Below are 56,329 nucleotides of genomic sequence, written 5' to 3'. Positions count from 1 at the left end.
TTGGGCACGTTGTTTGCCCGGTGTGTGGCCGGCTACTTGGACCGCACCTGGAACGAGCTCGGCCGACCCGACCCGTTTGTCGTGGTCGAGGGCGGTGCCGGCCGCGGGACGCTGTGCCGCCAGGTCCTGACGTACGCAGGCGACTGTCGTCGAGCACTGCGCTACGTGATGGTGGAGCGCGTCGCCCACCAGCGCGCCGACGCCCTCACCGCCGTCGCTGATATGCACAGCCGCCCCCCCGCCTCGCCGGTCACTGGGCTTCGCGCCAATACGGGCGATGAGGATGCGGGCGACGGGCCTGTCACTAGCTCGGAACAACCTGTGATTGCCGCGGCGGATCTCCCAAAGGGCCCGGTGGTCGGTGTGGTGCTCGCCAACGAGCTGCTCGACAACCTGCCGTTCCGCCTGCTCGAACGCTCAGCGACCGGCTGGCGAGAGGTGCACATCAAACGCGATGAGCCCGCGGCCGAGGCCTCACAAACCAGCGAATGCGACGGCACGTCCGAATCTGAGGAGCTCCTGTCCGCTGCCGGAACCGCCGCCGTTGCCGCCCCCGCCGCCCTCGCAGGTGCTGTCGCCGATGCCCCCGACCCTGCTGGTGTCGCCGGTCCCGCCGCCGCCGTTGCCGCCGTTGCCGCCCCCGCCGCCGCCACGGGAACAGTGTCGGAGTTGCTGTTCGATGCACCGGACGATGCGGCGGCGATGGCCGATGCGCTGGCGCCTCATGCCGAGCCGGGCGCACGAGTGCCGCTGCAGTTGAAGGCGGTGGTCTGGGTCGGCCGGGCGCTGCGGCTGGTTGACCGCGGCCGCCTGCTGGTATTCGACTACGGAGTGCCGACCACCGCTGAGCTGGCGGCGCGCTCCGTGACGGAGTGGTTGCGTACCTACCGTGCCCATCGCCGCGGGCACGACCCGTTGGGCGACCCCGGCTCGGCCGACATCACCTGCGACGTGGCATTCGACCAGCTCCCGCCCGGTGCCACGCTGACCCTCCAAGCCGATTGGCTCACCGGCGCTGGCATCGCCGACATGACGGTGGCAGCACAGCGTCTGTGGCAGCGAAGCCGAGCCAACCCAACTGCCGACTCGCTCGCAGCCCGGACCCTGCTCGACGAAGCCGCCGCACTCACCGATCCACACGGCATGGGCGCCTTCTGGGCCGCTGAGTGGCACGTCGGCTGAGACTCTGCGCCGCGGCGCAGTCCCGGTGATCCTGTTCCTACTGCCCTGCTGCCTCGCTGCACCTCCTTGTGTTCATGGTCTGTTCCGGTCTGCTCAGGCTTGGTGCCGATCGGACCAACTTGGCCTCGCTGCACCTCCTTGTGTTCATGGTCTGTTCCAGTGTCTGCCTGAGCAGTCCGTTCTCGATGGCGGGCCGCTGCAGGCCTGGCTCGTCGCCGTCCGGCTGGCGGTGCCTAGATGATTAGTTCCAAGGTTGGCGCTGGAAACCTGAGTGTGCAATAGACCAAGAAGAATCGAGAGACATCGATGACTTCCGTATCGCGGGTTGCTCGGCTCCTGAGTCCGTTGCCGACCTTGCGCTCCGGCTCAGCTCCGGCTCGGACATCCGCTGCTCGCGCCCGTGTTCCTGAGCGCTCAATATCTTTTTGCGTATATTTCAGTATCTTTCACTATAGATGTTTGCACTGACCCCTTGGAACTAACCATCTAGTGAGATCGGGTCGGGGAAGGTCAGTCACTTCGGCGCTCTCAGGCTGCGGGGTCGTCCCATAGTGGTGTGACGCCGGCTGCGGGCTGGGGTGCTGGGCGTTTGGGTTTGCGTTGGGGGGCGGGTTCGGTGGGGTGTGCTGGGTCGGGTGGTGCGAGCCGGTAGCGGCCACTGCGGACAGTCACCTGCCAGTTGTGGTCGTGGATGAGGTCGTGGCAGCGCCAGCACACCAGCACGAGGTTGTCGAGGCGGGTCTTGCCACCGCGTTGGCAGGGGAGGATGTGGTGGGCCTCACACTCGCCCGGTGGTTCCCCGCACCCGATGCACGCCCCATCGCGGGCGATCAGCGCGCGTCGTTGTGCGGCGGTGGGTGCTCGGCTGGCGACGGTCTCATACAGCGGCGTGAGCTGGTCGCCGAAGATCTCGATCCACACGTCGGAGTTGCAAGCCAGCCGCGCCATGGTGCTGGGCGGGATCGGGCCGACGCCGCAGATCTCGGCGATACCGCCGGACTCGCCGGTTAGGGCAGCGAGGTCGGCGCGCACGATGATTTCCGCGCCAGTCGCCTTGCGCCCGATCGATGGCGTCGGCTCAGCTTCGGCAGCCGGTTCGGCGCGTCGGGCGTCGTCGAGTTCGCCGATGGCCCCGGTCGATGGGGTATCCGAGCGCTCGAGTGGTGAGAACAGTGCGGCATCGATACTGGCGTCACTGGCGCCCGCAGTCGCTGGCGGATCGCCGCCCGGCGTTGTCACCGGGCCTGTCTGCGGCGGATCGCCGGCCGACGCGCTGCGTGCTGTCAGCGGGGCGCCGTCGGCGTGCGGCGCATGCGTCGGCTCGCATTCGCCAGCGTTCGGTGCATGCGTCGGCTTGCTTTCGTCGCCAGACTCGCCAGACTCGCCTGGTCGCGATGCGGCGTGGGCCGAGTGCGCCGGTGCTGTGCCGCTAGCGAGGAGTGTGTCGAGGGCGTCGGCCATGCGCTGGTCGCGAGTGCGGATGGCCTTGCCGGGCACGACGCTGTCATGGGTCGCGCCATCGCCCGACGCTGCTGCCCCGGATGCGGCATCGCCGGATTCGGCACCGTGGCTGTGCTGTTGTTCGTGTTGTTGGCGGCGGCGGTCTGCTTGGCGAATCTGTTCGGCTTGTCGGCGGAGGCGTTGCTGGATGCGGGCCCCCATCTCGGCATCGAACGAACCGCGCATCTGCACCGAGCCGTCATCGCCGTTCCAGAACCGCACATGGCGGTTGCGCCGGTTGCGCCGGTGCTGCACGGCGAGATCGTCGGCGCTCTGGTGCCGGATCGTCCAGCGCTGCGCGGCCTGCGCGAACTCGTCGTCGGGCAGCGTCTTGGCGAGCCCGATCAGATCGGTGTCGCCTTGCACCGCGTCGGGGCTGGTCTTGCGTGCGGCCTGCGCCAGCTTGGCGGCGTTGGCGAGGCTGATCTCGCCGTCTGATACCCCGGTGCGAGCCGCAGGCAGCTCGGCGAGCTCCGCTTCGGTGCGGACGTTGCGGGCGGCCTCGGAACGCGACCGTCCGCCGATCTGGTTCAGCAACCCTGCGCCGCCGTCGCCGTGGCGCTCACGCTGCGCGACCGCCGACGCGGCCTTGGTCTCGAGCAGCTCGACGCGCGAGCGCAGCTGCTTAGCGAGCCCCAGCGTGCGACGCAGCTCGCCGGTCGGCGTCGCCTCGACACCGTCGAGGGCCGCACCGAGGCAATCGAGCGCCTGCTGCACCTGCGAGAACATACGTTCACTCTACTGAATGGGTGTCACACGAAAACGTCTATGTGATGATTCGATTATTACAAATATATGACATATGTTTTCAGATATTTTTAACTACACCCAACCGAGTGTGAAATGGACCTGCTGGCAGTGCATGCCGCCGGCAAGAACACCGCCTCAGCTTGATCAGGCTGACTTGAACGACTCGGCCAGCAGGGCGATTCATGCGTGCGCTCGGTCATCACCGCCGAACGTCGGCGATCTTCCGAACGGCGTCGTCGCCCCCTCGACGGCACAGACGGAGGTGGGAGCCTGGCTCAGGAACGATCCGTGAGAGCTCGCCTGCGACGAGCGACGAGCCATGTGGCCGCAGCTACCGCTGCCAGCAGCAGTTCGGCCTGCGAGGCGAGGCGTACCGCAGTCTCGATGTCGCTGGCCGCCGGCCGCGGGCCTTCGCCCAGCCGGGGCCGGTGCTCCTGCCGAGTGCCGTAGCGCAGCGGCCCGCCCAGCTCCCGGCCAACTGCGGCGGCCACAGCAGCTTCGGCGACGCCGGCGTTGGGGGAGGGGTGCGCGGCGGCATCGCGCCGGGTCGCGGTCCAGATGGCATGCGCCTGCCGCGGACGCAGCACTGTCACCAAGGCGGCGAAAAGCCGCGCTGGCACATAGTTGGCAATGTCGTCCAGCCGGGCTGCCGCCCATCCGAAGTTGAGGTACCGCTCGTCGCGGCGTCCCACCATTGCATCCATGGTGTTGACCGCCCGGTAGGCCATTGCACTTGGCGCCCCGGCCACGATCGCCCAGAACACCGGCGCCACCACGGCGTCAACGCTGTTCTCGGCGACCGATTCGATGACGGCCGCTGCCACCCCTGACTCGTCGAGTTCGCTGGGGTCACGACCCACGAGTCGGGGAAGCTCGGCACGAGCCGCATCGATGTCTCCCGCCTCGAGCAGGCCGGCAATTCCCATCGCCACCAACCGCAGCTCGCGTCCGGCTGCGGTCAGTGCGACCGCCGAGGAGGTCGAGCGCTGGAGAGCCCCGGCGGCTGCGCCGATGGCCACACCGATCGTTGCGTAGATCAAGCCGTGCGATCGCCGATCTGCCCATAGCAGCCGCTCGACGCGCGTCATCAGCTTCCCGAAGGCTGCGACGGGATGCACCGGTCCCGGCGGCTCTCCCGCCACTCGGTCCACCAGCAACCCCAGAGCTGCACCGCCCGCACGACGAGCGAGCCCACTGCGAGCGGTGCCGCATGCCGCGCCAGCTCGGTGACTCTGCCTGACGAGCCCAATGCGTGAGACACCGTCCCGGCGACGTCGCCGCGCCGAGCCAGGCACGGCTGTCCCGTTGGGTTCGGGTGGTGTGGTCATGTGATCGGCTTGGCCACGGCTGTCCCACTGAACCCGAGCGATGTTGTCACGTGATCAGATCAAGCGCCGTCAAGCGCCGTCAAGCGCCGTCACGTACCGTCAGGCCGTCGCGCACCGCCGCATGCGCGGCCACAGCGAGCCGCTGCCCCCACTCCGAGCGAGGTCCGCCAAAGCGCTCCCGATGCCCGTCCGCAGGCCACGCCACCACCACCGCATCCGTCGCGGTGCCCGTGCCGGCGATCCCGCACTCAGCCAGCGCCTGGGTCTTGGCTTCGGTGATCGTCATCACGGCGTTGACTGCGGCGCCCGGCTCGAGTCCGACAGGCAGCTGCGCCACGATGTTGATCGTCCCGATGTTGTGTTCGTCGGTGCTATCACCCCCCGCAAGATGGGAAGCCGGACGGTCAAGGCCGAGAGTCTCGCCGGGGGCTGTGACAGGAAAGCCCGCCTCGGCAGCCCATGTCGGCTTCGACACACCCACCGTGGCATGCACCACCACGCCGTCGCACTCGGCCGTCGCACAGCGCTCCGCATCCACCGCCGTGAACAGCGCAGTTCCATTGCCGCGCAGGCTCAGCTCGGCCGCGACTTCAGCAGCATGTGCATCCAGATCGATCCGGGCGTAACCGCTGCCGACGCCAACGTTCACGATCCAATCGACCCGACCGATGCCGCCGCCCACTGCCGCCGACGAGATCAGCTCAATGGGCTGATCGAATCGCCAGACCAAGGCGCTGTGGGGAGCCGTCACCAGGGCTGGCTCCACAGCAGCGCTCATCGGCCGGACGCTACCGATGTCCGATGTCCGATGTCCGAGCCGGAGCGTTCCGACTGTGGGACGGCTCGCGGTCGGCGTGGCAGTGCGATGGGCCGCCCGCCGCGTGCTGGGCGAATCGGACGCGCCGCGCCACTGCGGCGGCCTGGCAGCAATTCGCAGCATTCACCGAGGCGGATCGGCTGCTGCGAGGCAACCTGGTGCCCGACACCTGGCTTGCCGCAACCGCGCTCACCAACGGAGCGAGCATCGCCACCGCCGCCGGCTTCTCCCGATTCGAAGGGCTGGAATGGTTCGACCCGGTCAGTTGACCTGAAGCGGCAGCTGAGCGGAAGCGGACTGCTTCACACTGCCGCAGCCAGCGGTCGCAGCGACGAGCCGCTGATGACGGTTCGCTTGATCGCCTCGCCGATCACCGAGATCGTCGCGTCCACGAGCGCCCTGACCGGCTCGGAGAAATCGGAGCCTTCGCGTTTTTGTGGGATTGGGGTTGCTGGGGTCAGGTTGGGTGATGAGGATGTCGCGGGTTTCGGAGTTGGTGTGGTTGGTGGAGCTGTGGGCTTTGCGTCGCAGGACTCGGGTGGAGGTTGTTGGTGTCTTCGATGGGTTCGTTGCTGGGCCGTCTGGTGTGGTGCCGGTCGAGGATCTGGGTGTGCCGTGCGAGGAAGGTGTCGACGGTGCTGTTGAGCTCGGGTGTGTGGCCGCTGCTGTGGATGTCGGCGAACCGGTGGAGGGTTTCGAGGGCGCCTTCGCGGTCTTTGGCGGGGTGGAGCTGGTGCTGCTCGCTGAGCGTGTCCCAGGCTGTCTTGAGCCGAGGATGAGCGGTGAACAGGCCATTGAGGCGTGCGCGCTCTGTGGCGTCGAGGGTGTCGGGGCGTTTGGTGAGCGCGAACCGTGCCCGGAACGCATCGGGGTCGAACGCGGGTCTTGAGCCCTGCGGGCGGCGCTGGACGTCGCGTCGCGCCGCGGTGGGCGCGGCCGCGAGCCATCTGACGACGTGGAATCGGCCCCGGGACGCGGCGGGCGTGGCCGAGCCGTTTAGCGGTCGCCGCCGCATAGGACACCGACCCGTCGGACACGACGACCTTGACGCCTTTTGCCGTCTGTGGCTCTGAGCGGCCGGGAAGCCCGACAGGGCCGCCTCGCTGCGGTGAGCCACCACGGCGAGGGTCTTGGCGGTGTCGCCGTTGACGAGCACCGTCACATGCCGGCGCCGCTCGCGGATCGAGGTCTCGTCCACCCAAAGCACCCCGCACCGGCGGCGGCGGCGATGATCCCCCACCAGACCCGCGTACGCGATCACCAGCGCCATCGCCGTGTGCCAGCCCACCCGATGACGGCGCGCCGCCGCCCGCCGCGGCGCCGCCCGGACGGACATGTCGCCGCCGCCGGCGACGACCCGGCGGGCCAGACGAGCCGTGAGACAGCCCTCGAACGCCCGATGACCCTCCACAAACCGCCGCCCGCAGCCGTCGCACACCATCCGCCGCCGGCCCCACACCAGCGTGGCCGGCCCGCCCGAGACCCCCAGTCCCGGACCCTCTTGGCGCGCCGGTCATGGACCCGCCCGCTTCTCTCGCCGCAGTCCGAGCACACCGGCCGCGTCGCCGTCGAGCACACCACCACCACCAGCCCCCCGGGCACGTCGACCAGCACCCCGAGCGCCTTGACCTGCCGCAGCCACAACCGCACCGACACAACACCACTCGCCATCGAGGCCCCCCGGGGCTCGGCGTCTGCAAACACCGACCCCAGCAGGGCCTCGACCCACCTCAACAAACCATCAGCACCACCTCAACCCACAAAAACGCGAAGCGCCACTTCTGGCACACTTTGGCCTCAGCTCTTTTGTGTGTGAGGTCATCTGCGTTGGGGCAGGTGGACTCACTGATGTCGATACAGCGACCCCCCCCCCCCCCCAATTCGGCCGTCGCCGTCCGCGAGCCGGTTCTCGAGGCCCCGCAGGGCTACAGCGGCGCTGGTTCTTGGTACGTACCTTCCACGGCAGCGTCGTGTTCAACAAGCCGACCAGTATCACGGTGAGCGAAGACGCTGTGACGCTGGCGCTGCCCATGACGGCAGCAGCGTTCGATGGCAACCCCGTCAACAGCCAGTCCCCCAGCGGGGTGGTCGTAGACGGCAACACGATCACGATCACGATCACGCTCGGCACTGCCATCGTCGCCGGCAGCGACGCCACCGTCCGCTACTTCCCCGCCGCAGCCGCCAACGCCCTCCGAGACACCGACGGCACCCCAGTGACCGGCTTCACGATCACTCTCACCACCACGCAGCGCGACTGAGCCTCGCCTGCGCCGTCGCGCCGTCGCTCGCAGCGAGTGGCCGGCCAGCAGCCAACTACCCTGCGAAATTGGCTGAGCAGAGGGACGTCGCCGACCCGACCTGCTTGGCATCAGCACGACGAGACAGGGGCAGCGATGGCTGACGCATCGACCGAAGCGACGATCGAGGACTACTACGTCGAGGACCGTGTGTTCGAGCCCGCGGCGGGGTTCCGCTCTGCTGCGCTCGCCGCCGACCGGTCGCTGTACGACGAGGCCGCTGCGGATCGGCTGGCGTTCTGGACCCGCCAAGCCCGCGAGCACGTGTCGTGGTTCACCGACTTCCACACGGTGCTCGAGTGGGACCTGCCGTTCGCCAAGTGGTTCTTGGGCGGCACGCTCAACGTGTCGTATAACTGCCTCGACCGCCATGTCGAGGCAGGCCGTGGCGACAAGGTGGCCTACTGGTGGGAGGGCGAACCGGGTGATACCCGCACGATCACCTACGCCGACCTGCTCGACGAGGTGTGCAGGTTCGCCAACGTGCTCAAGCGCCTCGGTGTCGAGCGGGGCGACCGGGTGTGCATCTACATGCCGATGATCCCCGAGCTGCCGGTCGCCATGCTGGCCTGCGCCCGCATCGGCGCAGCTCACTCGGTGGTGTTCGGAGGCTTCTCGGCCGACTCGCTGTCAGACCGCATCGACGACGCCTCCGCCAAGCTGCTCATCACCGCCGACGGCGGCTACCGACGCGGCGAGCCGTTCGGGTTGAAGGACACCGCCGACGCCGCGGTCGAGGCCACCACCACCATCGAGAACGTGGTGGTGGTGCGCCGCACCGGCCAGGACACGTCCTGGAACGACAGCGTCGATCACTGGTACCACGACCTGATGAACGGCGCCTCAGCCGACTGCCCGCCCGAGCACATGGACTCGGAGGATCTGCTGTACCTGCTGTACACCTCGGGCACCACGGCCAAGCCCAAGGGCATCATGCACACCACCGGCGGCTACCTCACCCAGGTGGCGTTCACGCACCGCTATGTGTTCGATCTCAAGCCCGATGTCGACGTGTACTGGTGCGCCGCCGACATCGGCTGGGTCACCGGCCACAGCTACATCGTGTACGGGCCGCTTGCCAACGGTGCCTCCTCGGTCATGTACGAAGGCACGCCCGACACGCCCCGTCCCGAGTTCCGCGACGGCGACCGGGCAGCGTGGCCCAAGGATCGGCTGTGGGACATCATCGAGCGCTACGGCGTGACGCAGCTGTACACGGCGCCCACGGCCATCCGCACGTTCATGAAATGGGGGGCGGTCGAAACCGAGCAGCACGACCTGTCCAGCCTGCGGGTGCTGGGCACGGTCGGAGAGCCGATCAACCCCGAGGCCTGGATGTGGTACCACACCCACATCGGCGGCGGCACCTGCCCCATCGTGGACACGTGGTGGCAGACCGAGACCGGCGGCCACATGATCACCCCGCTTCCCGGCGTCACTACGACCAAGCCGGGCTCGGCCACCCATGCGCTCCCGGGCATATCCGTCGAGCTGGTGGACGACGCCGGCAACCCGGTCGAGCGCGGCGGCGGCTACCTGACCGTCACCGAGCCGTGGCCGTCGATGCTGCGCGGCATCTGGGGCGACCCCGAGCGCTACCGCGAGACCTACTGGAGCACCTATGAGGGCCGCTACTTCGCCGGCGACGGCGCCAAGATCGACGATGACGGCTACCTGTGGCTGCTCGGCCGGGTCGACGACGTGATGAACGTGTCGGGCCACCGCATCTCCACCACCGAGGTGGAGTCGGCGCTGGTGGATCACCCGTCCGTTGCCGAAGCCGCTGTCGTGGGTGCCACCGACGCCACCACCGGTCAAGCCATCGTGGGCTATGTGATCCTGCGCGGCGGCCACGATGCCACCGACGAGCTGCGGGAGGAAGTGCGCCAGCACGTGTCCGCCAAGCTGGGAGCGATCGCCAGGCCCAAGGCGGTGGTGCTGGTGCCGGATCTGCCCAAGACCCGCTCGGGCAAGATCATGCGGCGGCTGCTGCGAGACGTGGCCGAGGGTCGCCAGCTCGGCGACACCACCACGCTTGCCGATGCCGGCGTCGTGGAGGAAATCCGCACCCGGGCCGCCGAGGCCCCCAGCGAGGATTGAGCTCAACTCGCGAATCGGCCGAGACTCGACAACTGCCTCGCGAGAATCGCAGTTCTCGAATCCCTCGGCCAAGATTTGAATATCTTCTCTCGCAAATCGTCCTCATTCTCACTCTCACTGCAAGATCGTCAAATCTTCAGCCCAAAACTCTCACCTGCTCCGCAACACAGCCAGCAAGATTTGAATATTTTCCTGCAAAAATCACGACCTTCCGCATTTATCGCTCAAGATTTCAATATCTTCTACTAGCCTTCGCGGTGTGTCTCGTTCACAGCTCAGTCTGGATGACCTGCCCGAGCGCATGTCCGCGTCGCAGTTCTGGAATCTTGTCGGCGAGGTCGAACGTGAGACGCTGGAGTTCAAGCGCGGCATAGCTGACAGCCTGCTCGCAGCGATTCCCGCCATGGCGATGACGAACGGCGGCCTCCTGGTATGCGGCATCAGCGATGACCGCGAGATTGTCGGATGCTCGTTGACGCAGAACAACCAAAATCGGCTCACGCGCTACGCCAACGAGTGCAACGTCGTCGTCGATCTGAAGCCTGTCGAAGTGGACGGGCGCGACATCGTGGTCGTAAGCGTGCCCGAGGTTCATGGACGAATCGTGACGACCCCCAATGGACGGCTTTTGCGCCGCGTTGGCGGAGACTCGATGCCGTTGCAGGGTGATGAGCTGGGACGATTCGTGGCTGAGCGACAGCGCGCCTCTGCTGAGGCCAACCCGATTGACGGCGCGTTCGATCCTGAAGCCTTCGACCTGGGCGTCGTCAACGGTGCTCTCGCCCGCCAGGGCCGCAGCGAGATCGAGGTTGCCGATCTGGGGCGAGCGCTTGTCGATCTCAACGTTGCTGAGGCTTCCGACGGCATCGCAGGCGCGACTGTGCTGGTTGCTGGGGCAGTGCTGTTTGCACGCGATCCGCGTCGCTTCGTTCCAGGCGCGGAGGCGCAGCTCATTCGCCGCGACGGCATCGGTCCAGATCTTGGCCCCATAGTCGACCGCGAGTCTTGTGCCGGTCCTCTCGCGGCGGTGCTGGAGTGCTGTCTTGAATTCGTCGATAGCCACACCAAGAGCTTCGAGGTCGTTTCGGGGCTCTTTCGCGAGGCGATTCCCGAGTATCCGGTACCGGTTCTCCGTGAAGCCCTGCTGAACGCGCTAGCGCACCGCGACTACGGCTTGGCCGGCGCCACCATCGATGTCACCGTGTGGGACGACCGCGTCGAGATTCGCAGTCCCGGCTCGCTTCCTGGGCACATCAACGAGCAGAACATGCGGGTCGAGCACTTCAGCCGTAATCGACGCTTGATGAGAGTCCTGCGAGATATCGGCTTGGTGGAAGAATTCGGCGAGGGCGTCGATCGCATGTATCGAGAGATGGAGGCGCGTCTCATGCCTCCCCCGGAGTTTGAGGCGACGCCGTCGTCAGTCACGGTTACGTTGCGGAACCAGTTCCGGGTGAGCGTCGAAGAGCTGGCGTGGCTGGGGGTGCTCGGTGATGTGTTCGCTTCTGCCTCAGAACGTCTCGCTCTCGTCGAGGTGTACCGGCGCGGGAGCGCGGCCCGGCGTCACGTAGCTGACGCGCTGGCTGAGGATGCGGAGGTAGACCGTCTGCTGGCGCGCATGGTCGATGGCGGATTGCTCGTTCGCGTCGGGAGGGCCGGCGGTGCGCAGTACGAGTTGTCCCCTGAGGTGGTGCGGCGTGCTGGCAGCGCTGGGGTGAATACCTCGCATCTCTACCGGCGGCGCCTGCTCGATGAACTCGCGAGTCGCGGTGGTCTTTCTTCGGCGGAGGCCGCAGAGCTCCTGGGCGTGGACGTGGCTGAGGCGCGCCGGACCCTGAATGTTCTCGCAGCCTCGGGTCTCGTTCGCGCTGTGGGCAAGACTCGAGCTCGGCGTTACCTGCCAGCGCCCTCCGAAGAGTGATGGCCAGGTTGAGCGGCGGCGACTGGCCATCGTACTGGTGGTGGCGGGATGGGCCGGTGCCGCCGGGCGACTGCGTCATCGTCGACATCGACGGGGTGCTCGCCGACGCCGCACACCGCCAGCATCACCTCGACGGCCCGTGGCGCGACTGGGACTCGTTCTTCGCCGATGTCGGCGACGACGACGTACTCGACGAAGTCTTCGAGCTGCTGGTGCTGCTCAACCCCGAGCTGGTCGTCGTGGCGCTCACGTCCCGGCCCACCTGGGTCTCGGGCGCAACCCTCAACTGGCTGATCAAGCACGAGGTCCGCTGGGACCTGCTCATCATGCGGCCCATGGGCGACTTCCAGCCGTCGCCGCTGTTCAAGGGCGAGCAGACACAGGCGCTCCTCGAGTGCGGCTACACCCCCCGCCTCGCCATCGACGACGACATGCGCAACGTCCGCATGTACCGAGACCTCGACCTGCCAACCCTCTACATCGACAGCGGCTACCACCCCCACTGAGGCCGCCGCTCGCGAAAGCCATATCGGCCGCTGCGGGATACGGTGGGTCGCTGTTGAGGCTCTTGGGGGTTCGGTGGCTGTTGCCGTCGGTTCCGCTTGGGTAGCGCTGCTTGCCTGCGCCCTTGGGGTCTGCAGCGTTCGTGACTGAGGATGACGGGCCGTGTTTGTCTTTGGTTCGGTGCGGCGGCGCTGGTCGGCGGTTCTGTTGGCGGTTGCGTTTCTTGGTTTGTCGTTGGTTGTCGTCGATGCGGTTGGTGCTTCCTCGTCGGTCGGAAGCTATGAGGGGCTTACCGCTACAGACTGCAGCGGGGACACCCCTATTGTGGTTGCCTCAGACAAAGCCTCGCAGTCCAACCATTACAGGCTCTTCGCGTTTTAGCGTGGGGTGAGGTTGTCGAGCAGGGTCCAGTTCGGCTTGCCGGCGTAGAGCAGGACTCGGGTTCTGTAGTGGTCGAGGTTGGCGGTCCCGAACGACACTCGCTTGATGAGCTTGGCGTGGTTGTTGGCTGCCTCGGTGGGGCCGTTGGTGACTTGGCAGAGATGCCAGTTGGCGATCTGGGTGCGCCAGGCGTGCAGGGTGCGGCCGAGCTTGTTCAGCTCAGCGCTGAACGTCTCGTCTCGCAGGTCGCGTGAGAGCTCGTCGAGCGCCTCGCGGGCGAGGTCGCGGTCGGGTATCCGGTAGATGCCGCGCAGGGTCTCCTTGGCGTGCCAGGCGTCTCGCACCTCGCCGCGGGGGTCGCCGGCTGCGAGCAGGCCGCGCAGCTTGGTGCGGCCTCGGTCGCTGATGCGCTCGGCGGCTTTGAGCAGCAGCCGTCTTGTGCGGTAGAGGTGGTCGCCTTTGGCGCCGCGCCCGCCGGTGGTGTGGTTGTGGACTCGGCGGCGCACGTCGTCGATGGTGGAGTTGGCGAGCTTGACGACGTGGAACGGGTCCGCGACCTGGGTCGCTTGGGGGAGCGCTTCGCGGGCGGTCTTGCGATACGGCCCCGACAGGCCCCGTGACCGCCCAGCGGATACGCCCTCGCCCGCCTCGGGGGGCGTGCGCCCAGCCGGCGTTTCGCGCCCGAGGCGCTGCGGCCTGGGACTATGTCGAGCAGCCTGCCCCGGCGGGCGTCCACCAAGGTGGTGCCCCAGTGCTTTTCGCGGAACGGGCCGCGGCGGAACATCAGGATCTCGTCGAGGCCCAAAGCGGTCACCCCGACCAGACGGCCCCGGTCCGCGTCGAGCAGCGCCCGGCCCCACCGGTGCGCCGCTGCCATCGCGGTGTGCCAGCCGCAGCCCAGCTCGGCCGCGGTCTCGCCGATCGCCCGGCCCAGACCGGCTCGGCGGGTGGCGTGCTTCGCGGCTCTGGTCGTCATCCTCGCCCTGGGCAGCGCGATCGCGTCGTGCCGGTCGGTGAACGTGCCCACCGAACAGCCAGCCTCGGGGCAGCGCCAGCGGCGCTTAGCCCACCGCAGCCGCACCGGCCGCCCGAACGCCGGCAGGTCCGCCAGCGCCACCCGGCTCGACCCGTGCGCCCACACCGGTCCGCCGCAGCCCCCACAGCACGGCCGCCCGGTCAGCTCCACACCGATCTCGATCCGTGCGCCGCGCCGCTCAGCAACCCCGCTCACCGCGACGCCCGGCCCAAGGCCGACGACCAACAGCAACGCACGCGTAAGGTCAACAGCCACAGGGATCCTCCACGACTCGGAAGCTTTGACACCTCCGATTCTGGGGGATCCCTGCCTACACCACCAGCACCCTCACCGACCTACTCCACGCGCAAACGCGAAGAGCCCCCATCCCCAGATCTGACAGCATGAACCAGTGAAGACAGCGTTGGTGATCGGCGGCACGGGGCCGACGGGACCCGGTGTGGTGAGCGGGCTCGTCGAGCGCGGGTACGACGTGACGATCCTGCACACCGGTCGCCACGAGGTGGACACCCTCCCGCCCGAGGTCCCGCACATCCACACCAACCCGTTCCGCATCGACGAAGTGGAAGAGGCCCTCGGCAACGCCACGTTCGATGTCGTCTATGCCATGTACGGACGGCTGCGTGACCTGGCGCCGTACTTCGTGGGGCGCTGCGGCCAGTTCATCGCTGTCGGGGGCATCCCCGTCTACCGGGGCTATGCCCGGCCGGCGGAGAACTGGCCACGCGGCCTGCTCATGCCGCTGCGGGAGTCATCCGAACGTGCTGTGAACGACGCCAACGACAAGGTGGCCAAGATCGTCGCCACCGAGGATGTGCTCTTCGAGCACCACCCTGATGCCACCATCTTTCGCTACCCGCTTATCTACGGCCCAGAGCAGATCAACCCGCGCGAGTGGCTGATCGTGCGTCGAATCATCGACGGCCGTCGCCGGATTATCGTGGCCGACGGGGGCCTCACGCTGCGCGCCGCCGCGTACGGCCCCAATGCGGGTCATGCCCTCACGCTCGCCGCCGACCATCCCGAAGTTGCCGCCGGCAAGGCCTACAACATCAGCGATGAGCACACCCTGACGGCCCGCCAGACCATCCAGGTGATCGCCGCAGCGCTCGCTGTCGAGCTTGACATCGTGAACCTGCCCGGCGAGCTTGCCACGCCTGCCCGCCCCTTCCTTGGCGAAGAGGAATCGCTGCACCGGGCCATGGCGCCCGACCTGATGATCGCCGAGCTGGGCTATCGGGACAAGGTCGGCGTGGTCGAAGCTGTCGGCCTCACGGCGCGCTGGCTGGCAGAGAACCCGGTCCGGCGCGGCAGCACCAAGGAACGGCGCATGCAGGATCCGTTCGACTACGACGCCGAGGACGCCATCATCGACGCCTACCGCTCGTCCATCGGCAAAGCCGCCGAGCTGGCCGCCGCCTTCGATCCTGATTTCCGCGGTCGCTACAGCCCGGGCTCGGACGATTGGCGCCTCGTCGACGCCAAGAACTGAACTCGCAGTGCGCCGACTCAGCCGCAGCCGCAGCCGCACCGACGACGGACCGCCGCCGCGACCCATCCTGCGCCTGAGCGACGGACCGCTGTCGTTAGCCTGAACCGCAACCGCACAGCGTCCGCAACACAGCGACCGAAATGAGGTGCAGCACGACGTGCGCAACACGGCTAAGACCACCGTTCTCCTGGCCGGCCTGGCTGGTCTGATCCTGTGGATCGGCAGCTTCTGGGGCCAAGGCGGCCTCACGATCGCCGTCGTCATTGCCCTGGTCATGGTGGGCGGCAGCTACTGGTTCAGCGACAAGCTGGCGATCCGCTCCGCCCGGGCCCAAGAGGTCCAACCCCATCAGCTCCCTGAGTACTGGCGGATCATGGGTGAGCTCACCACGCTGTCGGACATGCCGATGCCGCGGCTGTACGTCTCGCCCGACCCGCAGCCCAACGCCTTCGCCACCGGCCGCAACCCGCGCAACGCTGCGGTCTGCGTCACCGAGGGACTCATCCGCCATCTGAACTGGTACGAGATCCGTGGCGTGCTGGCGCACGAGATGGCCCATATCCGCAACCGCGACATCCTCATCGGCTCAGTCGCAGCGGCCGTGGCCACGGCGATCACCTTCGCCGCCCGCATGGCCCAATTCGCCCTGATCTTCGGGGGCGGCGGACGCGACAACGACCGCAATCCGTTCGGAGAGATCCTGCTCATCATCTTGGCGCCGATTGCTGCGATGTTGCTGCAGATGGCCATCAGTCGCAGCCGCGAGTACCAGGCCGACCGCACCGCCGCCCGCATGATCAGCGACGGCGAACCGCTCGCCCGGGCGCTCGAAAAGCTGGACGTGGCCTCCAAGACTGTTCCGAGCCTGGCCGACGCCAACCAGGCCCAGATGTACATCGCCAACCCGCTGGCCAGCCGCCGGATGGGTTTCAAAGGCCTGTTCACCACCCACCCGCCGATGGAAGAACGCATCCGCCGGCTGCGTGACGGCTCCTGGCAGGAAGCGATCTAACCGGCCGCACAGCTGTGGAGTGCCGGCTGGCTGCCCGACGCAGGCCGGTGTCAGTCCCGGAAGTTCTCGAACTGCAGTGGTACGTCGAAGTCGCCGGCCTTGAGTTCGGCGATGACCGCCTGCAGGTCGTCCCGCTTCTTCGACATCACCCGCATCTGATCGCCCTGGGTCTGCGACTGGACACCCTTGATGCCGAGGCCCTTGATGAACTTGTTCAGATCACGGGCCCGGTCCGACGAGATGCCGGCCTGCAGCGCAGCCACTTGGCGCACCGTGCCCCCCGAGGCCTCCTCGACGTTGCCGTAGTGGACGGCCTTCAGGCTGACCTGGCGGCGCACCAGCTTCTCTTCGAGCAGCTGGCGCATCGCTGCCAGCCGGTCCTCGGTGCTCGACCGCAAGTTGATGACGCCCTCGCCGAGCTCCACCGCGCTGCCGGTGTTGCGGAAATCGTAGCGATTGGCGACCTCTCGGGAAGCCTGATCCACGGCGTTGCGGATCTCCTGCATGTCCACTTTGGAGACAACATCGAATGACGGCATGCCCGCAAGCTAGCGACCTGAATCAGGCCCCCGACCCTGGAATGTGAGGCATCATCGGCCATGCTGTCGGTGCCAGGTGCGCCGGTAGCCTGCCCACCTCTGGGGTCGGTGCCCGAGCGGACAAAGGGAGCGGGCTGTAAACCCGTCGGCTTCGCCTACGGAGGTTCGAATCCTCCCCGGCCCACCAGCGCGCCGCGCGCCGCCCTTCAGCGGCCGGCGCTGTAGCCGCCGTCGATGGGGTAGAGGCTGCCGGTGATGTAACCGGCGTCGTCGGAGGCCAAGAACGCCACGAGGGCTGCGACCTCGTGGGGTTCGCCGTAGCGCTGCGCGGGCAGGCGCTCGGCGAACGCCTTGCGGACCTCGTCGGCGTCATCGCCGCCGATGAAGGTCTCGAGCGAGCGCATCATGCGCGTCTCGATCGGCGATGGGCAGACGGCGTTGACCCGCACGCCCGAGGTGGCCAGCTCGAGGGCGGCTGACTTGGTGAGACCGGCCACGGCGTGCTTGCTGGCCGAGTACGGCGAGATGCCCCGGGCGCCGAACAGACCCGCCACCGATGCCGTGTTCACAATGGCGCCGCCTCCGCTGGCGACCATGGCGGGGGCGGCGTACTTGATGCCCAGCCACACCCCGCGCACATTGACCGCGATGACCCGGTCGAAGTCCTCTTCGGGGTAGTCGACCATCGGAAAATAGGTGCCCTCGATGCCGGCGTTGTTGAACAGCACGTCGACGCGGCCAAAGTTGTCCATGGCCGCCTGCACGTACCCGGCGACCTCGTCGGACTTGGTCACATCAGCGCCGACGGCCAGCGCCGCGGCGCCGTGAGCCTCTGCCGCAGCGACCGCCGCACCCAAGTCGGCCGTGGCCAAGTCCACCGCTACGACCGAAGCGCCCTCCGAAGCGAACCGCTCACACGCAGCCAACCCGATCCCGCCGGCCGCCCCCGTCACGATGGCCACCCGTCCCGTAAACCTGCTCATGACGCCTCCCTACAGCTGGTCTGAGGATCCCGCCGACCGTACTGCCGCGACGCGACCCGTGCGGCGCCAGTGGGCGTGGTGGCAGAGGATCATGCGGGTGGGGGAGTACACCAACACGACGCTGCCGTGCTGGTTGAAGACCTCGTTGCGGGGTGCGCCGGCCGATCGCGAAGCGCCGGTCGGCGGTGTTCTGGGCGACATGAGGCGTGAACCCCGCTTTGCGGGCGTCGGCCACGAACCCTGCGGTGTCATATGCCCTGTCCGTGCCGACGATGTGCTGTCGCGTCCGTTGGGGACTCGTCGCAGCGTCGGCTGGTCGGAGATTATGGGCTCTTCGCGCCAGGCGTCGCGGACCTCGCCGCGTGGGCCGCCGGCGGCGAGCAGGCCGACCAGCTTCGTGCGGCCTCGCTCGGTGATGCGCTCGGCGGCTCGCAGCAGCAGGCGGCGTGTCCGGCAGAGCGCGTCGTGTTTGGTTCCCCGCCCGCCGGTGGTGCGGTTCTGGACGCGTCTGCGCACGTCGTCGACGGCCGGGTTGGCGAGCTTGATCGCGGAACGGGTCGGCGATCTGGGCCGTGTGCGGCACGGTGCCGCCGAACGCTTTGCGGTACGGGCCTGAGAGGCCCCGTCACCGCCCAGCGGATGCGTTGTCGCCGCTGCGACGTGCGGCCCCGGATCCGTCTGGCGGCGCCCTCGGCGCTGCGGCCAGCGACTGTGTCCAACAGGACGCCTCTGTGCACGCCGACGACGGTGTCGCCCCAGCGCTCGCAGCGACAGGGGCCGCGGCGGAACATCAGGATCTCGTCGAGTCCCAACGCCGTGACGCCGTCGGTGCGGCCCGCATCGGCGCCGAGCAGCGTCCGGCCCCACCGGTGCACTGCTGCCATGGCGGTGTGCCCAGTTGCAGCCACCTCGGCGGCGATCTCGCTGCCCGCCCGCGCTCTGCCCGCCCGCCGTGCCGCCCATCGCGCCGCACGGGATGCCATGCGCGCCCTGAGCGGCGCGACAGCGGGATCCTGATCGGTGAAGGTGGGCGAGGTTCAGAGTGCGAAGCGACCGGAGCGCGCTGGCCCCGTCTTGGGCCTTGGGCTTTCGCGTGCGGAGCGCACGAGGCGCACCGCGATGCCTCGTTTCCGCAGGTCAACCGCCTAAGCCGGTTTTCGCGTCTCGCCGAGTGCTCGCTCTGTAGTATGTGAAGTGAAGTGTGAAGCATGGCAACTTGGACCCTGACCCCGAAGATGCCGTTCGGCGAGAGCGTGGAGCGCGTACACCTGGATCGCGATCCGCTGGTGAGAGTCGTCGCCCAAGTGCGCTTCGCCCCAATCCTGAGCGTACGCGAGCAGAGCTTCGTCGCTCCTTTCCAAGAGGCAATCAGGCATGCGTACCCGCTCGTCGAGAAAGAGACGCAGCAGGAAGTCGCGCTAGGGGCCAGCGGCGCGCTTCAGATGTCTGATTCCGCGCTCTGGAGGTTCTGGGGTGTCGAGCGCAACTGGCAGGTGACATTGGCCGAGAACTTCGTCTCTTTGGCGTGCAGCGACTACAGCGATCGGGACGACTTTCTCTCCCGCTTGGCAGATGCCCTCAATGCGGTCCGTGAACATATCCGACCAGGCCATATCAGCCGGGTGGGAGTCCGATATGTGGATCGGTTGAGCGGCCACGAGATGCTGGACCGGCTGCCTGAGTTCGTCCGCCCTGAACTGCTCGGACTGTCAAACGCTGAGCTTGGCGAGGGAGTCACCGTCAGAGGGATGATGCAGGCAGAGTTCAGCATCCATGAAGTGCGCCTCTCGGGGAAATGGGGTCATCTGCCTCCCGGGATGACCCACGATCTGTCGCTTGATGCGTTGGACGAACTTAGCTGGATACTAGACCTTGACGCGTTCACTGAGGTTGCGGAGCCATTCGATTCGGAAGCTTGTGAAGCAAAGGCGGGTCGGTACGCCGACATCGTCTACGGATTCTTCAGGTGGGCAGTCTCAGATGAATTCTTGGTAGCTCATGGAGCGGAGCAATGAAAATCAATGTGACTCAAGAGCCACTCGGAACAGGGGCATCGATTTCGAGAGCCTCCGACAGCGATTCGTTCGGTTTCGCGTTCAGGTTTGTGACCATGAGTGCGCCGACCATGGAACACGACGAGGCGGCAGCGGAACAGTCTGTCATGACTCGGTATGCGGGTCTGCTGGCCGGCATATTCTGTGACGGTTCTTGGGATGAGGTCGCGGCTCATGTCGAGTCGGCAGCTTCGACTTCATCGCAGGGAGTATTCACGCGTTGGATGGAGAGCAGCCCGCATCCGACACCTGAAATGGCCTCGCGGGTCCGCCAGCTGAAGGAAGACTCAGCCCTGACTTGGGACCAACTCCGGCGCCTGTTCGGCGTAAGCCGACGCGCCATCCATATGTGGGCGGCAGGCGCGCAGATGAATTCATTCAATGAGGAGCGCCTGACTGAGCTGGCTCAGATTGTTTCGGAACTGGGCTCTACCCCACAGGAACGCCGCGATGCCCTCATGAGGCCAGCACCAGACGGCGGGCGATCCAGATTCCAAGAACTCGCGCTCGCAAGAAGCGTGAAGCGAGACTTCGACATCGAAGCGCTGACTGAGTCGGCAAGCGGAGGGCGTACTGCCCATGGAGAGTTCGTTTTCGCGGAGGTCATTGACGACGAAGAAGAACGCTGATCCGTGTCTTCAGCATCCAAGTGGCTGACAGAGGATCAGTGCGAGCAGCTTCGTGAGTTTCGCCAGGGGGATGTTCTGTCCTCACTCAAGCGGCACACTTGGCTCGCGCATGGTGACTCGCCAACAACTGAACACGCTCGTCGCAATGTCGAAGCAGGGCATCTGTCTGCTATTGGTGAAGATGCTCCGCACGGCCACGCCATTCTGACGCAGACATGTGATCTCATGCCACGACGAGGCATTGACCCACCGTTTGTGGCTCTAGCGCCGCTAGCACAGCTTGAAGGGAACTACGCCGCCCAAGGCCGTCTCGGTCGACTAACGCGCTACGCGCACCTCCCGGCGTACAGAGACGGCTCGTATTTTGCGGACCTAGAGCGAATCATCACCGCAGAGTCGGGCGTTCTCCTATGGCACGGGTGCGCAGAAGGACTCTCAAACGATCAAGAGCGCAATGACTTCACTCGGGCAGTAGCTCGCAAATTCAACCGATTTGCCTTCCCAGATGATGTGCCAAGATCGCTTGACAAGTGGCGCAGTCATGTGGTCACGAAACACGGCAAGGAAAACAGCCCGGAGGGGGCCTTCTACAGGGAAGCTCTTGATGTGCGGATTTCCGTCGATCCTGACTGGGACAAGGACGCATTCGCTATCACAGTCATACTCCTGTTTCCTCCGGATTTTCTGCCCGAGATCGATCCTCTTGTCAATCCGCCGACTGGCGTGGTGCACAGTGTCAATCGGTTGTCAGCTGCGGAAATCGCCCACCAATTGCAAGAGCGCATTGATGATCCGAGTCGCGCATTCTTGATGTGCGATCGGCTTCAGAAACTCTGGTCAGAGCAGTGCACGCCCATGGGAGCAGTCAAGGAGATCAAGTTCGAATTCATCTCCGCCGAGGTAATGACGGTCTACGACTATCGCAGGTCTTTCTCGTTCGACCTGGAATTCCTCTCATCCTCCTGAGGCGAGCGACTACAACCGACATTGGATACACGGTCGTCGATGTGGCCGCGGCAAGAGTAGGGAGTTAGAGACTGTGCTGTAGGCAACGCGTTCCGAAATCAATCCCAGAGCGTTCCGAATTCAGAGCACAAGCGTTCCGCGGCAGCTTGACTCAAAACCATAGCCGCAGGTCAGGTGACTACAATTTGAGCCTTCGTCTTTTGTTGGGATGGGGGCTGCTGGGTTCGGCGGGTTCGGGCTATGAGTGTTCCGCGGGCTTCGAGGTTCGTGTGGTTGGTGAAGCCGTGGGCTTTGCGGCGTAGGACTCGGGTGGGGGTTGTTGGTGCCTTCGATGCGGCTGTTGCTGGGCTGGCCGGTTTGGTGCCAGTCGAGGATCTGGGGATGCCAGGCGAGGAAGGTGTCGACGACGTCGCTGAACTCGGGTATGTCGCCGGTGCGGTAGATGTCGGCGAGCCGGTCGAGCGCTTCGAGGGCGCCTTTGCGGTCCTTGGCGAGATAGAGGCCGTGCAGCTCGCCGAGCGCGTCCCAGGCTGCTTTGAGCCTCGGGTGGGTCTCGAAGAGCGCGTCGAGCCGGGAGCGTTCGTCTGCGCCGAGGGTGTCGGGGCGTTTCATGAGCACGAACCGTGCCCGGAACACCTCGGGGTCGAACGCCGGCTTGGCCCCTTCGGGGCGGCGCTGCACGTCGCGTCGCACCGCGGTCAGCCCGGCTGCGAACCAGCCGATCACGTGGAACCGGTCCAGCACATGGCGGGCGTGGCCGAGCCGCTCGGCGATCGCCGCCGCATAGGACTTGGACCCGTCCGAGACGACGACCTTGACGCCGCGGCGCCAGCGGTGCCCCTGAGCAGCCAGGAAGCCGCTGAGGGCCGCCTCGCTGCGGTGGGGCACCATCGCGGGCACCTCCCCGGTGTCGCCGTTCACCAGCACCGTCACATACCGGTGCCGCTTGCGGATCGAGGTCCCCTCCACCAGCAGCACCCCCGCAGCGCCGGCGGCGGCGACGCGAGCCGACCAGGCCCGCATAGGCGACCACCAGCGCGTTGACCAGCTCCCAGCTCAGCCCATGACGCTTCGCAGCAGTGTTCACCGTCATCTGGCGGGCGTCTTGGACCAGACGCCGCGCCAGACGAGCCGTGACGCGGCCCTCGAACGCCGGACGGGTCTCAGCAAAGCGCCGCCCGCACGGCCCGCACACCATGCGCCGCCGCTCCCACACCAGCGTCACCGGCCGGCCCGACACCTCCAAGTCCCGCACCTCGTCGCCGCGGCGGTCGTGCACCCGCCCGCTCGGCGTCCCGCAATCCGCACAGCACGGGCGGCGCACCGTCGAGCACACCCGCACCACCAGCACCTCGGGCGCGCCGACGATCACCTCCACCACCTCAGTCAGCGACAGCCACAGCCGCACCGACACAACACCACGCCTCATCGAGGCCCCCCAGGGATCGGCGTCAGACACACCGATCCCAGCAGAGCCTCAACCCCTACCCGAGGACCCTCAACCCGACCCCATCCCAACAAAAGACGAAGAGCCTCCATTTGCTGGTGCCGGGCGGGTAGTGGGCTACGGTGATCTCGAGGCCGGTCTCGGCGGCGAGGCGGGCGAGGTGCCATTTCCAGGCGCGTGGCCGGTAGCCGTTGGAGCCGCCGGCGTCGGCGGTGACCAGCAGGCGTGTGGCGTTCGGGAACCGGTCGCGGCCGAGGGTGTCCCACCATCTGCGTATGGAGCTCACGGCGAACTCGGCGAACTCGGCGCTGTCGCCGACTGCTGGCGCGGGACGTTCGAGCGACAGCTGCCTCGCAGTGCGCGCAACATCGTGTTCGCCCTTCGGGACAAGCGGAACGACTGGGCGCACAACAAGCGATTTCGCCTGAACGAATTGAGGTCCACAACCCGGCCGGTTTCGACAGCGACGTGATTCGCAACGTCAATGAGAACACCCGAGAGCTCGACTTCGAAGAAGGCGCCGACGTCACGCCCGACCGAGCGGCGTTCGGAAGCTAGGAGACCGCTGATTTATTCGGATTCGGGCAAGTCTGCAACGCTCTGACCTGCGGCTTTGTGCCCATGAATCGGCGATTTCGGCAATTGCTCAGCAGTCTCCTAGACAGTCATATGGTACATCGATGGATGAACATTTGGCTGATCATCTATCAGCTATTTGGCTGGTTAGACTCTCTGCATTTGGTACATTGTCCAAGCGGAAGGCAATAGGCGCGACATAGGAAGCGAGACGGTGTGCCCGATGGAGACACCAATGCGCGGGGTATGGGCTACCTGCCGCGCGTCATCGACACTGAGGTCCGAGAGTGCCTGAGGGGTCTGCCGGCCGTGCTCATCGAAGGGCCGCGAGCTTGCGGAAAGACGTCCACCGGGCGACAGCATTCCTCGAGCGAGGTGATGTTCGGTGCCGACGCTACGGCGCGCTCCGCTGCCGAGGTTGACCCTCATCGCCTGCTGCGGGGGCCCCGACCTCGACTCCTCGACGAGTGGCAACTCGTCCCCAGCATCTGGAACCAAGTTCGGGCAGCCGCCGACGAGACCGGCAGCGCGGGCAGCTTCGTCCTCACCGGCTCGGCCACCCCCACCGACGACCTGACACGTCACACCGGCACCGGCCGCATCACCCGGGTGCAGATGCGTCCCATGTCGCTCTACGAGTCCGGTCTCTCGAGCGGCGAGATCGGCATCCACGAATTGTTCGCCGCCCGCACCGATTCTGCCGCCGCCACCGATACGGACCTCGGCGATCTCATCGACGCTATCTGTCGAGGCGGATGGCCCGCCTGCCACGCGATGGAACTCGCTGCCGCTCAGCGCTACTGCCTCGGCTACATCAACGAGGTCAGCCGGGCTGACATCGCCCAGCTCACCGGCGAGCGACGCAACCCCATCGGCGTCATGCGTCTCATCCGATCCCTCGCCCGCAACGTCGCGTCGGAGGCATCGGAGCGCACGCTCGCCTCCGACACCGGCGGCCAAGAGCCTCTGCACCGCGCCACCGTGGCCAGCTACCTCGACTGCTTGCGACGACTTCTGGTCGTCGAGGAGCTTCCAGCGTGGACAGCCGACTTGCGCTCTCGCGCCCGGCTCCGGCAAAGTCCCAAGCGGCTGTTTGCTGACCCGTCGCTGGCAGTGGCGGCGCTGAGAGCCAACCCGGCCCGGCTCGATGCCGACCACGCATTGCTCGGTCTGCTGTTCGAAGCGCTCGTGGTGCGGGACTTGCGGGTCTACGCCCAGGCACAGGGCGGCGAACTCCACCACTACCGCGACAGCACCGGACTCGAAGTCGACATCATCATCGAGCGCGGTGACGGCCGCTGGATCGCTCTTGAAGTCAAGCTCGGTGCCAGTGCAGCCGTCGACAATGCCGCTGCTGCCCTGCTCAAGCTTCGCGACCGCGTCGACACAACCGTGCTCGGCCCGCCGTCAAACCTCGTGGTCGTCACGGCCACCGGCTACGGCTACCGCCGCACCGACGGCGTTCTCGTGGTGCCTCTCACCGCCCTCGGCCCCTGAACAGCGGCGCCGACGGGCGGCAAGTCAGCCGATGGCGACGACGGCGAGTTCGACGATGCGGTCGTCGTCGTAGCCGAGCACTTCTCGCAGGACGTGATCGTTGTGCTCGCCCAGGCCGGGGCCTGATCGGGTGTTCGAGTCGAGATTGAGGTCCACAACCCGGCCGGTTTCGACAGCTACGGCTGAGCTGGCAGTTGGCCGCTCATGTGGGCCTGACCGAGTAACGCTCTGACCTGTGGCTTTGTGTCCGCGAATCGGCAACTTTGGCAATTGCTCAGCAATCTCATAGCCTGCCGCTAAGCTTCTGCCGACCGCCTGCGGGCTGCAGGTCTTCACCGCATACCGTCAGGTCAGACTCTTGTTTTAATATTCTTGCCGCTTGTGCGAACGTTCATCTGCAAGTCAGCCGCTGATGTCGCCCGCAGCGATGCGACGAGAGCCAACGACGATGGGCCGACATGTATCTCTACGCAGACTTGGAATCGATTGCGCGCTCCGGCGGCTATCAGGGTGCGCGCAACGGCATCTTCCGTATCACACCGTCCGATGTGCAGAGTCTCCAGGCTGGCCTTGCTCGAAGCGGCCACGCTGACAATCACGCGCTCTCCACTGCGGTAGCGCAGCTTCGCAGATGGATGGTGCACGGCGACAATCGGCCGCCACCTGTGCGCGGGGCAGGATTCGTCCGCAGCAACGGCGAAGTGTGGATGGCGTACACAGCGTACGAGTCGCCTGCCATCGTTCGTGGCCGCGTCTCGCAACTTGAGGATCTTCGGGTGTATCTGCCCGTGACACTGCGTCCCGATTATGACGGTTCGCTGGGCGTGCGGACGAAACCGCCCATCAAGCTCAGAGCCGACGAGACGCTGGTGCTGGAGTCGCCTCTTGGTTGTGTGGCGATCGACGCCGCTGAGGCGAACAACCTGGAGCGCTGGCTCTCGGCCTCGCTGCGTCGGGGAGATCGCCTCGGGGTGCTGTGCCTCCCGGGCGCGTGGCGACCCGACGCGTCGCAAGCGCAGGAGGCTGTTCGGAATGGTCTTGCCGTAGCCGCATCAGGAGCACCCCGCGCCATGCAGCCCGCTCCGTCGTTGTCGGCACGTGATGTGGCCCTGCCCGTGTCGGCCAGGAACTGAAGAGCGCGCTGCCGGGCGGTGCAGTTCCGGTCTGGGTCTGCTGGATCCGAGGCGCAAAACCGACGCTGTGATCAGTGCTCGTGATCAGTACTCGTCGAAGTCATCCGGGGCCAGCAGGAACTCCGGATGCGATTCGATGCCCAGTTCGCCGATGTCCTGGCCGATGCGCTCGATCTCGGTGGCGACGCGTACTCCCAGCACGAAGTCGATGAGCTTCCACACGACGTAGGACGCGATCAGCACAAAGGCCATGACTGACGCAACGCCGAGGAGTTGCGTGCTGAGGGACACGTCGGTCGTGATGGCTGCCGCCAGCGTGCCCCACACGCCGGCCACAAGGTGAACCGGCACGGCGCCGACGACATCGTCAAGCTTCATCCGTTCAAGCAGCCAAGTCACCACCGTGCAGAGCACGCCGGCGATGGCCCCGATGACGACCGCCCACCAATGGTCGGCCATGGAGGGGGCAGCGGTCACGGAGACCAATCCCGCGAGTGCGCCGTTCAGGCTTGAACTCAGGCCGACGCGACCGAACACGCGGCGGCTGATGATGACCGATGCCAGCATCCCGGACGCCGCAGCCAGGTTCGTGTTGATCAGCACGGCGCTCATGATGATCACGTCCTGCGGCGTCGCCAGCGAACCGTGCGATCCCGCGTTGAAGCCGAACCAGCCGAGCCACAGGATCAAGACCCCGAGCGTCGTGACCAGGACGTTTGACGGCGGCGTGGCCTTCACGGTGCCGTCGAGGCGGAACTTGCCGAGGCGGGGGCCGACGATCATCATGCCGACCAGCGCGGCGCACCCACCCACGGTGTGCACCACAGTCCCCCCGGCGAAGTCCCGGAAGCCGGCCTGCTCCAGCCAGCCGCCGCCCCAGATCCACGCGCCGACAGTGGGGTAGATGAAGGCCGTGAGGAACACGGTGAACAGCCAGAACGACCACAGCCTGACGCGCTCGAGCATCGCCCCTGAAACGATCGACGCAGTCGTCGCCACGAACAGCATCTGGAAGAGCCAGTTCGACATCGAAGCGCTGCCTGCGCCGATGGCGTCGCCGAGGCCCGAGACATCGCCGGCGAGTGCTGCGACCTCGGCATCCAACGGCGAGTAGAGGAACCGGAAGCTGCCGATGAGGTCACCGACATCGACGTACATGAGGTTGTAGCCGATGAACAGGTAGGTGAGGGCGGCGATGGAGTAGATGCCGACGTTCTTCAGGCAGATCATCGACGCGTTCTTCGTGCGCACCGTGCCGGATTCGAGCATGGTGAAGCCAGCGCACATCCACATCACCAGCGCGCCCCAGATCAGCAGCGAGAACGAGCTGATGACGAACTGAAGGTCAGATTGGCCTGGATCAGCAGCAGGCTGTGCCGCGTGCGCGGCGGCTGGGAATGCGGCTACCAGTCCGACTGCAAGCAGGACCGAGGTCGTGGCTCGGACGAACCATGACCGACGAACCATGACCGGAGCCGCCGACATGCGCCAAACGGGGGGGGGGGGGGGGTACTTTTTTGCGCGTCGAGCGGACCTCGACCTCGCACGAACCCTCCGCTGGCTTCACGGAGGCACACGATACACAACAGCAGCAAACAGTCACTAGCAAATAGTCACTGTTGTTCTTTTTCGCCTGTTCCTTTTCCCATGTCGGCTGCGTCGGCCGTGCTGACCGCTCGCGCGAACCTGACATCTCTGGGTCTCGATGGGCAATCACAGGTGCATGCGTGCGATTACCGCCCGGTGCCGCTGCCGTCGACGCACGGCCCGACGGCATTCATCGGCAACCGCCGTACGTGCGTCACCGCGGCATTGCACCGGAATGGCCGGAGATGACCGGTACCGTCAGGGTGTGGGCACAGCGAACCAGAACTGCTGGGTGCTGGCAGGCGATTGGCTGGTGCGCGCCGCCGGGCACGGCGAGTGGCGAACGGCGGCAGACCGTGGGCTCGACGAGTCGGGCTGGCAGGCAACCCCCACTGTGCGCCGATGGTGGATGGATGCCGACCTGGCCGGCGAGAGTGCCGTCCTGTACCGGCGGCACTTTGAGCTGCCGCCGGAACTGGCGGCTGAGCTCGGCGGTGCTGACAGCACGGCACGCCATGACGCTCGCTGGTGGTTCGTGGCGAGCGGTCTGTGCGACCTCGGCCACCTCTGGCTCGACGAGGCATACCTCGGCGATCTGCGGGGACGCCACTTCGAGCATGCGTTCGAGGTGAGCCATCTGCTGCGCAGCAGCAGCGATCATTTGGCTGCAGTCGAGGCGTCGCGTGGCGCAGCGCACGCAGCCAGCGGCGCCGGTTCGCATCTGCGGATCTCGAAGAGCGGGCCGGCCCGGATCGCACGCTCCCGTGCGCTGGTGATCGAGGCCAGTTACGACCGGGCAGTGCTGCGCGTCTCTGCGACCGTGGACAGCAGCGGCACACACCGCGCCGAGGTCACGACGACGGTGCTGCCCATTGACGATCCCGATGCCGGCTGGTCCGAAGACCCGACGCGTCCCCTCGCACGGCTGGGCGATGGCTTGGCCGTGTCCGAGCCTGTCCTGGCGCGCGGCCAAAACGACTTGGTGTGGCTGGTCGCGCTCGAGGGTCCGGCGCTGTGGTGGCCCGCCGGGATGGGCGACCAAGAGCAGTACTGCATCAACATCGACGTCTCGATCGACGGACGATCCAGCCACGCGGTGAGACTCCGCACCGGCGTCCGGACAGCGGTCCTGCGGAGCGGCGAGCTGTACGTCAACGGCGAGAGCTGCGGGGGCAGACCCGGCGAAGTGGCGGCGGCGCAGCACGACTTGGCCGATCGCGGCACCTATGACGACGCCGATGCGGCCGGCACCATGCTGTGCCAGCAGATCGCACTAGATCCGAATGTCTACGCCGGCGCTGAGCGCGGCCTGCGGGCGCTGGCGGCACGAGCCGCCGCGAGCGCAGCCGATCACGCCGGCCACCACCCCAGCGTAGTGAGCTGGCAGCCACTGCCTCCCCCGGGCAGGAGGCAGTGGCCGCGTGCGTTCAGCCCTTGGGCATACCGCTCCATGGCAAGCGCCATGCGTGCGGCCGATCCCACGCGCCCGGTGCTGCCACCCGACCGTCGCTGAGGATTCCGAGCCGACGAAACCTGGCCTTTTCGGGCGAGCGCCGACAGGGCGCAGCAAAGCCTCGGCGCTCGCACAGACTCGCACAGAACAGTGCTCGCAAGCAATCTGCAAGTACCGTACGGCTTTGGCGTTCTCAACCGTGAGAGTTGCGTCGACCGTCGCACCCAGGAGGAACACATGGCGCCGACTGCCACACAGGCCGCGGGGTCTGCACCTGTGTTCAAGTCCAAGCGTCCGCTGCCGTTCCCGCTGAACATCTACCAGTCAGCCATCGGCCGCAAATGGGTGATGGCTTGGACCGGCATCGGGCTGCTGGGCTTCGTCATCGTCCATCTGATCGGCAACCTGCATCTCTACGAGGGCCCGTCGCGGATGTACGAGTACGCCGAGACGCTGCGCAATCTCGGCGGCGGATTGCTGCCGCGCACTCTGCTGCTGTGGATCATGCGCATCGGGCTGCTCGCGATGTTCCTGGTGCACCTGCACTCGGCGTACACGCTCAAGGAGCGCAGCCGGCTGGCCTCGGATCGGGCCGGCTTCGTCGGCGGCGCCAAGCGATACGAGTCCAAGCGCGACTACATCGCCGCCACCTACGCGTCGCGCACCATGCGCTGGACCGGTCCCATCGTCGGCCTGTATGTGCTGTTCCACTTGGCCGACCTGACGTGGGGCTGGTGGCTGGGCGTCGCCTACGTGCGTGGCGATCCGTACCACAACGTGGTCGAATCGCTCTCGTCGATCCCGGTGGCGATCATCTACATCGTCGCCAACGTGGCACTGGCCATCCACATCTTCCACGGCACATGGAGCATGTTCCAGAGCCTCGGTGTCAACAATCCGAAGTACAACAGCCTGCGCCGCAATCTGGCGACCGTGCTGGCAGGCGTCGTGCTGGTGGGCAACCTGTCATTCCCGATCCTCACCCAGGCCGGCCTGATCGACGAGGACAACCGGGAGTGCCCGGTCAACGACACCACTGGGTTGGAATGTCTGGCCGAAGCTGCGGAGGCGCACTGAGATGGGCGCAACAACCCCGTACGAAGCAGCGAAGGCCACAACAAGCACTGCGCCGAAGCGGAGGCACATGAGATGCGACGAAGCTGCGGAGGCGCAGTGAGATGGCGATGAACGATTCCGCATCGAACGGGAGCTCGAACGGCGTGCTGGACGCCCGCGTTCCCGACGGGCCGATGGCCGACAAGTGGACGGACCACAAGTTCTCCATGAAGCTGGTCAACCCCAACAACAAGCGCCGCTTCGAGATCCTGGTGGTGGGCACGGGTCTGGCGGGTGCCTCCGCAGCCGCCTCGCTGGCCGAGCTCGGCTACCGGGTGAAGGTGTTCACTTTCCACGACTCGCCGCGCCGTGCGCACTCGATTGCTGCCCAAGGCGGCATCAACGCTGCGAAGAACTACACCAACGACGGCGACTCGGTGCACCGGCTGTTCTACGACACGGTCAAGGGCGGCGATTACCGCAGCCGCGAGGCCAACGTGCACCGCCTGGCCGAGGTGTCGCTCAACATCATCGACCAGTGCGCCGCACAAGGCGTGCCGTTCGCTCGCGAGTACGGCGGCCTGCTGGACAACCGCTCATTCGGCGGAGCGCAGGTCAGCCGCACGTTCTATGCCCGCGGCCAGACAGGTCAGCAGCTGCTGCTGGGCGCCTGCCAGGCGCTCGCCCGCCAAGTCGGCGGCGGCGGGGTCGAGCTGTACACGCGCTCGGAGATGCTGGACCTGGTGATCAAGGACGGGCGGGCCTGCGGCATCGTGACCCGCGACCTCATCTCGGGCGAGATCGCCGCGCACACCGGTCACGCCGTGGTGCTGGCGACCGGTGGCTACGGCAACGTCTATTACCTGTCCACCAACGCGATGGCGTGCAACGTCACCGCTGCATGGCGGGCACACCGGCGCGGGGCGTTCTTCGCCAATCCCTGCTACACGCAGATCCACCCCACCTGCATCCCGGCCAGCGACGAGTTCCAGTCGAAGCTGACGCTGATGTCCGAGTCGCTGCGCAACGACGGGCGCATCTGGGTGCCCGAACAGATGGACGATGCCCGTTCGCCAGAAGCGATCCTCCCCTCCGAGCGCGACTACTACCTCGAGCGCAAGTACCCGGCCTTCGGGAACCTGGTGCCGCGCGACGTGGCCAGCCGCAACGCCAAGACCGTCGTGGACCAAGGCAAGGGTGTGGGTCCGCTGCGCAACGGCGTGTACCTGGACTTCTCCGAGGTGATCGCCCGTGACGGCCAAGCAGCGGTGGCGGCCAAGTACGGCAATCTCTTCGACATGTACGAGCGCATCACGGGCGAGAACCCCTATGCGGGGCCCATGCGCATCTACCCAGCCATCCACTACACGATGGGCGGGCTGTGGGTGGACTACCACCTCATGACGACGGTGCCGAGCTGCTACTCGATCGGCGAGGCCAACTTCTCCGACCATGGCGCCAACCGGCTGGGCGCCTCGGCGCTGATGCAGGGCTTGGCCGACGGCTACTTCGTGCTCCCCTACACCATCGGCGACGACTTGGCCGCGAGGCTGGGCGAACCGGTGGTGCCGACCGACGACCCGGTGTTCACCCAAGCCGTGGCCGGCGTCGAAGATGCCACGCAGCGCTTCCTGTCGATCGGCGGCGCCCGTTCGGTGGACTGGTTCCACCGCGAGCTCGGCAAGATCGTGTGGGACTGCATCGGCATGGAGCGCACCGCCGAAGGCTTGGAGAAGGCCCTGTCGGAGATACCGGCGCTGGAGGCCGAGTTCTGGGCCGACCTGCGGGTTCCGGGTTCGGGCGCCACGCTCAACTCGAGCCTGGAGAAGGCCGGTCGGGTGGCCGACTTCTTCGAGCTGGCCAAGCTGATGGCCTGTGACGCCCTCATGCGCGAGGAGAGCTGCGGGGGACATTTCCGGGCTGAGCATCAGACGCCCGAGGGCGAAGCGCAGCGCGACGACGAGAACTTCTCGCATGTCGCCGCGTGGGAATGGCACGGCGCCGACACCGTGCAGATCCGCCACGTCGAAGAGCTGACGTTCGAAGAGGTGGCATTGACCCAGCGGAGCTACAAGTGAGCGCGACAAAGGGCCAGCACAGCCAGCGCAGCCAGCACAGCCAGACCGGCCAGCACGACGGCGCCATCTTGAGTCTCACGCTGCGCATCTGGCGCCAGGAGGGACCCGACGCACCGGGACGGTTCCACACCTTCGACGCCCCTGACGTCAGCGAGGACATGTCGTTCCTCGAGCTGCTCGACACCATCAACGAGCGGCTGATCGCCGACGGCGACGTGCCGATCGAGTTCGACCACGACTGCCGGGAAGGCATCTGCGGCATGTGCAGCCTGATGATCAACGGCCGGGCGCACGGGCACGAGGCGGCCACGACCACCTGCCAGCTGCACATGCGCAAGTTCTCCGACGGTGCCGTCATCACGGTGGAGCCGTTCCGGGCGAAGGCATTCACGGTGGTGCGCGACTTGGTGGTCGACCGCAGCGCTTTCGACCGCATCATCGAGGCGGGCGGCTATGTCTCGGTCAACACCGGCGCGGCAGGAGACGCCAACCTCATCCCGGTGCCCAAGGAGGCGTCGGACACGTCGTTCGATGCGGCTGCCTGCATCGGCTGCGGCGCATGCGTGGCGGCGTGCCCGAACTCGGCAGCGCAGTTGTTCACCTCAGCGAAGCTGGCGCATCTCAACCTGACCCCCCAAGGCCAGCCCGAGCGCTGGGAGCGCACCGAGGCCATGGTCGAGACCATGGAGCAGTACTTCGGCTCGTGCACCAACCACGGCGAGTGCACCGCAGCCTGCCCGAAGGAGATCAGCTTGGACTTCATCGCGTTCATGAACCGCGATTACGTCAAGGCCAAGATCAAGAATCGCAAGCTGGCCGGCCAGAGCTGAGCGGCCCGAACCTGACGCTGGTCGTGGCGAGATGTCCGGTTCCGACGGGTAGCTCGTCGCTGCGGCTCTTGCCGGCGGGCCGCTCTTGTTGATTCCGCCTGATCACCGACATCGCTTGGGGTGAGCGGCAGTCTCGCTGAGCGCGACCCAGAGCGCCGACGACCGAGCGATAGCGTGTCGCCCCGATGACGACCACACACGCATACGCGACTCCTCACGCCGTATCGAGCCGGCGCATCCCGCGGCGGGCCCGAGCTGCCGCCGCAGCCGTGGCACTCGCCGTCCTGCTGGGCTCAGCCGTGCTGACGACGCCCGCAGCAGCGCAGGAACGGCCGGACAATCTGGTTCGCAGCGGACCCAACCTCACGCTGGTCCTGGCGAACTGCGAACGCTGGGCCGACACGGCAGCGGCCTGGGAGCTGGCCCGCCATTCCCGCAACGCGGCCGCCGCGTGCCTGAGCACCGACGGCGTGCCCGCAGAGCTCGCCGAAGTCATCGCCACGTTTGCGCCTGATCGCGTGATCGTCGTCGGCGGTCCTGCGGCGGTGCCGACGACGGTGATGGACGAACTGACCGCCGCAGTGCGTTCGGCCTTCCGGTGGGCAGTGATACAGCAGCTGGACGGCGCCACCCGCGCCGATACGGCCGCTGCCGCCGCTCGCATCGGGCTCGACACGCCCGAGCGAGTGGGCCTCGATACCGTGGTGCTGATCGTAGCCGACGGCTGGAACGAAGCCGCTGTCGACACGGCAAGGGAGTTTGCTGCGGGATTCGAGGACGTCGCCATCGCGTATTTCTCGCCTGCCACGATCGCCGGCGGCCTGTCCGAGGCGACGGAATCCCTCATCGCTGACTACCGGCCGGCTCGGATCATCTTTGCAGGACTCGTCGGCGAAGTCGGCTCGGCCGCTGAGAACACGGTGGCTGCTGTGCTCGCTGAGCTGGAATCCGATGTCTATGTCGAACGCGTCGCCGTGGCCACAAGCGCACCGTCGCCGAGCGTGGATACTGCGACGCTCACACGCACGGCGCGCACGACGTTCGAAGCAATCAGCCGGGGCGAACGAGTCCGACCCGTTGTCGACGGCGAGAGCGAGGCGCCGCCGTTCCTGGCACTCACGGAGTCGTCGGGCATCTTCGGCGTGGGCTCGACGTTGTTCACCGTGCGCGCGGACGGCAGCGACCGCATGCTCCGCACCGTCGATCACAGCGGCTGGGCTTGGAACTACAGCCACGGGCGGCGGCTGGCTTGGGCGGATGACGAAGAACGGGTGATGATCGCGACCCCCGACGCCGAAGGCGGGCTGTTGGCGGAGAAGGGTGCATGGCCGAGGTGGGAGCCCGACGGCAGCCGCCTCATCCTGTGGAGCAACACCGACACCGACGACGACGGTCGCCTCGATTCCCTGGAGGCGTTGCTGCACGACGCTGACGGCGGCCTGATTCGCAGCTTGGGCCGGATGGATGCACGCACTTGGTACTACGGCGACGTCCCGGACTTCATCTGGTCGCGTGACGGTGCGTACGTGGCGTACGTCACCGGACTCATCAACCCCGAGACGCAGACGCTCGAGACGTCCGAAGCTGCCAGCGAGGCACGCATCGAGCCGACTGACGGCAACGCGCCGGCGGTCACCCTGGCCACCGACGCCATCATCGTGCGCTGGGCGCCGGACAGCCGGCATCTTCTCTACGCCACGCCCGCGGAGTGCGGCGACGGAGAGTTTCTCGGCATCTGGGACCTGTGGGTCGTGGCTGCCGACGGCAGCGACCCACGCCGCATCGACACGATCGATTACGCCGAGTGGGGCGTGCTCATGATCGACCCGTGGTCGCCTGACGGGAAGCACGTCGCGTACGAGGCGGTCGATCCGGATGATTGCTCCACGGAGTTGCGCGTCAGCTCTGTGGACAGCGACACCGAACCGGTTCCCATCGCCGCCGATGCGAATTTCCTGAGATGGTCGCCCGACAGCACCTACCTCGAGTACGGCGAGAAGACCGAGCGCTTGGTGACCGACTTCATCCTTCCTGAGCTGTCATGGGTCGCCCACCGCGACGGCAGCTCGAAGCGGTTCATCGGCGAGATTTCCCCGACCCTGTACGGCTGGATTTTCTGGTCGCAGGACGGCACGCACATCTCCTACAGCGAGATACTGCGCGACGACGACGGCAATGTGACGGGTTCGGTCGCCCGCACCGAACGAGCTGACGGCATGGGCAGGACGACCACGCTGACGGAATCCGGCCACTCGCTGTCGTGGTCCGGCGACGGACGTGTCGCGTATGTGGCACAGCACGACGACGACGGTGACGGCGTGCCCGAACGGGAGGCGCTGTACCTGCACACACCGGGCTCGCCAGACGACGACGTCGAACTCGTGCATACGCTGCCTGAGCCGACCCGGATCGCCATCTGGTCGCCGGACGACGGCCATCTCATCTTGGGGTCGGGTTCCATCGAGTCGTTCATCGGCTGGTTGCGCGACCGCGCGCGAGGGGTGAGCGTGTGGAGCATCGAGTCGAGCGAGCCCCGGTGGATGCATCGCCTCATCACCGACGTCACTTGGGGCGAGTGGCAGCCTCAACCGGAAATGGACGAGATGGACGAGATGGACTCCGAGTAGGTCCCGGATCTGCTCGGTCGCCGCCCGGTCGCCGTGCCGTCCCCAGCACCCCTCAGAGCGTTGCCGACTCGAGCCGGAACACGGTGTCGGCGGCGCTGAGCACGTACAGCTCGCCGTCGGCGTCCTGACCGAAGGACACGAGCGAATCACGCGGCACCGACACTCCGAGGTCGAGGCGCTCAGCCCCGCCGTCTTGACCACGCACGAGGCCCCAGAGCGCGCCGACGCAGTAGTCGCCGAACACGTAGGTGCCCTGCAGTGCTGCGATGGCGCTGCCGCGGTACACGTAGCCGCCGGTTACCGAGCAGCCTTCCGGATGCGGGTACGTGTAGACGGGAAACACGAGATCGGCGGGCGTGTCACCGCTGGAGAACCGCTCACCGCCCTCGAACAGCGGCCAGCCCAGGTTGGCGCCCGGCGACCAGCCGTCCGCTGCGAGGAGCACATGAATCTCCTCGAAACGGTTCTGGCCGACGTCGGCGATCCACAGGTCGCCGGTAAGCCGGTCGAACGAGAACCTCCACGGGTTGCGGGCGCCGTAGGCCCACACCTCGGGTGCGCCGCCGGAGGGGTACGGGTTGCCCACGGGAATGCCGTAGCCGCGGCCGCTCGGCGGATCGGGGTCGATGCGCACCAAGGTGCCCAGCAGCGTGTCTCGGTCCTGGCCCTGGTCGTAGATGTCATTGGCGCCGCCGCCGTCGCCGAAGCCGATCCACAGGTTCCCGTCAGGGCCAAACTGCACTTCGCCGCCGTTGTGATTGCAGGCGGGCTGGTCGAGGGCCACCAGGATGCGGGCGCGATCGGTCTGGGGGATGTCGCCGTCCATGGGCGCCGCAGCGATGCGGCTGTTGCGGGCCGTGTCGGTGTAGCTGAGGTAGAGCTCGTCGCCGTCGGGGGCGAACGCAATGCCCAATAGCCCGTTCTCGCAGCCTTGGCTGACCTTCGACCCGATGTCGGCGACGAGTTGCGGGGCGACGGCATCACCGCCGCCGCCGGTGGGATCCAGCAGCCACACCTGCCCGGTGAGCGAGGCGACGTAGCGCTGGCCGGTGTCGGGCTTGACCGCCAGCGCGATCGGTACCGGCACCTCCGCCACGGGCACCAAGGCAAATCTCGTCTGCGCAAGCGATCCGACGGCCGCGGGCGGTGCGCTCGTCTGCGATGCCGACGATGCCGGCGCGGCGTCCCCGATGCCGGCCGTGTTCGCTGTGCCCGTCGTCCCGGTTGTGCCCGTTGCCTCGGTCGCTCCGGTTGTGTCTGCGGGATCGGCCTCACTCGTCATTGCAGGAGCTTCACCCGTCTCCGGGGCCGGCGGGATGGTTCGCAGCGCCGGGGGCGCGGTCACGACGGGAGTTGTCCCCGCGAATGCCGGGTCCACCTGCTCCACAACGGTCCTGCCGTCGGCATCGCCCGAAGTCGATGCGCACGCACCCGCCAGGAGTGCCGCCGCAATCAGTGCGCCTGTTGCACGTACCGGCTTCACGGTGGCGACCGTACACACAGCGCTGGTGCAGAATCACGCGGGACGAACGGCGGAGGTGACCAGATGGACGCACAGAACACTGACGTGATCTGGGGCGAGTTCGCCGCGGAGTGCGACGACCTCGCATCCCGTATGCAGGCGCGCTTCGAGAGCCACCTGCACGCGGTCATGGCCACGCTGCGGCGGGACGGCTCGCCGCGGATGTCCGGCATGGAAGCACCCATACGTGACGGACACCTCTGGCTCGGCATGGAGCACACGTCGATGAAGGCGGCCGACTTGCGGCGTGACCCCCGGTTCGGACTGCACTCTGCACCCGAGAGCGGGGAGCTGCAGGGAGGCGATGCGCGCATCGAAGGCGAGGCGGTACCAGCCGACGCCTCCGAGCTCGAGACCTTCCTGCGCGGGCATCATCACGAGATCGACGACTCGACCTCGATGGCCCTGTTCACCGCCAGAATCGCTCGCGCCGTGCTCGTGCGTGTCGAGAGCCGGCACCTCGTCGTGGAGACATGGACGCCGGCCAGCGGCCTCGTCGAGCGACGCGTCGCCTAGCCGCCGCGCTGGCGCGCACCTTCGCCTGGGACCGGAGCCGCGAGATGGCCCGCTGGGCCGACATCGAGACAGCGCGAGGGCCTGCAGCTCGCTCCGCTACTGATCGGCTGTGGCCCGGGAGGCCCACCAGGTGTCGAGGCGCCGGCGCGTCTCGGCATCGCCGAGCTCGCCTTCGGTGCGGCGCAGCTCCAGCAGGAACTTCATGGCCCGGCCGACGTCGGGACCGGGCGCCAGCCCTAGGTGGGCCATGATCTCGTCGCCGTTCATCTCGGGGCGCAGCGCCCTTGCGGCCTGCTCGCGGGCCAGCCGGGCAACCCGTACCTCGAACCGATCGAGCGAGTCGTGCAGGGCCTGCAGCCGCTCGACGCGGCGCGAGGTGCAGTCGCTGCGCACCAAGTCGTTCAGGTCGCCCAGCAGCGGTCCCGCATCGCGGGCATAGCGCCGAACCGCCGCATCGGTCCAACCCGTGTCGTAGCCCTTGAAGCGTCCTGACAGATGCACTAGCCGCGCAACCTCGGCGGTGAGCCCGTCGCTGTAGCCCATCTCCGGCATCCGGCTGCGGGTCATCTTGGCGCCGACAGCCTCGTGGTTGAGGAAGGTCACCCTGCTGCCCTCGTATGAACGCGTCAACGGCTTGCCGATGTCGTGAAACAGCGCCGCCAAACGGACTCGCAGTCGCGCCGGACTCTGCATGACCACCCAGATGGTGTGTGCCAGAACGTCCTTGTGGCGATGAATCGGGTCTTGTTCCAGCTCGAGTGCCGACAACTCGGGCAGGCATTCGTCTGCCCAGCCCGACTCGACCAGTTCCCACAGCCCATCACGCGGATCTTCTTCGACCAGCACCGCGTTGAGCTCGTCACACGGAAGCACTGGGCCGAGATCGTCGGGTCCGGCCAACTCCTCGTCAAGCTCCAGCTCGCCGATGTCGTCTGGCTCGAACACAGACGAGTCGCTCTTGGGCACGGGCGCTGCCGACGCGCGCTGCGGCGTGGCCATCCCTCCATGATGCAGCCCCTTGCGCGGCCTTCCAACCATGTTTTCTGGGGGTTTCGCCGGGACGGGTCGCGGGCTGCCCGCGGATTCGCCGCGCGTCGGAATGGCCGGTCTATGTTCGATCAACGGTCGCCTCACCAGACGGCCACTGCCACAGCGCGCGGTCCCGCCGAGCGAGTCCGGCAGTCCAGCCCCGGCAGGTCCAGCCTGTCGAGTCCCCATCTGCAAGGAGCAGCCCAGCGTGGCAGCCTCGTTCGTTCACCTGCACACCCACACCGAGTACTCCCTGCTCGACGGCGCAGCACGGGTCGACGAGGTGGTTGCCGCAGCCGCAGCCGACGGCCAGCCGGCACTGGGCATCACCGACCACGGCAACATGTACGGCGTCCTGGACTTCTACCGGGCCTGCCAAGCGCACGGCATCAAGCCGGTCATCGGCACCGAGGCATACATGGCGCTCGAGAGCCGGCACGAGCGCCCCAACCGCAACCGCGCCAAGAACGCCAAGGTCGACGACACCGGCGATGACGGTGACGGCGGCGGGAAGCTCTACTACCACCTGACGCTGCTCGCCCACAGCGACGCCGGCTACCGCAACCTGCTCAAGCTGGCCAGCCGGGCGTTTCTCGAGGGCTACTACTACAAGCCCCGGATGGACTGGGAGATGTTCGCTGACCACGCCGAGGGCCTGGTGGCCACCACCGGATGCCTCGGCAGCGTCGTGCAGCAGGCACTGCTGGCCGGCGACTACGACGAGGCCCGCCGCCGGGCCGGTCGCCTGCAGGACATCTTCGGGCGCGACTCGCTGTACGTCGAGCTGCAGGACCACGGCATCGGCGCCCAGCACGACTGCAACCCCCAACTCCTGCAGATCGCGCACGACCTAGGGGCGCCGCTGCTGGCCACTAACGACCTGCACTACACCCACCAGCACGATGCGGTGGCGCACGACGCGCTGCTGTGCGTGCAGACCGGATCGCTGCGCAGCGATACCGACCGCTTCAAGTTTCACGGCGATCAGCACTACCTCAAGAGCGCAGCAGAGATGCGGGCGCTGTTCAGCGAGTTTCCCGAGGCGTGCGACAACACGCTGGCGATCGCCGACCGGGCCGAGACGAATATCGAGTTCGGGCGGGTGCTGCTGCCTCACTTCGAGGTGCCCGCTCCCTATGCCGATGCCGACGCCTACCTGCGGCACTTGGCGTTCGAAGGGGCGAAGCGGCGCTGGGACTCCGACGTGTCCCCCGACACGGCCGCGCGCATCGCCTATGAGCTGCGGGTCATTTCCGACATGGGCTTCAGCAGCTATTTCCTGATCACCTGGGACCTCATCCGGCATGCGCGTGAGAGCAACATCCGGGTGGGGCCAGGCCGCGGCTCGGCGGCCGGCTGTGCGGTCGCCTACTGCCTGGGCATCACCGACCTCGATCCCATCAAGTACGGACTGCTGTTCGAGCGTTTCCTGAACCCGGCCCGCATCTCGATGCCCGACATCGACATCGACTTCGATGACCGTTACCGGGACGAGATGATCCAATACGCCGCATCCAAGTACGGCCACGACCATGTGGCGCAGATCATCACGTTCTCCACCATCAAGGCGCGAGCGGCGGTGCGTGACGCCGCCCGTGTGCTGGGCAAGCCCTACTCGCTGGGCGACCGCATCTCCAAGGCGATGCCGCCGCTGGTCATGGGGCGCGCCACGCCGCTGAGCGCCTGCCTCGAACGCGACGAACAGCATGCCGATGGCTACGCCGCCGCAGCCGAGCTGCGCACGATGTACTCCCACGACAGCGAAGTGCGCGAGGTCGTGGATGTGGCCCGCGGACTCGAGGGCCTCATCCGACAGGATTCGGTGCATGCCGCCGCGGTGGTGATCAGTCCCGAGCCGCTCACCGAGTACCTGCCCATCCAGCGCAAGCCCGAGGCGGGGACCGACCCTTCCGAAGCGCCGATCGTCACCCAGTTCGACATGGGCGGTGTGGAAGACCTGGGCCTGCTGAAGATGGATTTCCTCGGGCTGCGGACCCTGTCGATTATCGATGAGACCGTGCGCCTCGTCGAGCGCAGCACGGGTGACCGGCTCGACATCGACGCTGTGCCGCTCGACGATCCCGCCACCTTCGAGCTGCTGTGCGTCGGCGACACGATGGGGGTGTTCCAGCTCGAGTCCACGCCGGTGCGGTCGCTGCTGAGGTCGATGCGGCCGACGCAGTTCGAGGACATCTGCGCGCTGGTGGCGCTGTACCGGCCGGGTCCCATGGCCGCCGACATGCACAACAGCTATGCCCATCGCAAGAACGGCCTCCAGCCTGCCGCTCCGCCGCACCCCGACCTCGCGGAGCTGCTGGAGGAGACCTACGGGCTGATGATCTACCAAGAGTCCATGATGCGGGTGGCCCAGGAGATCGCCGGCTACTCGATGGCCGAAGCCGACGACCTGCGCAAGGCGTGCGGCAAGAAGAACCGCGCCCAGATTGCCGAGCACCGCACCAAGTTCGTGGACGGCAGCGTGGCCAAGGGCTACACGGCCGAATTGGGCAAGCAGCTCTTCGACATCATCGAGCCGTTTGCCGACTACGCGTTCAACAAGAGCCACGCGTTCGCGTACGGACTGATCGCCTACCAGACGGCGTACCTGAAGGCCACCTACCGCACCGAGTTCTTGGCGGCAGTGCTGACGGGTTCCAAGCGCAATATCGACAAGGCCGGCGTGTACCTCGCTGACTGCCGCCAGCACGGCATCGAAGTGCTGGTGCCCGACATCAACCGTTCCGAGATGGACTTCGCCGCTGATGGGCAGACGATTCCCTTCGGGCTGTCAGCGGTGCGCAATGTCGGCATGAAGGTGGCCGAGCCGATTCTCGCCGAACGCAGCGCCAACGGTCCGTTCGCCGACTTCGAGGATTTCTGCATGCGGGTGCCGCGCGATGTGCTGAACCGCCGGTTCGTGGAGTCGCTGATCAAGGCCGGCGCGTTCGAGACTTGCGGGCATTCTCGAAAAGGGCTGCTGGATGTCTTCGACCGCATCATCGAAGCGTCGCTGCGTCGGCGGGAGGAAGCCGCCGCCGGGGTGCAGTCGCTGTTCGGCGACCCGAACGGTGAGACCGACGGAACCAACGGTGCCGACTTCAACGAGCGCATCGAGATTCCCGAGGCCGCGGCGTCCGAGCGCGAGACGCTGGCGTGGGAGAAGGAGTTGCTCGGGCTGTATGTGTCCGACCACCCGCTGTACGGCGGCGAGGCGCAGCTTCGGCGCGCGGTCGACTGCGAGATTGCCGGGTTGGGCGAGCTGTCGCCGCGCGACGACGGCGGGCAGCAGTGGGCGACGCTGGGCGGTGTCGTGCGGAGCCTGCAGCGTCGCTTCACCCGCAACGGCGAGCCGATGGCCCGCTTCATGCTGGAGGATCTCTCCGGGTCGGTCGAGGTGACGCTGTTCCCGAAGGGCTATGCGGCAGCAGGAGAGGCACTCAGCGAGGATGCCGTGGTGCTGGTGCGGGGTCGGCCGGACCGGCGCGGTGACGGCGAGACTGCGTTCTTGGCGAATGAAGCCGAGCCATTCGAGCTGCGCAAGGGACCCGTGCCGCTATGGCTGGACATGGAGCTCGTGGACCTGAACGAAAACTGGCTGCAGCGCTTCGAGCAGATGCTGGCCGAGTTCCCGGGCGACGCGCCGGTGCACATTCGGGTCGGCGACAGCGAAGTACGGCTTCCGGAGTCACGGTGGGTGGACGCCGGTGCGCTGGCCGGCCCCATGCGCGAGCTGCTCGGCGCCGATGCCGTGCGCACGTAGCCGGCTGCGCGGTCACTCTGCCTCGGCCCCCGCAGACCACTAGCCTTGCCCCTTGGCTGGGTCCGCGGCGGGTCCGCTGCGCCCGCGGCGGGTCCAACGCCCCCAGCGCAGCCTGTGCACCAGTTCATCCGGGAGTGTTCATGAGCGACGGTGATACGCGACGGGTCGATCAGAAGTCGCTTGAAGACCCGCACAAGATGATGGTCCCGTTCGCGAAGTTCAAGAGCTTCCAGTTCGCCGACAAGCTCTGGGTGCTCGGTGGGCTGCTGTTCCTGATCATTCTCATCAACATCGTGTTCTCCGGCGGGGGCGGGAGGTAGTTGCTGCGGCATGCCGCCCCCGAAGCCGCCCAAGAAAACCGTGCCGGTCCGATGAATCCGGTCTGGTAAGCCGGGTTCATGAGTGCAGTTCCATGAGCGACCTCAGCGAGGCCTCCGCAGCCGCGCCCGGCCCAGCCGCAATCAGCATCACGCTGCCCGATGGGCAGACCCGCGAGCTTCCCGCAGGCGCCACCGGCGCTGACCTCGCCGCGTCGCTGGGGCGGCGGGCCGCGAAGGATGCGCTGATCGCGGTGGCCGACGGTGTCGAGCTGGATCTCAACCGGCCCTTGCCCGACAGCGCATCGGTGTCGCTGGTGTTCCCGTCCACCGACGAGGGGCTCGAGGTGCTGCGCCATTCGACCGCGCATGTGCTGGCCCAAGCCGTGCTGCGGCTCTACTCGAGTGCCACGTTCTCGATCGGGCCGCCGATCACCGACGGCTTCTACTACGACTTCGACTTGGGGCTCGACGGCGGCGGGCGGCCGCGGACGTTCTCCGATGAGGATCTCGAAGCGATCGAGGCCGAGATGCGGGCGATCGTGAATGCCCGCCAGCCGTTCATCCGTGCCGAGGTGGACCGAGCCGTGGCCGATGAGCTGTTCGCCGACCATCCCTACAAGATCGAGATACTCGACGGCGAGGCCGACGACCCCGCGTCGGGGCCGGCTGGCGGGGTCATCACCACCTACCGCAACACCGACGAGTTCGTCGACCTGTGCCGCGGGCCGCACGTGCCTGACACCGGCCGGCTGGGCCACTTCAAGCTGATGCGCGTGGCGGGCGCGTACTGGCGCGGCGACGAGAACCGCCAGATGCTGCAGCGGGTCTACGGCACCGCGTGGGGTTCTGCCGCGGAGCTGAAGGCTCACCTGGAGCGGTTGGAGGAAGCCGCCAAGCGAGATCACCGGCGGCTGGTGACCGAGTTGGATTTGCTGAGCTTCCCCGCGGAACTGGGCGGCGGGCTGGCGGTCTGGCACCCGAAAGGCGCAGTGGTCCGCAAGCTCATGGAGGACTACAGCCGCGACCGCCACGAAGCGGGCGGCTACGAGTTCGTCTATACGCCGCATCTGGCCAACGCCCGGCTGTTCGAGACCTCCGGGCACCTGGACTTCTATGCCGAGGGCATGTACCCGCCGATGGAGATGGACAACGGCGTCTACTACCCCAAGCCGATGAACTGCCCGATGCACTGCCTGATCTTCAATCAGCGCCAGCGCTCGTACCGCGAGCTGCCCCTGCGGCTGTTCGAGCTGGGCACCGTCTACCGCTACGAGCGCTCGGGCACGCTGCACGGGCTGATGCGGATCCGGGGGTTCACCCAGGACGACAGTCACCTGTTCGTGGCGCCCTCCCAGCTGGCAGGCGAGATCGAAGGACTGCTCGACTTCGTGCTGTCGGTGCTGAGTGCGTTCGGCTTCGACGATTTCACCTTCAAGCTGTCCACGCAGGATCCCGACAAGTACGTGGGCGATGACGAGGGCTGGGAGCGGGCGACAGCGGCGCTGCGGTCCGCGCTGGATCGGCGCGGGCACGACTACACCGAGGCCGAGGGCGAGGCGGCCTTCTACGGGCCGAAGATCGACATCGACGTGACCGATGCGATCGGGCGCTCGTGGCAGCTGTCCACCATCCAGGTCGATTTCAACCTGCCCGAACGGTTCAACCTGCGCTACACCGGCGCCGACGGCGAGGTGCACCGGCCGATCATGATCCACCGGGCGCTGATGGGCGCGATCGAGCGGTTCTTCGGCGTGATGGTGGAGCAATACGCGGGTGCGTTCCCGCCTTGGCTGGCGCCCACCCAGGCGGTGGTGCTGGGCGTGCGGGCCGACCACGACTCGTTCGCCGAACAGGTGGTGGCGCGGCTGGCCGAGGCGGGCTTCCGGGCCGAGACCGTGCCGGCCGACGATCCGCTGGGGACACGCATCCGGCGGGCCAAGCTCGACAAGGTGCCCTACGTGCTGGTGGTGGGCGACGACGACGTGGCGGCGGGCACGGTGGGCGTGAACCCGCGAGGCCAGCCGGTGCGGCGTGATGTGCCGCTGGCGGAATTCATGGCGCAACTGGCCGGCGAGGTGGAGAGCAAAGCCACCGACGTCGGTGGCGCAGGCAGCACAGCCACCGATGTGAGTGCGGCCGCCGCCGATTCCGGCAGCTGAGGCTTGACGGGCGAGCGTGCAGGCACTGGTCTTCGAGCGCAATGAGTTGCGGTTCGCTGCAGCCATGGCGGCAGGCAAGCTGAAGCCGGGATCCGGTGCCGGCGTCGGTCCGCTCAAGCTGACCGACATCGACCCCCCGGAACTGCCCGGGCCCGGCTGGCAGTACGTGCGGCCGGCCCTGTCGGGCATCTGCGGGTCGGATCTGGCGACGGTGGACGGCAAGGTGTCCCGCTACTTCGAGCCGCTGGTGTCGTTCCCGTTCGTGCCCGGCCACGAGGTGGTCGGTCATACCGATGACGGCGCCCGGGTGGTGCTCGAGCCGGTGCTGGGCCACGAGGCGCACGGCTTCGCACCGCCGTGGCCCGATGCTGCGCCTGCCGATGGCGACGACTACGGCCACCTGATCGGTGGCGAGCTGAAGGCGGGCTTGCAGACCGGGTCGTGCGCCTCCACCGGGGGCGGCTGGTCGGAGATGTTCGCAGCGCACGAGTCGCAGCTGCATTCGCTGGGCTCGCTGGGACCCGAGGACCTGTCCGACGAGGCGGCGGTGATGATCGAGCCGACCGCGGCGGGCGTCCACGCCGCGCTGCGTTCGGGCGTGACCGAGGGCGGCACGGCAGCGGTGATCGGCGCCGGCACGATGGGCTTGGTGGCGGTGGCGGCGCTGCGGAAGCTGACCGGCGTGGCTGCGATCGTGGTGGGCGCCCGCTACAGCCACCAGCGCCGCCTGGCCCGCGAGCTCGGCGCCGACCTGGCCGTGTCGCCCGACGAACTGGGCCGAGCCGTGCGCCGCGCGGCAGGCACCCGTGTGATCGGCGAGACGCTCGGCTCGGGAACCCATGTGACGATCGACGCCGTGGCCTCGTCGCAGTCGCTGGCTGATGCCATCGCGGTCACCCGGCCCCGGGGTCGAGTGGTGGTGCTGGGCATGCCCGCCGACGTCGAGCTGAACCTCTCCGCGCTGTGGCACCGCGAGACCGAGCTGGTGGGTGCCTACTGCTATGGCACCGAACCGTCGCTGGACGGCGGCCACACGTTCGAGGCCGCTATCGGGCTGGTGCGCGACTGCGACCTGGGCCGCCTCGTGTCCGAGCTGTACCCGCTGGAGGAGTACCGGACGGCCTTGGAGCACGCCGCCAGCGCCGGCGCCCGAGGCTCAACCAAGATCGCCTTCGACCTCCGCGAGTCGTAGCGGCCAGCCTCGGCGGCGCCGGGGCAGCACGCGCACTCAGTTGGGCAGGCACCCCGAATCCGCCCCGCAAGAGACCTGTGGCGTCCGTTCAGTTTCAACCTGTGCATTGGTGATATAGCATGAGTAATGCTAAATCGAGTAACGCAAGGCGAAGTGAGGTGACCCGCAGCGTGCTTGAATCAACCATTACCTCGAAGGGGCAGACGACCTTGCCCCGCCGAGTTCGAGAGTGCTTGTCAGTTCAACCCGGCGACAAGGTGCGTTACCTCATCGATGGCGATGCAATCCGGATTGTCGCCGTGCGGCCGCTCAGTGAGCTGTTCGGCATGCTCCAGTACGACGGCCCACCGGTGACATTGGAGGAGATGGACGAGGCGATCGCCGAGGCAGCGACATCGGCGTGATCGCCATCGACACCAACGTGCTCGTTCGTTATCTCGTCAACGACGAGCCTGAGCAGTCTGCTGCTGCTCGCGACCTGCTGTCGGCGGCTTCTCGGCAGGAGCCGGTGTTCCTCTGCCGGGAGGTCGTTGTCGAGACGGTGTGGGTGCTCAAGCGGGCATACCAATTCAGCCGTGCCCAGATCGCCGAGGTGCTGATGGAGCTGGTTGCCGTCGACGGGCTCATCTTCGAAGCCCAAGACAACGTCGCCGAGGCTGCGGCTGCCTATCGGCGCGGAGGTGCCGGTTTCTCCGACTTGATGATCCTGGCCGCGGCGCGGTGCAACGACGCGCAGCCGTTGTTCACCTTCGACCGGCAACTCGCTGCGCTGGACGGCGCTGCGCTGCCAGATCACCGCTGAACCGCCGCGTCGAGAACCCTGATCTCGGAGCGAGCGCAGTGTTCGCCGCGGAGACAGGGTTCGTTCACCCGTAGCTGGCAGGCTGTCGCGGTGACGGCTCTGCGTGAGACCACGGCCAGTCGGCTGACTTCGGAGTTCGTCGGCACCGGATTTCTGCTGCTCAGCGTGGTGGGTTCGGGGATCATGGCCGAGCGGCTCAGCCCCGACGACGTCGGACTGCAGCTGCTGGAGAACTCGATGGCCGCGGCGGGAGCGCTGCTGTGGGTCGAGGGCCGCGGCTACCGCAGCGTCTCGGCGAACTCGCGTGCGAGGTAGGTGAGGATCAGGTCGGCGCCGGCGCGCTTGATGGCCGTGAGGTGCTCGACTGCCGTGGCATCCCCGTCGATCCAGCCGTTGGCGGCAGCCGCCTTGAGCATCGCGTACTCGCCCGACACGTGGTAGGCGGCCAGCGGCAGGTCGAAGCGGGCCCGAGCCGCAGCGATCACGTCGAGATACGCGAGGGCCGGCTTCACCATGATGATGTCGGCGCCCTCGGCGATGTCCAGCTCGATCTCGGCCATGGCCTCGCGGGCGTTGGAGGGATCCTGCTGGTAGCCCTTGCGGTCGCCACCGGTGATCGTCACGTCCACGGCGTCACGGAACGGCCCGTACTCGGCTGAGGCGTACTTCGCCGAGTAGGCCATGATCGGCAGGTTCTCGTGGCCGTTGACATCGAGCACTTGGCGGATCGCCCCGACCTGGCCGTCCATCATCCCCGACGGGCCCACCATGTCGGCGCCGGCTTCGGCTTGGGCCAGCGCCACCCGCTGGTACAGCTCGATCGTGGCGTCGTTGTCGACATCGCCGTCGTCGGTCACCACGCCGCAGTGGCCATGGTCGGTGTACTCGTCGAGGCACAGGTCGGCGATGATCGCCATCTCCGAGCCGTGGTCGTCTCGCAGGCTGCGCAGCGCCACCTGCACGACACCGTCGGGATTCCATGCCTCCGAGCCCACCGGGTCCTTGCGGGCGGGAAGCCCGAACAGGATGACGCCGTTGATGCCGAGGCTGGCCAGCTCGTTGACTTCCTTGCGCAGCGACTCCTGGGTGTGCTGCACGACGCCGGGCAGCGAGACGATCGGCTGGGGCTCGATGGCGTCCTCACGCACGAACAGCGGGGCGATGAGATCGCTGGGGGTGACGTTCGTCTCGGCGACGAGCCGGCGCAGGGCCGGGGTGCGACGCAGTCGGCGAAGGCGGCGAGCCGGGAAGGTCACCCCGCCATGCTATTGCGCTGCGGCGCCGGAAGAAGCTCCTGAAGGGGGCGCGAGTGCCGGCTGCGGCACTGTGGCGGGCGAGGCTGTCTCAATGCCCAGCTTGGCCTTGACCAGCGCCATGTCCGCCTTGACCAGCGCCATGTCCACCACCAACTGCATGAGCACTTGCTCAAAGCGATCCATGCGCTGCTCAAAGCGATCCATGCGCTGCTCAAAGCGATCCATGCGCTGCTCAAGACGATCCATGCGCGAATCAACACCGTCGATGCGCTTGTCAAGGCGATCTTCGAGTCGGTCAACGCGCTTGCCAAGCGAGCGGCAGCACAGCAGGCTGGCAGTGAGATTGAAGCTGAACAGCGTCACAACTGCAGCGAGAATGACAAATGAGTTCGCGTCCATCGGGCTTCCCTTCGGAACGGTAACAGGCGGGTATGCCGCCCTGAGTCCGGCGAACTGCCAGCGATAGGACTACGCGCAGCGATGCGCTGTGGCGCACCATAGTGACCGCAGCCGACTTGCCGCCATTGAATTTCGAATCCCGAGGCACACGGCCGGCGATGCGCTGGGCGCCGATCAGGACGTAGCGTCAGGACATGGCGACCGGCGCCAACGAGATCGGATCCGAGGCGTGGTGCGCGGCGATGTCCGAGGTGCTCGCGGGCGTGGAGCTGCCCGAGGTGCAGGCCACCGTGGAGCAGCGGATCGGCGACGGCAACGGCGGACCGATGGTTGCGTATCGCCTGGTGATCGAAGGTCGTCGCGTCCATCTGGAGCCGGTGCCCGTGCCCGACGGCGACAGCGTCGGCAGTCCCGATGGTCCTGAGGGCACTGAGGAAGCCGGAACAGCCGAGGGCGCCGACGATCGGATCGTGGTGATGAGCCAGTCCCGGGAAACCGCCGAGGCTGTGCGGCGGGGCGAGCTCGGTGCGCTGGCGGCGCTGCAGGCGGGCCTTATCAAGGTCAGCGGCGATGTGCGAGTGCTGATCGCGGCTGCGGACGCTCTCGCTCTGGTAGACGCGGCGCTGGGCGCAGCGCTCGCCGGAGAACAGGATGGGGCAGACAGCCGCCCCATCGACGGCAGCGATGATCCCGGCAATCCGAACGACGGCGCCGACGATGAGGATATCTGAGCCCCCGTGCCCGAGATTCCGGAAATCCGGGCGCACGCTGAACGACTCGATGCACTGGCGGCCGGCGAGGTGCTGAAGCGGTTCGAGCCACTGTCGTTCACCGCGCTCAAGACCGCCAGCCCGCAGCCAAATGACGCTGCCGGCTGGCCGCTGGCAGGCGTGGGGCAGCGGGCCAAGTACCTGCTGCTGCGGTTCGCTCCCCCGCGACATGGCGCCGTTGGCGGAACTGGTGATGCAACCGGCGAACTGACCTTCGTCACCCATCTGATGCAGGGCGGACGCCTGCGTGTGCTCGAACCGGGGGCCAAACGGCCACGACGGCCCCGCGACGGGCTGGCCCGCTTCGAGTTCGAGAGCGGGCTGGGACTGATGCTCACCGAGCCGGGCACGCAGAAGCGAGCCGGTGTGTGGGTGCTGGCCGACGACCCGGCCGAAGCTCCGCCGCTTGACGGATTGGGCCCCGAGGCCACCGAGGTGGACACCGCTGCGCTGGCCGGGTTGATGGCGGCTCATTCGATGCGCCTGCACAACTTCTTGCGCGACCAGCGGGTGATCTCGGGGCTCGGACGCCGGCTGGCCAACGAGATCTGCCACCGGGCCAAGCTGTCGCCGTTCGCACCGACCGGGCGAATGGATGCCCCCGGAGTCGAGGCGGTGGTGGCGGCCATCGGGGCTGTCGTCGACGAGTCGCTGGCCTTCGAGCGGGAACGTCCTGAGATGAGTCGCTCCGCCGATCGACCCGCGGCGGTACACGGCCGCACCGGCGAGCCGTGCCCAGCCTGCGCCGACGTCGTGCGGGCGGTCGAGTTTCGCGACTACACGGTCAACTACTGCGCCGGCTGCCAGACCAGCGGGCGGGTGCTGGCCGACAACACCACCAGCAAGTTCCTCCGCTAGCTGGGCGACACCAACAGCGCCATCAGGAGCACTCGAGGATCGTGACGATACACCGGCAACAGCTGTTCATACCAAGACTCAGCTGCAGGGCCAGCGGCCCCGGCGTCGTCGGTCACAATGACACTGCCTCGCGGGAACGTTCGCTCTCGACCTCACGCACTAGAGCATCACCGATGATCTCGACGGTTACGTCGAGCAACGTCTTCAGCGGCTCAGCGAACGTGTCTTCGTCAGAAGTACCGACATCCCACACCGCGAGCGCTTGCGACAGCAGCTGCTCCACCCGGTGCCGCTCATCGTCGGTGAGCATGAAACGGTCAAGTTGCGGATCGTGCAAATCCAGCGAATAGTCCCTACGAACCTCATTCCCGGATTGCGACGTGATCCGAGTATGCACCGCCAACTTTGCAGATGTGTCATTCATGTCCGGTCTCTCTCAAAGTGTGTCTCAACCTTGGCCGTCCGCTCAGTCAGGTCGCCGAGCCGATCCCTCAGCCCGTCGATGACGTCGGTCTGACGGTCGATCCGTTCTCCCATCTTGCTATAGACGCTCCAAGCGAAGCGCAACGCGCCGCCTCCGAGTCCGAGAGCAGTCGCGAATGCCGCTATGACGGAAGCGAGTTCAGCGCCGGTCATTGTCCTGGGCAGTGTCAGCGGCGCGGCAGCGACTGCATGGATGATCTGATCGGAGGTGTTAGCGATCGCTGATTTGCAAGCCACTGGTCCGTTTCGGGATTTGCGGTCTCGGTAGCTGCCACGTGTTCACCGTAGCTTCTTGTTCCATGTGAACCACAACCGTTTTTCGGCGGAGGCATTCTGCAGTGCCATCAACACCTGCAGATGTTGCGGCCATCTGACGCGACCAAGCCGCCCGGTGACCCGCGCCTTCACTCCTCGCCCACGTCTGTTCAGCCGCTGGACAGACACAGTTGGTGGCTGCCAGACCAGCGGGCGGGTGCTGGCCGACAACACCACCAGCAAATTCCTGCGCTGAGAGGCTGGCTGAGCGGCCTCGGGTACGTGTCACAGGCGCCGGTTAGGGTGCTGCCGGACATTTCCCAAGTCATCAACGCCCGCAACCCCGCCGGGCGCGAGGAGCACACAATGAGCGACAACGGAATCAGGCTGGGCCTTACGGCCGACGAAGTGCTGCAGACGACCCGGGCCGTGCGCAAGCGGCTCGACTTCGACCGGCCGGTGCCCGACTCGGTGCTGCGCGAATGCGTCGAGATCGCCGTGCAGGCGCCGACCGGCTCGAACATGCAGGGCTGGCACTTCGTGTTCGTTACCGAGCGCGACAAGATCGAGGCCATCGCGGCGCTGTACAAGAAGGGCTTCGACGCCTACCGCAACAGCCCCATGTACGCGGGCCGGGTGGGGACCGGCTTGGGCGCCCAGCGCGAGGCGCAGCAGGCACGGGTGACGTCGTCCGCGGAGTTCTTGTCGGAGAACATGGGACGCAGCCCGGTCCTGTTCCTGCCCTGCATCACCGGCCGCACCGACGATGCCCGCATGATGGTGGGCCAGGCCGGCTCGATCATCCCGGCGGCGTGGAGCTTCATGCTGGCCGCCCGCGAGCGAGGTCTGGGCACGTGCTGGACGACGCTGCACCTCGGCTACGAGAAGGAATCAGCGGAGATCCTGGGCATCCCCTACGACACGGTACGGCAGTACGCGCTGAGCCCGGTGGCCTACACCGTGGGCACCGACTTCAAGCTGGCCGCCCGGACCGATCTCGACTCGGTGATGAGCTGGAACACCTGGAGCCGCTGAGATGGCAGAGCAAGCACCGGCTGGCCCCTCGAACGCAGCGCTGTTCGACCTGTCGGGTCGGGTGGCGGCGGTCACCGGCGGCTCGCGGGGGCTGGGACGCGAGATGGTGCTCGCGTTCGCCCGGGCCGGCGCGGATGTGGTGATCGCGTCGCGCAAGCTCGACAACTGCGAGGCGCTGGCCAAAGAAGTCGAGGCAGAGACCAACCAGCGGGCGCTGGCGGTGCAGTGCCACGTCGGCTACTGGGATCAGAATGACGAGCTGTGCCGACGGGTCTACGACGAGTTCGGCCACTGCGAGGTGCTGGTGAACAATGCCGGGCTGTCGCCGCTGTACCCGTCGCTGTACGAGGTGTCCGAGGCGCTGTTCGACAAGGTCATCGACGTGAACCTCAAGGGGCCGTTCCGGGCCACGGCGGTGTTCGGCAAGCGCATGTACGAAGCCGGCGGCGGCTCGATCATCAACGTCAGCTCGGTGGCGGCCGTGGCGCCCTCCCCGAACGAGACGGCCTACGGGGCGGCCAAGGCGGGCATCCACGCCATCACGCAGTCGTTCGCCCGCGAGTACGCCCCCCGGGTGCGAGTGAACTGCATCATGCCCGGACCGTTCCTCACCGACATCTCCAAGGCGTGGGACATGGACGCCTTCAACGAGCGGGCTGCCAACGACATCGCGCTGGCACGGGGCGGCGAGGCCGACGAGGTGGTGGGCGCTGCGCTCTACTTCGCCTCGGAGGCGTCGAGCTACACGACGGGCTCGGTGCTCAAGATCGACGGCGGCACGGCCTGGCAGACCGGCTGAGCAGCCCGGCTGAGCAGCCCGGCTGAGCAGCCGGCCGCACGCCGCAGCCAACGAGGCACAGCACAACTGGACCGACACAACGGGTATCAACGAGGAGTCAGCAATGGCAACAACGAAGCGACTGTCGGCGCTGAGCCGGTCGATCGAAGGGCGCGTGACCCTGATCACCGGGGCCGGCATGGGCCAAGGACGTGCGACGGCGCACGTGTTCGCCGACGAGGGCGCTCATGTGGCGGTGACCGACCTGCGCCAGGCCGACGTGGACGCCGTGGTGGCCGAGATCGACGACGCCGGCGGCTCGGCAGCGGGCTGGACGATGGACGTGGCCAACCGCGACCGGGTCAACCAGGTCGCCGCCGAGGTGGCCGAGCGGTTCGGCGGCATCGACCATCTCATCAACAACGCCGGCATCTCACGGTTCTCGCCGATCGACGACGAGGGCTATGAGGACAACTGGGCGATCTCGCTCGAGGTGCTGTTGACAGCCCACACCTACACCGTGCGGGCGGCCCTGCCGTACCTGCGCCAGTCCGACGCGGCCCGCATCGTGAACATCGCATCCACCGAGGGCTGGGGCGCCACCAAGTTCGGCTCGCCGTACACGGCCGCCAAGCACGGCGTGATCGGCCTCACCAAGTCGCTGGCGGTCGAGCTCGGACGCGAGGCCATCACGGTCAACTGCATCTGCCCCGGCCCGATCCGCACGGCCATGACGGCAGAGATCTCCGAGGAGCACAAGACCATCTTCGCCAAGCGCCGCACAGCGCTCGGCCGCTACGCCGAGCCCGAGGAAGTGGCCCACGGCACCCTCAACTTCTGCCTGCCCGCCAGCCAGTACATGACCGGCGCGGTCCTCCCCGTAGACGGCGGCCTCCTCATCAAGAACGCTTGACCCGCTCTGGCGTCCGCCCAGCCCTGAGCGAGCGCGGGCCGAGTCAGGCACTGTGCGGGTGCGAAATTGGTTTGACCGGCATTATTGCATCATGATGATATGATGCAATAATGCGAACAACGATCGATCTGCCAGAGGATCTGCACGCGGTTGCCCGGGAGATGGCGCACCAGCAGCACAAGTCGCTGAGTCAAGTCGTTTGTGAACTGATCCGGCTCGCACTCGACCCCATCGACGCGTCGACGATTCCGGCGCCGGCCGGCGGCCTGCCCACCATCCAGATCGGCCGAGTCGTCACCGCCGAAGACGTCAGGTCGCTGGAGGACGAGTGACCTCAGCACTGGCCGACGCCAACGTGCTCATTGCCCTGACTGTCGAAGATCATGTGCATCATCGCCAGGCGCGAACGTGGTTCGAGGGCCACGCAGACGAATTGGCCACCTGCCCGATCACCCAAGGCGCGCTGCTGAGATTCCTCATCCGCGAAGGTGTCGGCCCGCGCGACGCACTCGGCGCGCTGCGGCAGGTTCAGGCGCTGCCCCAGCACGTCTTCTGGCCCGACGAGATCGAATTCGACGCGACGGTGCTCGCCAGTGTGATCGGACACCGCCAGGTCACGGACGCCTATCTCGCCGCACTGACTCGGCACTTCGGCGGCCGGCTCGTGACGATTGATCGTGGACTCGCCGCGCAACATCCCGAGACCGTCCAGCTCATCGAGGTCTGATCGTCCCAGACAGCAGCCGCGCATGGCGCGTGCCGCGGCAGCGTCACAACCAGCCGGGCGGCAATCGCGCTGGGCTTGCTGGCGCTGGGGTTACTGGGTGAGGGTGATGGAGAGGGAGGCGGGCATGCCGTCGGCGTCAAGGGTGAGCGTGCCCGAGATGGTGCCTCGTTCGGCCAGCGGCAGCGACTCGGTGCCGGTGGCGGTGAAGAAGCCGGTCATGGCCAGCGAGCCGTCGTCGTTCGCCGTGCCGCGGGCGGCCAGGCGCATCTCGGCGGATGCACCGTCGTCGCCGGGGGCGAAGACCAGCAGGGCGCTGAAGCGGCGCTCGTCGACCGCCGGGTCGGCAGCCTCGAGCGACGCCGAGCTGGGCGAGATCACCGCAACCGACTCGTTGGCGGTGACGGTCTCGCTGGTCTCTTCGCCGCCGTCGACGATCGTGGTAGTGGTCGTCACCGTCAGCGACATGGAACCGACCACGTCGTATCGGTCGGCGCCCGACGGCGTGAACGTCAGCTGGGCAGCCTCCACGCTGCTGCTGTCGCTCACCGCGATCTCGGGATCGGGATTGATGACCACCTCGGTCGCGACTCTCGTCTCGATGGCCTCCGGCGGGTCCTCGGCCGCCGTCTCGGACACCTGAGCGTCGTCATCGGCCGCAGGAGCGGCAACGACGGAAGCGGTCGAGGCAGAAGACGCAGAAGACGCAGAAACCGAGGCTTCGACCGCCTGCGCAGAAACCGAGGCTTCGACCGCCTGTGGCGCTGCTTCAGGCTCGGGAACAGACTCGGGCGCCGCCTCCACGGCAGCAGGCGCTGGCACAGCAGAGTCCTCCGCCGCAGCCGGATCGATCTCATCGGCAACACCGGCCTCCGGTGGCGCGGCGGGCACCGAGACAGGTGCATCGGGCATCGGCACGTCGACAGCGAACGGCGTCAGCACGCCCATGACCGAGTCCGGCAGGACCCGGTCGGTCGCACGGTGCACCGGCGAATCGACGGTCGGCGTTATCACTGCGGTAGCGAGTCCGAACCCGACCGCAGCCTTGGTCATCACCGGAACGCCGGTCGCCGCCGCGTTCGTGGCCGCAGCAGCCGCACGCGATGCCACCGGAGCAGCCTCGGCCAGCACCGGCATGACCGAGTTCAACGCGGCACGGCCGCCACCGGGCGAGGATTGGCTCGTCACCGCCGCGGCGGCACGCTCGCCACGGCGCAGCAGCCCGATCAAGGCCACCGGCGCGGCGGCTGCCAGCTTGAGCGCAGCCCTCACAGCGTTGCGGGCCCGTGACACCCGTGCCCGGGCGTTCTCCTCAGACACACCTGCCTTGGCAGCGACCTCTTCGTAGCTGAGCTCCTCGACGAAGCGCAGCATCAGTGCCTCGCGGTACTGCTCGGACAGGCTGTCCACGGCGTCCATCAGCGCGGCGTCGTCGAGGTCGAGGCCGAGCTCGCCCTCGGTGGTCGCCGACGGCTTCAGTGCCTTGTCGTTCGATGCGAACCGCTCGGTCTTCTCGTTCTCACGCCGCAGGCGGTTGCCTTCGTCACTGCAGACATTCGACAGGATGCGGTGCAGCCACGGCCCCACCAAGTAGCTGCCGTTGAAGCGCGGCATGGCACGCAGCGCCCGCACGAGTGCCTCCTGCACCGCGTCTTCTGCCGCCTCGGGGCAACCGAGCTTGCGGCGCGCGTGACCGAGCAGTTGTGGCCGGTACTCACGCACCAACTCGGCGAACGCTTCGTCGTCGCCGGCCTGGTATGCGAGGACCAGATCTCGATCC

The 56,329-nt window shown here is 67.1% G+C and carries 51 protein-coding genes, 1 tRNA gene and 6 pseudogenes (2 of these 58 running past the window's edge); 35 read left to right on the top strand and 23 right to left on the bottom strand.

Going from position 1 to position 56,329, the window contains the following annotated elements; genetic code table 11:
• Positions 1-1,182: the 3' portion of an SAM-dependent methyltransferase gene (locus ACOGXQ_RS13710; RefSeq protein ID WP_419944194.1), read on the top strand. The gene continues 132 nt to the left of window position 1, outside the view; the window shows 1,182 of its 1,314 coding nt (coding positions 133-1,314); its start codon lies off the left edge, out of view; it ends in the stop codon at positions 1,180-1,182.
• A 528-nt stretch (positions 1,183-1,710) separates the two neighbouring features.
• Here the strand turns inward: ACOGXQ_RS13710 and ACOGXQ_RS13705 are convergent.
• The 3 genes from ACOGXQ_RS13705 to ACOGXQ_RS13695 form a co-directional block, all read right to left on the bottom strand.
• Positions 1,711-3,411 carry an HNH endonuclease gene (locus tag ACOGXQ_RS13705; protein ID WP_419944193.1) on the bottom strand — a complete coding sequence of 567 codons (1,701 nt, stop codon included), beginning with the start codon at positions 3,409-3,411 and terminating at the stop codon, positions 1,711-1,713.
• A 296-nt stretch (positions 3,412-3,707) separates the two neighbouring features.
• A complete protein-coding gene (gene cbiB, locus ACOGXQ_RS13700; protein ID WP_419944192.1) occupies positions 3,708-4,583 on the bottom strand; it encodes an adenosylcobinamide-phosphate synthase CbiB in 876 nt (291 codons plus the stop codon).
• 256 nt (positions 4,584-4,839) lie between these two features.
• Positions 4,840-5,538, bottom strand: coding sequence for an adenosylcobinamide amidohydrolase (locus ACOGXQ_RS13695; RefSeq protein ID WP_419944191.1), 699 nt, complete (start codon positions 5,536-5,538; stop codon positions 4,840-4,842).
• Between the two features lie 23 nt (positions 5,539-5,561).
• Here ACOGXQ_RS13695 and ACOGXQ_RS13690 point away from each other — a divergent pair, with 23 nt between their 5' ends.
• Positions 5,562-5,846 (top strand): hypothetical protein, encoded by a 285-nt coding sequence (locus ACOGXQ_RS13690; protein WP_419944190.1) that lies wholly within the window; start codon positions 5,562-5,564, stop codon positions 5,844-5,846.
• 188 nt (positions 5,847-6,034) lie between these two features.
• On the opposite strand, the gene ACOGXQ_RS13685 is transcribed toward ACOGXQ_RS13690, so the two are convergent.
• Positions 6,035-6,913 carry an ISL3 family transposase gene (locus tag ACOGXQ_RS13685; RefSeq protein ID WP_419944189.1) on the bottom strand — a complete coding sequence of 293 codons (879 nt, stop codon included), beginning with the start codon at positions 6,911-6,913 and terminating at the stop codon, positions 6,035-6,037.
• Positions 6,835-7,248, bottom strand: coding sequence for a hypothetical protein (locus ACOGXQ_RS13680; protein WP_419944188.1), 414 nt, complete (start codon positions 7,246-7,248; stop codon positions 6,835-6,837). Before ACOGXQ_RS13680 ends, ACOGXQ_RS13685 begins: the two co-directional genes overlap by 79 nt.
• Positions 7,249-7,520: 272 nt before the next feature.
• Here ACOGXQ_RS13680 and ACOGXQ_RS13675 point away from each other — a divergent pair, with 272 nt between their 5' ends.
• The 4 genes from ACOGXQ_RS13675 (at position 7,521) to ACOGXQ_RS13660 (ending at position 12,404) form a co-directional block, all read left to right on the top strand.
• Complete coding sequence (locus ACOGXQ_RS13675; RefSeq protein ID WP_419944187.1) at positions 7,521-7,838, top strand: hypothetical protein; 318 nt, start codon at positions 7,521-7,523, stop codon at positions 7,836-7,838.
• Between the two features lie 135 nt (positions 7,839-7,973).
• Positions 7,974-9,977, top strand: coding sequence for an acetate--CoA ligase (acs, locus tag ACOGXQ_RS13670; RefSeq protein WP_419944186.1), 2,004 nt, complete (start codon positions 7,974-7,976; stop codon positions 9,975-9,977).
• A gap of 259 nt (positions 9,978-10,236) precedes the next feature.
• Positions 10,237-11,898 (top strand): ATP-binding protein, encoded by a 1,662-nt coding sequence (locus ACOGXQ_RS13665; protein WP_419944185.1) that lies wholly within the window; start codon positions 10,237-10,239, stop codon positions 11,896-11,898.
• Positions 11,898-12,404: a hypothetical protein gene (locus ACOGXQ_RS13660; protein ID WP_419944184.1), complete on the top strand. Its 507-nt coding sequence runs from the start codon at positions 11,898-11,900 to the stop codon at positions 12,402-12,404. The genes ACOGXQ_RS13665 and ACOGXQ_RS13660 overlap by 1 nt, the downstream gene beginning before the upstream one ends.
• Before the next feature lie 375 nt (positions 12,405-12,779).
• On the opposite strand, the gene ACOGXQ_RS13655 is transcribed toward ACOGXQ_RS13660, so the two are convergent.
• Together ACOGXQ_RS13655 and ACOGXQ_RS13650 are read right to left on the bottom strand one after the other, a co-directional pair.
• On the bottom strand, positions 12,780-13,643 hold the full coding sequence (locus ACOGXQ_RS13655) for an ISL3 family transposase (protein ID WP_419944183.1): 864 nt from the start codon (positions 13,641-13,643) through the stop codon (positions 12,780-12,782).
• Between the two features lie 182 nt (positions 13,644-13,825).
• A pseudogene (locus ACOGXQ_RS13650) lies at positions 13,826-13,969 on the bottom strand (transposase family protein); the annotation flags it as partial.
• Positions 13,970-14,210: 241 nt separating this feature from the next.
• Between ACOGXQ_RS13650 and ACOGXQ_RS13645 the strand changes: the two are divergent.
• Both ACOGXQ_RS13645 and ACOGXQ_RS13640 read left to right on the top strand, forming a co-directional pair.
• Positions 14,211-15,311, top strand: coding sequence for a hypothetical protein (locus ACOGXQ_RS13645; RefSeq protein ID WP_419944182.1), 1,101 nt, complete (start codon positions 14,211-14,213; stop codon positions 15,309-15,311).
• Positions 15,312-15,468: 157 nt separating this feature from the next.
• The gene (locus ACOGXQ_RS13640) at positions 15,469-16,323 is read left to right on the top strand and encodes a zinc metalloprotease HtpX (protein ID WP_419944181.1); all 855 of its coding nucleotides are present in this window, start codon (positions 15,469-15,471) and stop codon (positions 16,321-16,323) included.
• Between the two features lie 50 nt (positions 16,324-16,373).
• On the opposite strand, the gene ACOGXQ_RS13635 is transcribed toward ACOGXQ_RS13640, so the two are convergent.
• Positions 16,374-16,862: a YajQ family cyclic di-GMP-binding protein gene (locus tag ACOGXQ_RS13635; protein ID WP_419944180.1), complete on the bottom strand. Its 489-nt coding sequence runs from the start codon at positions 16,860-16,862 to the stop codon at positions 16,374-16,376.
• A gap of 102 nt (positions 16,863-16,964) precedes the next feature.
• Between ACOGXQ_RS13635 and ACOGXQ_RS13630 the strand changes: the two genes are divergently transcribed.
• Positions 16,965-17,049, top strand: a tRNA-Tyr gene (locus ACOGXQ_RS13630).
• Between the two features lie 19 nt (positions 17,050-17,068).
• Here ACOGXQ_RS13630 and ACOGXQ_RS13625 read toward each other — a convergent pair.
• The 3 genes and pseudogenes from ACOGXQ_RS13625 to ACOGXQ_RS13615 form a co-directional block, all read right to left on the bottom strand.
• A complete protein-coding gene (locus tag ACOGXQ_RS13625; protein ID WP_419944179.1) occupies positions 17,069-17,845 on the bottom strand; it encodes an SDR family NAD(P)-dependent oxidoreductase in 777 nt (258 codons plus the stop codon).
• 151 nt (positions 17,846-17,996) lie between these two features.
• A pseudogene (locus ACOGXQ_RS13620) lies at positions 17,997-18,116 on the bottom strand (IS5/IS1182 family transposase); the annotation flags it as partial.
• Between the two features lie 116 nt (positions 18,117-18,232).
• Positions 18,233-18,808, bottom strand: a pseudogene (locus ACOGXQ_RS13615) (transposase); the annotation flags it as partial.
• A 272-nt stretch (positions 18,809-19,080) separates the two neighbouring features.
• Here ACOGXQ_RS13615 and ACOGXQ_RS13610 point away from each other — a divergent pair.
• The 3 genes from ACOGXQ_RS13610 to ACOGXQ_RS13600 all read left to right on the top strand — a co-directional run bounded on the left by ACOGXQ_RS13610 (position 19,081) and on the right by ACOGXQ_RS13600 (position 21,494).
• Positions 19,081-19,860: a TIGR04255 family protein gene (locus tag ACOGXQ_RS13610; protein WP_419944178.1), complete on the top strand. Its 780-nt coding sequence runs from the start codon at positions 19,081-19,083 to the stop codon at positions 19,858-19,860.
• A gap of 95 nt (positions 19,861-19,955) precedes the next feature.
• Positions 19,956-20,528 carry a hypothetical protein gene (locus ACOGXQ_RS13605; RefSeq protein ID WP_419944177.1) on the top strand — a complete coding sequence of 191 codons (573 nt, stop codon included), beginning with the start codon at positions 19,956-19,958 and terminating at the stop codon, positions 20,526-20,528.
• Between the two features lie 3 nt (positions 20,529-20,531).
• On the top strand, positions 20,532-21,494 hold the full coding sequence (locus tag ACOGXQ_RS13600) for a hypothetical protein (protein ID WP_419944176.1): 963 nt from the start codon (positions 20,532-20,534) through the stop codon (positions 21,492-21,494).
• Between the two features lie 120 nt (positions 21,495-21,614).
• Here the strand turns inward: ACOGXQ_RS13600 and ACOGXQ_RS13595 are convergent, their stop codons facing one another.
• The 3 genes and pseudogenes from ACOGXQ_RS13595 to ACOGXQ_RS13585 form a co-directional block, all read right to left on the bottom strand.
• On the bottom strand, positions 21,615-22,517 hold the full coding sequence (locus ACOGXQ_RS13595; RefSeq protein ID WP_419944175.1) for an ISL3 family transposase: 903 nt from the start codon (positions 22,515-22,517) through the stop codon (positions 21,615-21,617).
• A 223-nt stretch (positions 22,518-22,740) separates the two neighbouring features.
• Positions 22,741-22,923 (bottom strand): annotated as a pseudogene (locus ACOGXQ_RS13590) (hypothetical protein); the annotation flags it as partial.
• Positions 22,924-23,029: 106 nt separating this feature from the next.
• Positions 23,030-23,329: pseudogene (locus ACOGXQ_RS13585) on the bottom strand (ISAzo13-like element transposase-related protein); the annotation flags it as partial.
• On the opposite strand from ACOGXQ_RS13585, the gene ACOGXQ_RS13580 reads away from it, so the two are divergent.
• Together ACOGXQ_RS13580 and ACOGXQ_RS13575 are read left to right on the top strand one after the other, a co-directional pair.
• Positions 23,288-23,413 (top strand): hypothetical protein, encoded by a 126-nt coding sequence (locus tag ACOGXQ_RS13580; RefSeq protein WP_419947402.1) that lies wholly within the window; start codon positions 23,288-23,290, stop codon positions 23,411-23,413. The pseudogene ACOGXQ_RS13585 and the gene ACOGXQ_RS13580 overlap by 42 nt on opposite strands.
• A gap of 320 nt (positions 23,414-23,733) precedes the next feature.
• Positions 23,734-25,014, top strand: a complete 1,281-nt coding sequence (locus ACOGXQ_RS13575) for an ATP-binding protein (protein ID WP_419944174.1) — start codon at positions 23,734-23,736, stop codon at positions 25,012-25,014.
• A gap of 24 nt (positions 25,015-25,038) precedes the next feature.
• Here ACOGXQ_RS13575 and ACOGXQ_RS13570 read toward each other — a convergent pair whose 3' ends face one another.
• Positions 25,039-25,170: a hypothetical protein gene (locus ACOGXQ_RS13570; RefSeq protein ID WP_419944173.1), complete on the bottom strand. Its 132-nt coding sequence runs from the start codon at positions 25,168-25,170 to the stop codon at positions 25,039-25,041.
• A 302-nt stretch (positions 25,171-25,472) separates the two neighbouring features.
• Between ACOGXQ_RS13570 and ACOGXQ_RS13565 the strand changes: the two genes are divergently transcribed.
• Positions 25,473-26,147, top strand: coding sequence for a hypothetical protein (locus ACOGXQ_RS13565; protein ID WP_419944172.1), 675 nt, complete (start codon positions 25,473-25,475; stop codon positions 26,145-26,147).
• 84 nt (positions 26,148-26,231) lie between these two features.
• Here ACOGXQ_RS13565 and ACOGXQ_RS13560 read toward each other — a convergent pair whose 3' ends face one another.
• Positions 26,232-27,614 (bottom strand): ammonium transporter, encoded by a 1,383-nt coding sequence (locus ACOGXQ_RS13560; RefSeq protein WP_419944171.1) that lies wholly within the window; start codon positions 27,612-27,614, stop codon positions 26,232-26,234.
• 385 nt (positions 27,615-27,999) lie between these two features.
• Between ACOGXQ_RS13560 and ACOGXQ_RS13555 the strand changes: the two genes are divergently transcribed.
• The 5 genes from ACOGXQ_RS13555 to ACOGXQ_RS13535 all read left to right on the top strand — a co-directional run bounded on the left by ACOGXQ_RS13555 (position 28,000) and on the right by ACOGXQ_RS13535 (position 35,778).
• A complete protein-coding gene (locus ACOGXQ_RS13555) occupies positions 28,000-29,247 on the top strand; it encodes a hypothetical protein (RefSeq protein ID WP_419944170.1) in 1,248 nt (415 codons plus the stop codon).
• Positions 29,248-29,424: 177 nt separating this feature from the next.
• Positions 29,425-30,264: a succinate dehydrogenase cytochrome b subunit gene (locus ACOGXQ_RS13550; protein WP_419944169.1), complete on the top strand. Its 840-nt coding sequence runs from the start codon at positions 29,425-29,427 to the stop codon at positions 30,262-30,264.
• Positions 30,265-30,365: 101 nt separating this feature from the next.
• Positions 30,366-32,321, top strand: coding sequence for a fumarate reductase/succinate dehydrogenase flavoprotein subunit (locus ACOGXQ_RS13545; RefSeq protein ID WP_419944168.1), 1,956 nt, complete (start codon positions 30,366-30,368; stop codon positions 32,319-32,321).
• A 68-nt stretch (positions 32,322-32,389) separates the two neighbouring features.
• A complete protein-coding gene (locus ACOGXQ_RS13540) occupies positions 32,390-33,151 on the top strand; it encodes a succinate dehydrogenase/fumarate reductase iron-sulfur subunit (protein ID WP_419947401.1) in 762 nt (253 codons plus the stop codon).
• Positions 33,152-33,336: 185 nt separating this feature from the next.
• Positions 33,337-35,778 carry a hypothetical protein gene (locus ACOGXQ_RS13535; RefSeq protein WP_419944167.1) on the top strand — a complete coding sequence of 814 codons (2,442 nt, stop codon included), beginning with the start codon at positions 33,337-33,339 and terminating at the stop codon, positions 35,776-35,778.
• Between the two features lie 52 nt (positions 35,779-35,830).
• Here ACOGXQ_RS13535 and ACOGXQ_RS13530 read toward each other — a convergent pair whose 3' ends face one another.
• Positions 35,831-37,261 (bottom strand): PQQ-dependent sugar dehydrogenase, encoded by a 1,431-nt coding sequence (locus ACOGXQ_RS13530; protein WP_419944166.1) that lies wholly within the window; start codon positions 37,259-37,261, stop codon positions 35,831-35,833.
• Between the two features lie 63 nt (positions 37,262-37,324).
• On the opposite strand from ACOGXQ_RS13530, the gene ACOGXQ_RS13525 reads away from it, so the two are divergent.
• Positions 37,325-37,816, top strand: coding sequence for a pyridoxamine 5'-phosphate oxidase family protein (locus tag ACOGXQ_RS13525; protein ID WP_419944165.1), 492 nt, complete (start codon positions 37,325-37,327; stop codon positions 37,814-37,816).
• A 96-nt stretch (positions 37,817-37,912) separates the two neighbouring features.
• On the opposite strand, the gene ACOGXQ_RS13520 is transcribed toward ACOGXQ_RS13525, so the two are convergent.
• A complete protein-coding gene (locus tag ACOGXQ_RS13520; RefSeq protein ID WP_419944164.1) occupies positions 37,913-38,815 on the bottom strand; it encodes an HDIG domain-containing metalloprotein in 903 nt (300 codons plus the stop codon).
• Positions 38,816-39,053: 238 nt separating this feature from the next.
• On the opposite strand from ACOGXQ_RS13520, the gene dnaE reads away from it, so the two are divergent.
• The 7 genes and pseudogenes from dnaE to ACOGXQ_RS13485 all read left to right on the top strand — a co-directional run.
• Positions 39,054-42,605, top strand: a complete 3,552-nt coding sequence (gene dnaE / locus ACOGXQ_RS13515) for a DNA polymerase III subunit alpha (RefSeq protein WP_419944163.1) — start codon at positions 39,054-39,056, stop codon at positions 42,603-42,605.
• A gap of 140 nt (positions 42,606-42,745) precedes the next feature.
• Entirely contained in the window at positions 42,746-42,925 is a 180-nt protein-coding gene (locus ACOGXQ_RS13510; protein WP_419944162.1) for a hypothetical protein, read from the top strand.
• A 92-nt stretch (positions 42,926-43,017) separates the two neighbouring features.
• The gene (gene thrS, locus ACOGXQ_RS13505; RefSeq protein ID WP_419944161.1) at positions 43,018-45,084 is read left to right on the top strand and encodes a threonine--tRNA ligase; all 2,067 of its coding nucleotides are present in this window, start codon (positions 43,018-43,020) and stop codon (positions 45,082-45,084) included.
• A 16-nt stretch (positions 45,085-45,100) separates the two neighbouring features.
• Positions 45,101-46,276, top strand: coding sequence for a zinc-dependent alcohol dehydrogenase (locus ACOGXQ_RS13500; protein WP_419944160.1), 1,176 nt, complete (start codon positions 45,101-45,103; stop codon positions 46,274-46,276).
• A gap of 233 nt (positions 46,277-46,509) precedes the next feature.
• Entirely contained in the window at positions 46,510-46,680 is a 171-nt protein-coding gene (locus ACOGXQ_RS13495) for a hypothetical protein (RefSeq protein ID WP_419944159.1), read from the top strand.
• Entirely contained in the window at positions 46,677-47,078 is a 402-nt protein-coding gene (locus ACOGXQ_RS13490; RefSeq protein WP_419944158.1) for a PIN domain-containing protein, read from the top strand. Before ACOGXQ_RS13495 ends, ACOGXQ_RS13490 begins: the two co-directional genes overlap by 4 nt.
• 99 nt (positions 47,079-47,177) lie before the next feature.
• Positions 47,178-47,336, top strand: a pseudogene (locus ACOGXQ_RS13485) (aquaporin family protein); the annotation flags it as partial.
• Positions 47,337-47,356: 20 nt separating this feature from the next.
• Here the strand turns inward: ACOGXQ_RS13485 and hemB are convergent.
• Both hemB and ACOGXQ_RS13475 read right to left on the bottom strand, forming a co-directional pair.
• On the bottom strand, positions 47,357-48,334 hold the full coding sequence (hemB, locus tag ACOGXQ_RS13480) for a porphobilinogen synthase (protein WP_419944157.1): 978 nt from the start codon (positions 48,332-48,334) through the stop codon (positions 47,357-47,359).
• Between the two features lie 9 nt (positions 48,335-48,343).
• Positions 48,344-48,733: a hypothetical protein gene (locus tag ACOGXQ_RS13475; protein ID WP_419944156.1), complete on the bottom strand. Its 390-nt coding sequence runs from the start codon at positions 48,731-48,733 to the stop codon at positions 48,344-48,346.
• A gap of 194 nt (positions 48,734-48,927) precedes the next feature.
• Here ACOGXQ_RS13475 and ACOGXQ_RS13470 point away from each other — a divergent pair, with 194 nt between their 5' ends.
• Together ACOGXQ_RS13470 and ACOGXQ_RS13465 are read left to right on the top strand one after the other, a co-directional pair.
• Positions 48,928-49,464 (top strand): hypothetical protein, encoded by a 537-nt coding sequence (locus ACOGXQ_RS13470; RefSeq protein ID WP_419944155.1) that lies wholly within the window; start codon positions 48,928-48,930, stop codon positions 49,462-49,464.
• Between the two features lie 6 nt (positions 49,465-49,470).
• Complete coding sequence (locus tag ACOGXQ_RS13465; protein ID WP_419944154.1) at positions 49,471-50,361, top strand: DNA-formamidopyrimidine glycosylase family protein; 891 nt, start codon at positions 49,471-49,473, stop codon at positions 50,359-50,361.
• A 112-nt stretch (positions 50,362-50,473) separates the two neighbouring features.
• On the opposite strand, the gene ACOGXQ_RS13460 is transcribed toward ACOGXQ_RS13465, so the two are convergent.
• The gene (locus ACOGXQ_RS13460; protein ID WP_419944153.1) at positions 50,474-50,785 is read right to left on the bottom strand and encodes a hypothetical protein; all 312 of its coding nucleotides are present in this window, start codon (positions 50,783-50,785) and stop codon (positions 50,474-50,476) included.
• Positions 50,782-50,997: a hypothetical protein gene (locus tag ACOGXQ_RS13455; protein WP_419944152.1), complete on the bottom strand. Its 216-nt coding sequence runs from the start codon at positions 50,995-50,997 to the stop codon at positions 50,782-50,784. Before ACOGXQ_RS13455 ends, ACOGXQ_RS13460 begins: the two co-directional genes overlap by 4 nt.
• Before the next feature lie 468 nt (positions 50,998-51,465).
• Between ACOGXQ_RS13455 and ACOGXQ_RS13450 the strand changes: the two genes are divergently transcribed.
• The 5 genes from ACOGXQ_RS13450 to ACOGXQ_RS13430 all read left to right on the top strand — a co-directional run bounded on the left by ACOGXQ_RS13450 (position 51,466) and on the right by ACOGXQ_RS13430 (position 54,552).
• A complete protein-coding gene (locus tag ACOGXQ_RS13450) occupies positions 51,466-52,134 on the top strand; it encodes a nitroreductase family protein (protein WP_419944151.1) in 669 nt (222 codons plus the stop codon).
• A 1-nt stretch (position 52,135) separates the two neighbouring features.
• Positions 52,136-52,933 carry an SDR family NAD(P)-dependent oxidoreductase gene (locus ACOGXQ_RS13445; RefSeq protein ID WP_419944150.1) on the top strand — a complete coding sequence of 266 codons (798 nt, stop codon included), beginning with the start codon at positions 52,136-52,138 and terminating at the stop codon, positions 52,931-52,933.
• A gap of 103 nt (positions 52,934-53,036) precedes the next feature.
• The gene (locus ACOGXQ_RS13440) at positions 53,037-53,825 is read left to right on the top strand and encodes an SDR family NAD(P)-dependent oxidoreductase (protein WP_419944149.1); all 789 of its coding nucleotides are present in this window, start codon (positions 53,037-53,039) and stop codon (positions 53,823-53,825) included.
• A gap of 110 nt (positions 53,826-53,935) precedes the next feature.
• Positions 53,936-54,157, top strand: a complete 222-nt coding sequence (locus ACOGXQ_RS13435; RefSeq protein ID WP_419944148.1) for an antitoxin — start codon at positions 53,936-53,938, stop codon at positions 54,155-54,157.
• Positions 54,154-54,552 carry a TA system VapC family ribonuclease toxin gene (locus ACOGXQ_RS13430; RefSeq protein WP_419944147.1) on the top strand — a complete coding sequence of 133 codons (399 nt, stop codon included), beginning with the start codon at positions 54,154-54,156 and terminating at the stop codon, positions 54,550-54,552. The genes ACOGXQ_RS13435 and ACOGXQ_RS13430 overlap by 4 nt, the downstream gene beginning before the upstream one ends.
• A gap of 90 nt (positions 54,553-54,642) precedes the next feature.
• Here the strand turns inward: ACOGXQ_RS13430 and ACOGXQ_RS13425 are convergent, their stop codons facing one another.
• A protein-coding gene (locus ACOGXQ_RS13425; RefSeq protein ID WP_419944146.1) for an RNA polymerase sigma factor crosses the window boundary here: on the bottom strand, positions 54,643-56,329 show its 3' portion. 17 nt of this gene lie beyond the right edge of the window; 1,687 of the gene's 1,704 nt are visible here — the last part of the coding sequence; its start codon lies off the right edge, out of view; its stop codon occupies positions 54,643-54,645.

The organism is Candidatus Poriferisodalis sp. (assembly GCF_965208485.1).
Lineage (GTDB): Bacteria > Actinomycetota > Acidimicrobiia > Acidimicrobiales > Poriferisodalaceae > Poriferisodalis.
Note: the sequence above shows the minus strand (reverse complement) of the source record. Positions and strands in the feature narration are given on the sequence as shown.

Excerpts from the sequence above, each read along its gene's own strand:
- ACOGXQ_RS13560 (WP_419944171.1), bottom strand. The coding sequence starts at position 27,614 with ATGGTTCGTCGGTCATGGTTCGTCCGAGCCACGACCTCGGTCCTGCTT.
- ACOGXQ_RS13685 (WP_419944189.1), bottom strand. The coding sequence starts at position 6,913 with ATGTCCGTCCGGGCGGCGCCGCGGCGGGCGGCGGCGCGCCGTCATCGG.
- ACOGXQ_RS13435 (WP_419944148.1), top strand. The coding sequence starts at position 53,936 with ATGCGAACAACGATCGATCTGCCAGAGGATCTGCACGCGGTTGCCCGG.
- ACOGXQ_RS13595 (WP_419944175.1), bottom strand. The coding sequence starts at position 22,517 with ATGCGGGCCTGGTCGGCTCGCGTCGCCGCCGCCGGCGCTGCGGGGGTG.
- ACOGXQ_RS13545 (WP_419944168.1), top strand. The coding sequence starts at position 30,366 with ATGGCGATGAACGATTCCGCATCGAACGGGAGCTCGAACGGCGTGCTG.
- ACOGXQ_RS13705 (WP_419944193.1), bottom strand. The coding sequence starts at position 3,411 with ATGTTCTCGCAGGTGCAGCAGGCGCTCGATTGCCTCGGTGCGGCCCTC.
- ACOGXQ_RS13460 (WP_419944153.1), bottom strand. The coding sequence starts at position 50,785 with ATGAATGACACATCTGCAAAGTTGGCGGTGCATACTCGGATCACGTCG.
- ACOGXQ_RS13690 (WP_419944190.1), top strand. The coding sequence starts at position 5,562 with ATGTCCGATGTCCGAGCCGGAGCGTTCCGACTGTGGGACGGCTCGCGG.
- ACOGXQ_RS13625 (WP_419944179.1), bottom strand. The coding sequence starts at position 17,845 with ATGAGCAGGTTTACGGGACGGGTGGCCATCGTGACGGGGGCGGCCGGC.
- ACOGXQ_RS13695 (WP_419944191.1), bottom strand. The coding sequence starts at position 5,538 with ATGAGCGCTGCTGTGGAGCCAGCCCTGGTGACGGCTCCCCACAGCGCC.
- ACOGXQ_RS13605 (WP_419944177.1), top strand. The coding sequence starts at position 19,956 with ATGAGTGCGCCGACCATGGAACACGACGAGGCGGCAGCGGAACAGTCT.
- ACOGXQ_RS13475 (WP_419944156.1), bottom strand. The coding sequence starts at position 48,733 with ATGGACGCGAACTCATTTGTCATTCTCGCTGCAGTTGTGACGCTGTTC.
- ACOGXQ_RS13535 (WP_419944167.1), top strand. The coding sequence starts at position 33,337 with ATGACGACCACACACGCATACGCGACTCCTCACGCCGTATCGAGCCGG.
- ACOGXQ_RS13445 (WP_419944150.1), top strand. The coding sequence starts at position 52,136 with ATGGCAGAGCAAGCACCGGCTGGCCCCTCGAACGCAGCGCTGTTCGAC.
- ACOGXQ_RS13525 (WP_419944165.1), top strand. The coding sequence starts at position 37,325 with ATGGACGCACAGAACACTGACGTGATCTGGGGCGAGTTCGCCGCGGAG.
- ACOGXQ_RS13565 (WP_419944172.1), top strand. The coding sequence starts at position 25,473 with ATGTATCTCTACGCAGACTTGGAATCGATTGCGCGCTCCGGCGGCTAT.
- ACOGXQ_RS13635 (WP_419944180.1), bottom strand. The coding sequence starts at position 16,862 with ATGCCGTCATTCGATGTTGTCTCCAAAGTGGACATGCAGGAGATCCGC.
- ACOGXQ_RS13455 (WP_419944152.1), bottom strand. The coding sequence starts at position 50,997 with ATGACCGGCGCTGAACTCGCTTCCGTCATAGCGGCATTCGCGACTGCT.
- ACOGXQ_RS13470 (WP_419944155.1), top strand. The coding sequence starts at position 48,928 with ATGGCGACCGGCGCCAACGAGATCGGATCCGAGGCGTGGTGCGCGGCG.
- ACOGXQ_RS13520 (WP_419944164.1), bottom strand. The coding sequence starts at position 38,815 with ATGGCCACGCCGCAGCGCGCGTCGGCAGCGCCCGTGCCCAAGAGCGAC.
- ACOGXQ_RS13610 (WP_419944178.1), top strand. The coding sequence starts at position 19,081 with ATGCCGTTCGGCGAGAGCGTGGAGCGCGTACACCTGGATCGCGATCCG.
- thrS (WP_419944161.1), top strand. The coding sequence starts at position 43,018 with ATGAGCGACCTCAGCGAGGCCTCCGCAGCCGCGCCCGGCCCAGCCGCA.
- ACOGXQ_RS13510 (WP_419944162.1), top strand. The coding sequence starts at position 42,746 with ATGAGCGACGGTGATACGCGACGGGTCGATCAGAAGTCGCTTGAAGAC.
- ACOGXQ_RS13660 (WP_419944184.1), top strand. The coding sequence starts at position 11,898 with ATGGCCAGGTTGAGCGGCGGCGACTGGCCATCGTACTGGTGGTGGCGG.
- ACOGXQ_RS13450 (WP_419944151.1), top strand. The coding sequence starts at position 51,466 with ATGAGCGACAACGGAATCAGGCTGGGCCTTACGGCCGACGAAGTGCTG.
- ACOGXQ_RS13680 (WP_419944188.1), bottom strand. The coding sequence starts at position 7,248 with ATGGCGAGTGGTGTTGTGTCGGTGCGGTTGTGGCTGCGGCAGGTCAAG.
- ACOGXQ_RS13550 (WP_419944169.1), top strand. The coding sequence starts at position 29,425 with ATGGCGCCGACTGCCACACAGGCCGCGGGGTCTGCACCTGTGTTCAAG.
- acs (WP_419944186.1), top strand. The coding sequence starts at position 7,974 with ATGGCTGACGCATCGACCGAAGCGACGATCGAGGACTACTACGTCGAG.
- ACOGXQ_RS13440 (WP_419944149.1), top strand. The coding sequence starts at position 53,037 with ATGGCAACAACGAAGCGACTGTCGGCGCTGAGCCGGTCGATCGAAGGG.